Genomic DNA, 54999 nt, shown 5'->3' on the forward strand with positions numbered 1-54999 from the left:
CCGGGCGGGGGGGGGGGGGGGCTGGCGGGCGGGCCAACGCCGTCAGCTCTTGGAGGACACCTCTTCGTGGTAGTCCTCGTCGACGTTGACCTCCCACACGTCATGGTGGGTGCCGTCGACGATGTTCTGCACGGTCAGCATGGCGGTCAGCATCGAGTGGTCCTGGTTGTTGTAACGGTGCATGCCGTTACGGCCCACGGGGTGCACGTTCGGCGCGTTCTCCGCCAGCCAGGCCCGAATGATGTCGACGTTCTGCTTGTAAGCCATATCATAGTACGGGTAGGCCTTGGGCATACGCACGACATATCCCGTTTCGACCTGACCGGACCGGATAAGGCCGAGTTCGACGAGCTCCTTGGTGGCCAGTGCGACGAGGTCCTCGTCCGAGCTGTTCCACGTCTCGTCGCCCTCGAAGACGAAGTACTCCAGGCCCAGGCAGGTCTTTCCGTCCTTGACCAGGAACGGCGACCAGGACGCGAAGTTCTGGATGCGGCCGACCTTCACCGTGGGGGCGTGGATGTAGATCCAGTTGTCCGGGAAACCTGCGGACTCCGGCACCACGAGGGCCACGGTGAGGAAGTCCCGGTACTTCAGCGCGTTCGCCGCGTCGAGCACCTTCTGCGGCGCCGGCGGGTCCATCACCCGGACCAGCGACGAGAACGACATCGACGAGATGATCTCGTCGGCGGGGTACTGGTACTCGCTGCCGAGGTCGGACCGGGACGACTCCGGCGCGCCCGCGCCGGGGCCGTAGCCACCGGTGACCTGGGTGGAGACGCCGGTCGCCCGACCGCCAGAGTGGTGGATCCTGCGGACCTTCTCCTCGAAGACGACCCGGCCACCCTGCTTGACGATCTTGTCGGTGGCGGCCTCCCACATCATCCCAGGCCCGTACTTCGGGTACTGGAACTCCTCGATGAGGGACGTGATGTCCTTCTGGTTCCGCTTCGGCAGGACCGCGTTCACGATGGCGTTCATCATGGACAGGCTCTTGATCCGCTGCGCCGCCCAGTCCGAGGGCATCTCGGAGACCTGCACGCCCCACAGCTTCTCCGTGTACGTCTTGAAGAAGGTGCGGTACAGCCGCCAGCCGAAGCGGGCGACCAGCCAGTTCTCGTAGTTGCTCTGGTCCTTCGGCGGGCGGACCCGCGCTGCGGCGTAGGAGGCGATGCAGCGCGCCGCCTCGACGACGCCGAGATTGCCCAGCGCGTTCGTTGCCTTCAGCGGGTAGTCGAAGAACTTGCCGTCGTAGTAGATACGGCTCGACCGCGGCCTAAGCAGGAAGTCCTCGTCGGGGAGGATCTCGTGCCAGAGCTTTTCGACCTCGGGAACCTTCGTGAAGAAACGGTGGCCGCCGATGTCGAAACGCCAGCCGTCCCGCTGCGCGGTACGGCTGATTCCGCCGACGACCGAGTCACCCTCGATAATCGTTACGGGCACGTCCCGTTTCACCAGCTCCCAGCCGGCGGTCAGGCCCGCCGGCCCGGCCCCGATGACGACTACCTCTGGCTTTTCGGTCACTGTGCCGGACCTCTCCTCAACACACCTTCATGGTCACTCCCGCCAGCCGGAAACCGTGCTGCGGCTGCGGGGGCGCCGGACCCTGGGGCCGGCCACGGAAGGAAGTCTTGCATGGGGACGGCTGTGATCCTCCCGCACCCCCTCGCCGTTCCGGGCCGGTCAGTCGTGGTACACCCGGACCACACCCGACGCGGGGCCGCCGTTGCCACCCGCGTGGGCTCTGGCATCGTGCGCACATGGCCTCGCCGGTCCCCGCCTCACGGACCTCCACCGTCGCCCGGCCCGCGCCGGACGGTGAGGCGCGGACACTCGCGCTGGTCCTCGTCGGCTGGTGCGCACTGGCCTGGGGCATCGCGGCGAAGGACGGCCGCTACGGCGCCTGGGCCATCGCCTGCGTCCTTCTCGGCGTCCTCACCACCGCGCTCGCGGTCGCCCGCGCCGGCGCCGGCCGCCGCTCCCGCCGGCCGCCTACCGGTGGTGCTGGGCCTACCGGTGGTGCTGGGCCTACCGGTGGTGGGGGGCCTGCCGGCGGATGGTCGGGGGGACTGGTACCGGGGAGCTGGGCGCTGCTGGCCGTCACGGTCGGGGTCGGGCCGATCGTGCGCCATCCCCGGTACTACGCGAGCGGGTCGCTGGCCAGTGTTGCCGACGTGCTCGCGATCGCCGCCGGGCTGCTCGCCGCCGCCTCGATCGCCGCCAGCTCGATGCGCGGTACCTCGACGGCCAGTACCTCGACGGCCAGCACCGCGAGCGCCAGCACCGTGGCCGCCGAGGCCGTGGCGCGACCGGCGGCGTTCGGGCCGGCGCGGCGGGTACTCACCGCGCCGGCACTGTTCTGGGTCGTCCTCGTCCTGGCCCTCGGCGCCGGCGTCGCCACCGTGCGGGCCGCGCCGATGCCCCGCATCGACGTGTTCCACCTGCTCCAGGTCTCCGCCGCCGGGCTGGCCCACGGCGCCGACATGTACCGCCAGCAGTGGGCGCCAAGCCGCGCCACCTACGGCGTCGACGGGCTGTTCGACGTCTACCCGTACCTGCCGCTGACCACGGTGCTGCTCGCGCCGTTCCGGCTGCTGTTCGGTGATGTCCGTTACGGCCTGCTGCTGGCGCTCGCGGTCGCGGCGCTGTGCGCGCGGCGCCTCGCCGCCGGTGGCGCTGACCGTCCGGGCGCTCGGCCCGCACCCGCGCTCGCGATGCTGCCGCTGCTGGTCGTGATCCTGCCCGAGTCGATGTACGCGCTGCAGCAGTCGTGGACGGAGCCGCTGCTCGTCGCCTGCCTGGCGGCGATGGTCCTCGCCGTGCGGGGCGGGCACCCCCGCGCGGCCGTGGTCGCGTTCGCGCTGGCCCTCGCCGCGAAGCAGCACATCGTCCTGCTGCTGCCGGTCGCCGCGCTGTGGCCGGCGTTCGGCGCGCGGCGGGCGGGACTCGCCGCGGGGCTCGCGGCGCTGCTCGTCGCCCCCTGGGTGCTCGCCGGACCGCGGGACTTCGTCGACGACGCCGTCTGGACGAACCTGCACTACCAGGTGCTCGGGCACTCACTGTCGGTGCCGGGCTGGGCGTCCCATTTCGGGATCACCCTCGGCTTCCTGCCGGCGCTGGTCGCGCTGGTCGCGGCCTGCGCCGGCGTCTGGTGGGCCCGCGGCGACGCCGCCGGGTTCTGCCTCGGTGGCGCGCTGGTTCTGGTCGTGCTGGACCTGATGAACAAGCAGACGTTCTTCAACCACTACACGCTGCCGATGGGCCTGCTCGACCTCGCCGCGGTGCTTCTCGGCGAGCAGGTGCTCCCGGGCGAGCCGGTGCCGGGGGGGGCCGCCGGGGGGGGGGGGGGGGGGCCCCGGGGGGGGGGGGGGGCCCCCCCACAGCCCGCGACCGCGGTGGCCGGCCGGACGGGGCGAGCGAGAAAGATTCCAAAGAAGTCCCCCGGCTCATTTGACACCTACCGGTCCTGGCCCTGTATGGTGAAGACACACCGACGCGGGGTGGAGCAGCTCGGTAGCTCGCTGGGCTCATAACCCAGAGGTCGCAGGTTCAAATCCTGCCCCCGCTACAAAGAGAAAAAGACTCTCGGGAGAAACTTCCCGGGAGTCTTTTTCATTGTTTAGTCGTCCGCTCACGGCGGACGGCTGTGCCGCCAGGCCCGAGGCCGAACGCAGGCACCGGCCGCCCGGCGCGTCGCAGCTGGTGCGAGAGCGGTGCCGCCGCCCGGCCCGGCGGGTCCGGCCCGGCGGCCCTGGTGGGTCAGCGTGGGCCGGGGCGGGGCGTGCGCCAGGGAGTGGCCGGTCGGGCCGCCTCGGCCGCGCGTACGAGCGCCTGTGCCAGGCGGCGGGCCTCATCGGGATCCAGGTAGGCCGCCGCGAGCGTGTCGAGCATCGGGGCGTCCACGCGGAGCAGGATCACCGGAGCTCCGGTGGCGCTCGCCGGTGGTTCGGGCCGCACGGTGATCTCCGCCTGGCCGATGCGCGTAATTATTATGCCGTCCTGCGGGTCATGGTGGACTAGCGCCATGCTCACCCCATCGTGTCTGGGCCGAGTTCGTTTGACCGTCGTTACGTATGTTGGACTCTTGTTGGTGCTTTATGGTTGTGCGTTGAGCGTGTCATCGGGGTGACCCTGCCGACCGTTCCCGTCTCTGGCCGCCTCACGCACGACGCGTGGTAATGGATTCGCGCGGGCAGGCCCTGGTGGGCTGTTTGACCCGGACTTTCCCACGTCGTCGCATTCCGTCGGCGGTGACCGGTGCGCCCGTCGGTGCCCCGTCCCCGTGTGGTCCGTTCTCGGCGCCTCAGCGCACTCCCCAGGTGTAGGTCTGTTTCACCAGTCGCAGGTAGACGAAGGTCTCCGTGGCGAGTACCTGCGACATCGCCCGTATTCGCGAGTTGATGAGCTCCAGCAGGTGGTCGTCGTTCTCGGCGACGAGTTCCGCGATGATGTCGAACGAGCCCGCGGTGAGCACGACGTAGTCCACCTCGGGCAGCGTGGCGATCGCCTCGGCGACGATCCGGCTGTCGCCCGTCACCCGCACGCCGATCATGGCCTCGCGGTGGAAGCCCACCCGCAGCGGATCGGTGACCGCCACGATCTGCATGACGCCTGCGTCGAGCAGGCGCTGGACCCGCTGGCGCACCGCGGCCTCGGAGAGCCCGACGGCGGTCGCCATCGCGGCGTAGGAGCGCCGGCCGTCCTGCTGGAGCTGCTCGATGATGGCCTTGTTGACGTCGTCGAGCAGGCCGTCCGGGGAGGGCCGCTGGCCGAGCGGCCGTCGAGACTGCACCCGGCATCCTCCTCGTCCCGCCCGGCGGCGGTGCTGGGCCGCCCGCTGGTCGGGTACCCGGTGTCGCCGGTGGCCCATGCGTCCGACGAGCGTCTGCTGTCATGGTATGGCTACCCCCGACCAAACTGGGAAGCGATTCAAAAATCGGGTTTTCTCGACGGATTCCATCGCCGCTTGACCCTCAGCGCTACGCTTTCAGTAGGCGTCTGCCGGAAGGGGTGCATGGACGGTGTCGAAGCTGATGGGGACCCGTAGCGGTGTCAGCCACACGGCGCTCCAGGCCAGAGCGACGGAGCTCACCGAGCGGGAGGAGGCTCGTCTGCGGGCCCGCACCGGCGGGTCGGAGCGGTTGCACGCGCGGGCGGCGCGCTCGATGACGTCCGGCGTGCCGTCGTCCTACCAGGTCCGCGACCCGTGGCCGATCTATCTCACGCACGGCCGCGGCTCGCTCGTGTGGGACGTGGACGGCACCGAGTACTCCGACTTCCACAACGGCTACGGGTCGATGGTGCAGGGGCACGCGCACCCGGCGATCGTGCGGGCGGTCAGCGAGCGGATCGCGCTCGGCAGTCATTTCGCCATGCCGACGGAGGACTCGGTCATCGTCAGCGAGGAGCTGGTCCGCCGCTTCGGCCTGCCGCAGTGGCGGTACGTGAACTCGGGCTCCGAGGCGACGATGGACGCGATCCGCATCGCCCGCGGGGTGACCGGCCGCGAGACCATCATCAAGATCTTCGGTTCGTACCACGGTCACCACGACTACGTGATGGTCTCGATCGGCACTCCGTACGACGACATCGGCCCCGCCGACCACATGAACTCCCTCGGCTACGGCGCGGGGATCCCGCGGGCGGTCGTCGAGCTCACCGTCCCGGTTCCGTTCAACGACGCCCCGGCGATGGAACGCCGGATCTCCGACCTTGCCGCGCAGGGCCGGCTGCCCGCCTGTGTGATCATGGAGCCGGCGATGATGAACCTCGGCGTCGTCCTGCCGGAGCCCGGCTATCTGGCCGCGGTCCGGGAGATCACCAGCCGGCACGGCATCATCCTGATCTTCGACGAGGTCAAGACCGGCCTGTGCGTCGCCCCCGGCGGCGCCACCGAACGCTTCGGGGTGCGCCCGGACATGGTGACCCTCGCCAAGGCGCTGGGCGGCGGGCTGCCCTCCGGGGCGATCGGCGCCACGGCGGAGATCATGGAGATCGTCGCCAGCGACCGGGTGAAGCAGGTCGGCACCTACAGCGGAAACCCGCTGTCGATGGCCGCGGCCCGGGCGAGCCTGTTCGAGGTCCTCACCGACGACGCCTACGCCCACCTGGACCGCCTGAACGACCGGCTGATCGCCGGCTGCGACGCCATCCTGGCCCGGTACGGCCTGCCCGGCTACACCGTCGGCATCAGTTCCAAGGGCTGTGTGAACTTCACCGACGCGCCCATCCGGGACTACACCTCCTTCATGGCGCACCAGTTCGCGGAGCTGCCGGACCTCGGCTGGCTCTACAACGCCAACCGGGGAGTCCTGATGGCGCCGGGCCGTGAGGAGGAGTGGACCCTCTCCGTCCAGCACACCGACGCCGACGTCGACCGCTACCTCGACAGCCTCGACAGCCTCGCCCACGACCTCACCACCTGAGACGGCACCCACCTGAGACGGCACCCACCTGAGACGGCACCCACCTGAGACGGCACCCACCTGAGACGGCACCCACTTGACAGCGCACCCGGCATGCAGGAGGAGACGAATGGACGCGATCCTCGCCAACCTGATCGGCGGCGAACCGGCCCAGGCGGCCGATGGGCAGACGATGGCGCTCATCGACCCATCCACCGGGACGGAGCTGGCCCAGGCCCCCCGCTCGGGTCCCGTGGACATCGACGACGCCGTCGGCGCCGCGGCGACGGCGTTCGAGACCTGGCGCGACACCACCCCGTCGGAGCGGGCCCGGGCGCTGCTGCGGCTGGCGGATGCGTTGGAGGAGCGGGCTGACGAGGTCGCCGCGGTGGAGAGCGCGAACACCGGCAAGCCCCTGCGCCTGACCGTGACGGAGGAGATCGGCCCGTCCGCGGATCAGCTCCGCTTCTTCGCCGGGGCGGCGCGCCTGCTGGAAGGCCGCGCCGCCGGGGAGTACCTGGCCGGCCACACCAGCTACGTCCGCCGCGAGCCGGTCGGGGTGTGCGCTCAGGTCACCCCGTGGAACTACCCGCTGATGATGGCGGTGTGGAAGATCGCCCCGGCGATCGCCGCCGGCAACACGGTCGTGCTCAAGCCGGCCGACACCACGCCCGCGTCCAGTCTGCTGCTCGCGGAGCTCGCCGCCGAGTTCCTCCCACCCGGGGTTCTCAACGTGGTGTGCGGCGACCGGGACACCGGGCGGGCCCTCGTCGCCCATCCGGGGCCGGCGATGGTGTCGGTGACGGGCAGCGTGCGCGCCGGTATGGAGGTCGCTCGAGCGGCGGCCGACACCCTCAAACGGGTGCACCTGGAGCTCGGGGGGAAGGCTCCGGTCATCGTCTTCGACGATGTCGACGCGGCTGCCGTCGCCGCCGACATCGCCGCGGCCGCGTACTTCAACGCCGGCCAGGACTGCACGGCGGCGACCCGCGTACTGGCCGCGCCCGGCATTCACGACGAGCTGGCCGCAGCCCTCGCGAAGGCCGCCCGGGACACCGTGACCGGCTCACCGGACGAGTCCGGCGTCGACTACGGGCCGCTGAACAGCTCCGGTCAGCTCGAGCGGGTCGGCGGTTTCGTCGAGCGGGCGCCGGCGCACGCCGAGGTGCTCGCCGGCGGCGCGCCGCTGCGCCGGCCGGGCTACTTCTATCCCGCCACGGTCGTCGCCGGCCTGCGTCAGGACGACGAGCTGGTCCAGTCGGAGGTCTTCGGACCGGTCATCACCCTGCAGCGGTTCGATTCCGAGGACGCGGCGGTGGCCTGGGCCAACGGAGTGGAGTACGGCCTGGCCGCCAGCGTGTGGACGCATGACCACGGCCGCGCGATGCGGGTCGCGCGGCGGCTGGACTTCGGCTGCGTCTGGATCAACACTCATATCCGGATCGTCGCGGAGATGCCGCACGGCGGCTTCGGACGAAGTGGCTACGGCAAGGACCTTTCCGTGTACGGCCTGGAGGACTACACCCGGATAAAGCACGTAATGAGCAACATCGAGTTCTGACGTTCGGCGGGCGAGAAGAGGTCGGCCTCGGACATGACTGCGGCGGACATGCGGGCGACGGCCCGACAGGCGGCCCTGGACCACGGCGTGGTCCAGGGTAGGGAACGCGCCGGTGACACGGGGCGGGCCGGGGCGCCGGTCGCCGCGCTCACGCCCCGGTTCGTCACGGTGCACGGCTACCGGCGCTGCTACCTGCGCGCCGGGCACGGCCCGGTGCTCCTGCTCATCCACGGCATCGGGGACAACGCGCGGACCTGGCTGCCGATCATCCCCCGGCTCGCCCGCCATCACACTGTCATCGCACCCGACCTGCTGGGCCACGGGGAGTCGGACAAGCCGCGCGGCGACTACTCCATCGCCGGCTACGCCTGCGGCATGCGGGACCTGCTGACCGTGCTCGGCGTGGAGCGGGCGACGGTCATCGGGCACTCCCTCGGTGGCGGCGTGGCGATGCAGTTCGCCTACCAGTTCCCCGAGCGCTGCGAGCGGCTGGTCCTCGTCGCCACCGGCGGTGTGGGTCCGGATGTGCATCTGGTGCTGCGGGCCGCCGCCCTGCCCGGCGCCGGACCGGTGCTGTCGCTGGTGAACCTGCCGCCGGTGCGCCTCGCCGGGCGGGCCGGGATGCGGGCGCTGCGGCTGCTGCCCACCGACCTGTCGCGCGACGCCGAGGACATCCTGCGCGTGGGTGACTCCCTGGGCACGCCGACCGCCCGGGCGGCCTTCCTGCGGACACTGCGCTCGGTGATTGACGCCCGTGGGCAGTCGATCACGATGCTCGACCGGTGCTATCTCGCGGCGGGGATGCCGTCGCTGATCGTCTGGGGGGAGCGCGACGCCGTCATCCCCGTCGGGCATGCCCACACGGCGCACGGGGCGATGCCCGGCAGCCGGCTGGAGATCTTCCCGACCGCCGGCCACTTCCCGCATCACAGCGAACCGGAACGGTTCTGCCGGGTCCTGACCGACTTCCTGGCCACGACCCGGCCGGCGAACCACTCGCCGCGCCAGTGGCGGGCAATCCTGCGCGAGCACACCTGCGCCACCGAGTCGGCGTACCCGTCGTTGCCGGCCGACAGGGGCTGATCCCCGCCCGGGGGAGCGAGGGTGGGCGGCCCCGCGCGGCGTCAGCGGGGACGAGGACAAAGTCAGGAGACGCCGGAACTCCTCCGATGGATGCGGTTCAGATGTTCTCGCTGAACCGCTCACCTCGATGCGCTTCGTCACTCGTAAGGTTCCCGCGAGGCCTGTGCGCGGGTGGACTCGTACCTTGTGCATCGCCGCCTGTTCGGGCCGGTCGGCGTTCGTGTGATGTCGCTGTTCGGGTGCGGGTCTGCATTAACAGGTCGGCACCCGCTATCGTGTAGTTCAACGGGCAGGCCGGCGTCAATATGGCCTATCCTTGGTGGCACGACACCAAAGTCGTCAAATCGCGGAGGTCGACCGTTGGCACGCCGTGCACGGCTCAGCTGGCCCCAGGAACGGCGCCAAGCGAGCGAAGTGGTTGTTAGCCGGGTCGATCCCGGGCGGGGCTGGACCTTGGAGCAAGCTCGTGACCTCGTGCGACAGGGATACTCCGTCGGCCGGGTCGCGGAACGGACCGGGTTTCCGGAGCAGATGCTGAACGTGGCTGACGAGGACGACGAGGACTGAGCGGAGTCGGTCGCCATCGCCGTGTCAGGAAAGTGCCACCCTGAGCCTGGGCAGTATACCGGGCGGCCTGTGCGGTAATCGCATGCTGCGGCCAATCCGGTGGTTCGTCCGACGGCCCAATCGAGGCCACCGTCGGTTGGCCATCCCTATACCTGGGTGGAAGTCGTCCTAACCGCAGAAGTTATGACACTCTGCCGGGAGCGATGTCACGCTGCGCACAACGCAATGGGTCACTTCGTCAGCTTCGACAGGCAATTCGGCGAGACTGTGACGCTGTCGGGATGACGCTGGTGGCGATGATGTGTGGTCGCGCCCCGGTCGTCGCTAGGTCGCGGCGGATCCTGCCACTCGGACCAACCGGCGGAGATGATCACTGTAGACCGCGTCGAGGCCGTAGCCGGCCAACCGGCTGAGCGTGCCGCTGCGTTGCGCGTCCCAGCCAAAGGCCGCAAGGCCGAGATCATGCAGGATGGTGGCGTAGTCGGCACGCTGCGGTCGCCATTCCCGGGTCCGCAGGTTCAGTGCCGCGACCCCCGCGGCGCGTAGCCGCTCGCCGTACGCCTCGATCCCACCGCCGGCCAACACGTTCGCCACCGAGGTCGAATTCACCAGGCGCACGTCCGGGTCGCGTGCGCGGTAGGCGGCAAGTTCCGGCAGATTTCCACACAACCACAGCCGGCTCACAGCCGCGCTTCCGCCGGCATCTCTGGCCACGGCCACGACGGCGGCGGCCGCCCGTTCCCAGCCGCCCGCCGGTCCCTTCAGGTCGAGGCTGAACTCGAATCCCGTACCGAGCTCCTGGTAGAACGCCGCCAACGTCGGCAGCCAGCCCGGCAGTCGGTCGGCGGGCAGGTCGGTGACCCGCCGCCGCCGGCCGGGCGGGCCGATGATCCCGTCGTGGTGCAGCACCGGCACCCCGTCCGACGTCAGCCAGGCGTCGGACTCCAGCCCGCTCGCCCCGCCGGCCAGCGCCCGCCGGAACGCGGGAAGGCAGTTCTCCCGCTGGTGCGGGGCCGGGGCCCCGCGGTGCGCGAAGCCGATCACCGATGGCGGCGGGCGGGAGTCATGACCTCAGCGTACGAACGACCGCAGGGCCGCGTCGTGCAACACCCCGTTGGTCGTGAGGACGGTGCCGTGCCCCGGACCGCGCTGGCCGGTCAGGTCGGTGAACCGGCCGCCGGCCTCCTCGACGATCACCACCAGCGCCGCCATGTCCCACAGCGACACCTCGGGCTCGCAGGCGAGGTCCACGGCGCCCTCGGCGACCATCATGTGGGACCAGAAGTCGCCGTAGCCGCGGGTCCGCCAGACCTGGTCGGCCAGGTCGAGGAACTGGTTGAGCCGATCGGCCTTCCGCCAGCCCTCCACCGAGGCGAAGGACAGGAACGCGTCGTCGAGCCGGCTGACGGAGGACACCCGCAGCGCGCGGGTGTCGCCGGTCGCGTCGCGGGTGAACGCGCCGGTGCCCCGGGCCCCCCACCACCGCCGGCTCATCGCCGGCGCGCTGGCCACGCCGACCACCATTTCACCGTCGACCTCGAGGCCGAGCAGGGTGCCCCAGACCGGGACGCCGCGTACGAAGTTCTTCGTGCCGTCGACCGGGTCGAGGATCCACCGCCGCCGGGCGCCGCCGGCGCCGACGAGTCCTTCCTCCTCGCCCAGCACCGCGTCATCAGGGCGGGCAACCGCGAGCCGCGAACGGATCATGGACTCGACGGCGGTGTCGGCGTCGGAGACCGGCGTGTTGTCGGGCTTGGACTCGACGTGCAGGTCAACAGCCTGGAATCGGGAAAGAGTAATCCGATCGGCGGCGTCCGCGAGGCTCAGTGCGAGCGCCAGATCGTCGGCAACCGTGACGGCGTCGAGGTCTTCGTTCGATTCGGTGCTCACGGAGGTGGGATTAGGCGGGGTCACCCTGCGAGACTACGAGCCGAGCCGGTGTGGCGTCGGGGACGAGACCGCTGATATCCGCGTGGCGGGAAGAGTGTGACGAAGCTCCTGCTGCCGCGTTCAGGCCGGTGTTCCGCGGGCGGCCAGCAGGCGGCGCAGGCTCGCCAGCCGGGCGGCGTCCGCGTCACCCGCCCGCACCGCCGAGTCCAGCGCGCAGTCCGGGGACGGCGCGAGGTGCTCGCAACCGGGCTGGCAGAACGCCGCGGCGGCCGCGAGATCGGCGAAGGCCCGCAGCACCCGGCTCGGCGACACCGCGCCGAGGCCGAGGGAGCGCACCCCCGGGGTGTCGATCACTGTTCCGCCGTCGGGCAGCCGCAGCGCGATCGCGGCCGACGAGGTGTGCCGCCCGCGGCCGGTCACGGCGTTCACCGCGCCGATCGCCCGGGCGGCGTCCGGCACCAGTCGGTTCACCAGGCTCGACTTCCCGACCCCGGAATGGCCGAACAGCACGCTCAGCCGGTTGGCGAGCAGCGCCAGCAGCTCGTCCAGCGGGCGGTCCGGGCGGGTCGTCACCACCGGGAACCCGAGCGGGCGGTAGAGCTCGATCGTCGACTCGCCGTCGGCCAGGTCCGTCTTCGTCAGGCACAGCACCGGCGAAAGACCGCCGTCGTAGGCGGCGACCAGACAGCGGTCGATCAGACCGGGCCGGGGCTCCGGGTCGACGACGGAGCAGACCATGACGAGGATCTCCGCGTTGGCCACGATCGGCCGTTCGGCCGGATCGGTGTCGTCCGGAGTGCGCCGCAGCACGCTGGTGCGTTCCTCCCGGCGCACCAGCCGGGCCAGCGCCCCCGGCGCCCCGGAGATGTCACCGACCAGCGCCACCCGGTCACCGACGACGACGGAGGTGCGGCGCATCGACCCGCCGCGCACGGCGGCGACGAGCCGGTCGGGCGAGCGGTCGGGCCGGCAGGTGTAGCGGCCGCGATCCACCCCGACCACCGCCGCCGGCACCGCCTCGGCGTGGTCGGGCCGTTCCCGGGTGCGGGGCCGGGAGCCACGTCCGGGTCGGATCCGGACGTCGTCCTCGTCGAGCTCGCGCGGCATCGCCTAGCCCGCGGTCCGCCGGTTCACGCCGGCCCGCCTGACGGTCCCGCGAGGTCCGCCGCCGGAGCGTCCGGAGCTGGAGCATCGCTCGCGAGCATGGCCGTCCACATCCGGGGAAAGTCCGGCACCGTCTTGCCGGTCGTCGCGATGTCGTCGATGAGGATGCCGGGCACCACCAGGCCGACGACCGCATAGGCCATCGCGAGTCGGTGGTCGGCGCGCGGGTCGAGCCGACCACCGCGCAGCGGCGCCGGTTCGATCGCCAGCCCGTCGTCGGTCACGGTGATCCGCGCGCCGAGGCTGCCGAGCTCCTCGGCGAGCGCGCCGAGCCGGTCGGTCTCCTGTAGCCGCAGGTGCCCGATGCCGCGCAGCCGGGACGGCGAGTCCGCGAGCACGGCGAGCGCGGTCAGGACCGGCGCGGCCTCGCCGAAGTCGCTCAGGTCGACGTCGATGCCGTGCACGGTGCCGTGGCCGCGGACGGCCAGCCCGTGCTCGGTGCGTTCCGTCGACGCGCCCATCGCCGCGAGCAGCGTCGGCAGCATCCGCCCGGGTTGCTCGGTGGCCTGCGGCCAGTGCGGGATGACGACCCGGCCGCCGGTGGCGAGCGCGGCGGCGAGGAACGCCGCGGCGCTGTTCATGTCCGGTTCGATGGCCCGGTCGGCGGCGGCGAGCTCGCCCGGCTCGACCCGCCACCGGCGGCTGCCGTCGGCCTCGGGCGGGCCGGCCTCGACCGCCGCGCCGGCCGCCCGCAGGTCGGCCACGGTCATGTCGAGATACGGCCCCGACGGCAGCCGGGCGCCACGATGGACGACCGTCACGCCGGCGTCGTAGCGCGGCGCGGCGAGCAGCAGGCCGGAGACGAGCTGGCTGGAGTCGGAGGCGTCGACGGTCACCTCGCCACCGGGCAGTCCGCCGCGGCCACGCACCGTGAACGGCATCCGGTCGCCGTCGATGTCGGCACCGAGCCGGCGCAGCGCGTCGAGCAGCGGGGTGAGCGGGCGGTCCCGCATCCGCGCGTCGCCGTCGAACACCACCTCGCCAGCGCGCAGGGTGGCCAGGGCCGGGGTGAAGCGGGCGACGGTACCGGCGTTGCCGCAGTCCGCCCGCGCGCCGGGCGTCACCGTTGGCGAGCCCGCGGGCGCCACCAGCCAGTCCGGCCCGTCGGTGTCCACCGCGGCGCCCAGGGATCGCAGCACGCCGGCCATCAGCAGGGTGTCCCGCGAGCGCAGCGCACCGCGCAGCCGCGACGGGCCGGTGGCCAGCGCGGCGAGGACAAGCGCCCGGTTGGTGCCGGACTTCGCGCCGGGGACCGGGACGACGGCCGTCACGGGACGCTGCGCGGTGGGGGCCGGCCACGGGTCGGACCGCGTCCCGGTGGGCTCGGTGTCGGTGAGGGTGCTCACCATGCAAGCATGCCGGACGGGCGAGCGGGACCGGGCGGCGCTCGCGGCCGGAGTCGCTATGCGCCGGTGTGTCCGACCGGCCGGCGGGTCGGGATGGCGCGGAAGGGGCGTGGATGGCGAAGTGTTCCGGGTCGGCGCCGGGAGCCGTGCTGCGCCGGGAGTATCCCTCGCTCGGTGTGACCGAGATCTCGGCGGCGGTGCGCGCCGGTCGTCTCCCGCCGCGGGACGTCGTCGCCGCCGCGCTGGCCCGCCTCGGTGACGTCGACCTCGCGGCGCGGGCCTTCACCGCCCGCTGGCCGCGGGCGGCCCACCGGCAGGCCCTGCTGGTCGAGCAGGCCCTGGAACGGGGTGCCGAGCTGCCGCTGGCCGGCGTACCGATCGCGCTGAAGGCGGGCAGTGGCACCACCGGTCCCGTCACCCGAAGGCTGTTGGCCGCCGGCGCCGTCGCGATCGGCGTGACCTCCACCCCCGTGCGGGCGGCGCATCCCTGGCAGACATGGGGCCACACCGACCGTGGCCCGACCGTGAACCCGTGGCGGGCCGACCGGGTGCCGGGCGGGTCCTCGGCCGGCTCGGCGGTCGCGGTGGCGAGCGGGGTCGTTCCGCTGGCGACCGCGGCCGACGGCGCCGGCTCGACCCGCATACCGGCCGCGTGGTGCGGCGTGATCGGGCTCAAGCCCACCACCGGCCGCCTCCCCGGCCCGGACCGGGCGGGGCTGACCGTGCCCGGCCCGATCGTGCGGCACGGCGTCGACGCGGCGGCGTGGTGGGCGGTCGTGGCCGGGTCCGGTGGGGTGCCGTCGCCGGGTCCGGGCGCGCCGCCGGCGGGCCCGCCGGCGCACGGGCGCGCGCGCGGGCGCACGCGCCCCCGGGGGATCGCCGTCTTTTCGGCGACGCTCGGCTACGCCAGCCCCGAGCCGGAGGTGGTCGCCGTGAGTCGGGCCGCGACCGACCGCCTCGCCGCCGCAGGCGTGCTGACCCTGGTGGAGTTGCCGGTGCTCCTGCGGGACCCGGAGACGGCCTGGCAGGCTCTGCGCACCAGGGCGCCGGCCGGGCCGGGCGCGGTGGACGTCGCCCAGGTGCGCGCGCACAACGATCGGGCTCTCGCGGCCGTGCTGGCGCGGGCGGACCTGATCCTCACCCCGACCACGCCCAACCGGCCGCACCCGCACGCCGGGCCCGGCGAGGTCCGCAGCGTGAGCCTCACCTGGGCGACCAACCTCAGCGGGCACCCGGCGGTGAGCCTGCCCGCCGGCTTCACCGCCGACGGCTGCCCCGTGGGTCTGCAGGTCATCGCCCGCCACGGGGAGGAGGAACGACTGCTCGACACCGCCGTCGCGCTCGAGGAGATCGCGCCCTGGCCGATGCCGGTCCGTGCCGGTGGGATCAGGCCGGCCGGCGGGCGGAGGCGATGAGGTGGATGCCGTTGGACTCGCCCTCGCGCTCCGCGGCCAGCTCCACCTCGGTGCGCACCAGGGTGGGGAAACAGGAGACGTCCTCGGCGACGGCCCGCTTGACCGCCTCGGCGGAGAGCAGGGTGCGCGGCCGGATCCAGTCGACCTCGAACCCGGCGCTGGACAGCAGCGCGCTGAGCTCCTCCGGCCAGAAGCAGCGGGTGATCGTGCCGTCCTCGGCCGTGACGAGCACGACGTCCGCGCGCGGCACGTCCGACAACTCCGCCCAGCGGTGCTGCTCGGCGAGGCGGGCGAGCCCGAGCAGCAGCGAGTCGACACAGAGCAGCAACTGCCCGCCCGGCCGGAGCATGCGGTAGATCTCTTCCAGCGTCGTCTCCGTGGCCAGGCAGAACGACAGCGCCCGGGCCTCCGCCAGCACGGCGTCGAAGGAGCGGGGCAGGAACCAGTCCAGCGAGCGGGCGTCGCCGATGACCGGCAGCAGGGCGCCGGGGCCGGTCGCCGGATCACCCGAGGTCGGCTCGGCCACCACGCGCACCACCTGGTGACCGGCAGTCACCATCTGGCGGGCGAACCGGGCCCGTGGGCCGGACACATCCAGCACCCGCGAGGGCCGCGTCGGCAGCCACTCCCGGAGCTGGACGGACGCGACCTCCTCGTAGAAGGCCCAGTAGGGATCGTCGCTGTCTGCTGGAGCCTCACAGACCAGCGTCTTCGCTTGTCCACGAGACGGACGCAGGTCGGCGTCGGGGCCAGGCGCCATGAACCGTTCCCATTCTTCAGGGGGCACTGATGCGAGGTACGTCACACACGCACGGGGGAAGTCTGCCAGATTCCACCCACAGCCATGCCGTGTCCTTCCCCGTCGTGTCGGACCAATGCGTGCCGCTGCGACCTACCTGCGCCGAACGTGACGAGGACCACTGCATGCCACATCACTTCCCGCCGTCCACCGGCCCGTCGGTGCCCCTCGGCGAGGCCCTCACCGCTGTGGACGGAGGACGGCTGCGGCTGGTTCCCGCGACCGGCGATTCGACCGTGTTGTTCCTGCACGGCGCCGGCAGTGGGGTCGACACCCCCCTGTTCGACGCGCTGGCCGCCCGGCTGGCCGCGGCCGGTGTGCAGGTGGCCCGCCTCGAGATGCCGCATCGGGTCGCCGGCCGGCGCGCGCCGGCCCGGCCCGCCCGGCTCGACGCCGTGGCCGTCGCCGCGGTCCGAGCGCTCGGGGCACCGCGACCACTGGCGCTGGCCGGCGTGTCCATGGGTTCCCGGGTGGCGATGCGGGTGGCGGTGACGGTGGGCGCCCGCGGCGTGCTGGCGCTGGGCTTCCCGCTGCGGCCGCCGGGCACCACCGCGACGGGTGAGCCGAAGCCGTCCCGCCAGGGGGAACTGGACGGCGCGGGGACCCCGGTCCTCGTCGTCCAGGGCGATCGGGACCCCTTCGGCCGGCCGGAACCGGATGCCGGCCGGGACCGGCGGGTGCACCTGGTCGCCGGCGGCGACCACTCGTTTCGCACCCGGGTACGGGACGGCCGGCCCGCGGGCGAGGCACTCGCCGAGGCGGCCCGGGTCGGTGCGGACTTCCTGCTCGACCGGATGGGCGGGGGTGCCGGCGGGCCGGGAATCGCCGGGTCGTAAAACCGGTTGACGTGATATGCCAGTCGAGGTCACGGAGGTCACATGACTCCAGCGAGCGCCCTGCGCCAGTCGCCGTCGCGGACGTCCCAGCAGCTCACGCCGGTTTCGTCCGTGTTGTCGCGGTCCGCGCCCCACCCGTCCGCGTCGCGCCGGTCCACGCCGGCCGCAGTGGACGTCGCGCGAAATGTCCCACACCAGTCCGCCTCGGCGGCTGCGGCGCCACGCGATCAGTCGACCGTCGAGGTATCCTCCGCTCGGAGGAACCGGTCTGGTTCCGCGGGGTCTGCGGCGTCGCGCGTCGGGCTGGGCGTCGTGGCGGAAGACGGTGAGGGGATGATCCTGGTCGACGAGACCACCGAGGAGCGGGGCGCCCGGTTCGAGCGGGACGCCCTCCCGTACCTCGACCAGCTGTACGCGGCCGCGCTGCGGATGACGCGGAATCCCGCGGACGCCGAGGACCTCGTCCAGGAGACCTTCGTCAAGGCGTTCGCCGCCTTCCACCAGTTCCAGGCCGGCACCAATCTCAAGGCCTGGCTGTACCGGATCCTGACGAACACGTTCATCAACACCTACCGTCGCCGCCAGCGCCAGCCGTTGCAGAGCCCGACCGAACAGGTCGAGGACTGGCAGCTCGCCGAGGCGGAGTCGCACACCTCCGCCGGGCTGAAGAGCGCCGAGACGGAGGCGTTGGAACACCTGCCCGACAGCGATATCAAGGACGCGCTGCAGGCGCTGCCGGAGGACTTCCGGATGGCCGTGTACCTCGCCGACGTCGAGGGCTTCTCCTACAAGGAGATCGCGGAGATCATGGGTACGCCGATCGGTACCGTGATGTCCCGGCTGCACCGTGGTCGCCGGGGCCTGCGCAAGTCCCTGGAGCAGTACGCGGCGGACCGCGGGCTCGTCCCGGCAGGATCATCCGATGCCGAGGGTGGTGCGTCGTGAGCTGCGGTGGCGAACACGAGATCGACTGCCGGAAGGTGCTCGACGCGGTCTTCCTGTACCTCGACGGGGAGTGCGAGGGCGGGCAGCACAGCCTGATCCGGTCGCATCTCGACGAGTGCTCCCCGTGCCTGCGCGAGTTCGGTCTCGAACGCGAGGTGAAGATGCTCGTCGCCCGCAAGTGCGGGGGGGAGCGGGCGCCGGACTCGCTTCGGTCGAGCCTGCTGGAACGGCTGCGCCTGGCCCGCGCCGAGGTGGACGGCGCCGAGTTCCGCGCCGAGTAGGCGCCTGGGTGGGCGCCCGGCGGCGGGCCGTGTCGACACGGCCCGCCGAGCTGCTCAGGTGTTCGGGCGCTTGCCGTGGTTGGCCTTGTGCTTCGCCCGTGCGCGGCGCTTGCGCTTCTTCTTCGCCATGGCGGTCTCCTTCCCGTGAGGTGGGTGTCCCGTCATCGTGCCAGTCCGCGGCGACGAGCGGTGACCGGCCTCGGACCGAGGTTGTCCTCGTTCCGGCTGTCACGCTCCGCGTCCAGGCTCCGGACAGGGTCCGCCCGGTCGTCGTCGGGGCCCCAGTCGTCGCCCTCGCCGTCCGCCTGGCCGCGAGGCGTCGTGCCGTCGCGGGCGCCCGCGACGCGCGTGTCGTCCCTGTCGTCCACGGCCAGGTCGTCTGCGGCCAGGTCGCGCGGGTCGGTGTCGTCCGGGTCGGCGTCGTCCGGGTCGGCGTCGTGGATGTCGCCGTCGTCCGGGTCGGCGTCGTGGATGTCGCCGTCGTAGGCGTCGCTGCCGTAGCTGTCCCTGCCGTAGCTGTCCTCGCCACTGGTGTGGGCGGCGTACGCGCCGTCGCCGTCGTCGTCGTAGGTGTCGTCGAACGCGTCATAGGTGTCGCCGAGCGGATCGCCGTCGCCGCGCCGCACGGGCGGGCCGTCGACGGCGTCGTCACCGGGTTCGCCGGGCGCGACCGGGCGACCCGTTCCGCCGTAGCTCGCGGGCAGGGCCCCGGCCAGGGCGGCGTTGCGGCGGGCCTGTAGCGTGCGCCGCGCCCGGACCGGCGTCACGGCGCCGAAGACCCCGAGTGCCGCCGCGATCGCGACATCCCCGATGCTCACCACGGCCGGGACGCCCGGAAACGGGAACGGGATGACGTCGCTGAGCAGCCGCAGGCTGGTGCCGCCGCCGGCGGGAGTGTGGAAGGCTGAGGTGAGGATGTCCTCGATCGGGACCCCCGCGTGGCGCGCGCCCCACAACGACACCGGCATCTGACCGCCGTTGGCCGCGATCGCGGCGGCGTTGGCAATGATGCCGGCCAGGAGAAGTCCCAGACCGGGTAGCCGGTTGTTCATTCCGGCGAACAGGGCGGCGAGCACGGCGGCCACGATCCAGGCCGGGCTGTGCAGCGCCGGGACGAGTCCGCCCACGGCCAGCACCAGCACCAGCACGGCGAACAGCCAGGGCCGGTAGACGTGAACGCGGGCGAGGGCGCCAAGGGTTCCACCGCGGGCGAGGCCGACGCCCAGCCCACATACCAGGGTCAGCACGACAAGTACGAGCACATGCGTAGTCTGCGGGTTTGCGGGATTCGCGCCCAACACCGGGCGGCCGATTCGTGCGTTCGGCGTGTTCCGGTCGGCCTTGTGGGCGTGGGCCATTGGTCCGGATGCCCGATGGCACTAGGCTCCTGGAAGGTCCACTACAGGCGGGTCCGGTGATTCGGATGCTCGAATCCGGCCCACAAGGTGCGGAGGGGAGCGTCGATGGCGGAGGAGGTCCGCGCGGAGATGGTGGCCAACGTGTGGAAGGTCGTCGTCGGTGTGGGGGACTCGGTGTCCGCCGGTGACGCCCTCGTCATCCTCGACTCCATGAAGATGGAGATCCCGGTGATCAGCGAGGACGGCGGCACGGTCGCCCGGATCGCCGTGCAGGAGGGCGACGTGGTCCAGGACGGCGATCTGATCGCGGTCGTCGAGCCCGTCGCCGGCTGAGCCGGGCTGGCGGGCCGCCGCTGGCCCGCGTTGGCCGCAGCCGGCGCTTGCTGCAGATCACACCTGTGTGCCATGCCTTAAGATTCCGTTCATGGACGCCTCATTCTGTGACCGTTGCGGCCAGTTGGCCAGTGTGGGCAGCCATGAGGTGTGCGCGCGGGCGCGGGAGCTGGAGCCACCGCGGTACTGCCGGATCTGCCGGCGGCGGATGGTGGTCCAGATAACGCCGAGTGGCTGGTCCGCCCGGTGCGCCGAGCACGGCCGCACGACGGCCACAAACGCCTGACACGGCATCCCGGGCGGTGAGCCGGTCGTTCGCGATGCCGTGTGCCGGCACGGGCCTGGGCCCGCGCCGGCGCCATGGACGGTCCTACAGGGTCGCCTGCAGCGACTTGATCGGCATGCTCAGGTCGGCCAGCATCTTCAGGTCGGACTCGGCCGGCCGGCCGAGCGTCGTGAGGTAGTTGCCAACGATCACCGCGTTGATGCCACCGAGCATCCCCTGCGTCTCCAGGTCGCCGAGGGTGATCTCGCGGCCGCCGGAGTAGCGCAGGATCGTGCGGGGCAGGGCGAGCCGGAACGCGGCGATGGCACGCAGCGCGTCCCGCGGCGCGACCGGCGGGTAGTCGCCGAAGGGAGTGCCGGGGCGCGGGTTGAGGAAGTTCATCGGCACCTCGTCCGGCTCCAGCAGGGCGAGCTGCGCGGCGAGCTCGGCGCGCTGCTCCAGCGATTCGCCGACCCCCAGGATCGCGCCACAGCACAGCTCCATGCCGGCCGCGCGGACCATCTCGCAGGTCTCCCAGCGCTCCTCCCAGGAGTGCGTGGTGACGACCTTGGCGAAGTGGGACCGAGCTGTCTCGAGGTTGTGGTTGTACCGGTGCACCCCGAGCTCGGTCAGCTCGTCCACCTGCTGCTGGGTGAGCATGCCCAGAGAGCAGGCGATATTGATCTCCACGGCGGCGCGGATGGCGGCGACGCCCTCGCGGATCTGGGACATCAGCCGGGCGTCGGGGCCGCGGACGGCGGCGACGATGCAGAACTCGCTGGCGCCGGTCGCCGCGGTCTGCCGGGCGGCCTCGACCAGGGAGGGAACGTCCAGCCACGCCGAGCGCACCGGCGAGTCGAACTTGCCCGACTGCGAGCAGAAGTGACAGTCCTCCGGGCAGCCGCCGGTCTTCAGGCTGACGATGCCCTCGACCTCGACCTCCGGGCCGCACCAGCGCATCCGCACCTCGTGGGCGAGGGCCAGCAGGTCGTTCAGCGACTCGTCGGGCAGCCGCAGGACAGCGAGCACGGCGGCCTCGTCCAGGCCACGCCCGGCCTCGAGCACCTCGCTGCGAGCATACGCGAGCAGCTCCGCCGGGCTCGGCTCAGTGGCGGCGACGGCCACCGGCTCTGCCGGGGAGACGGGGGCGGAGGTCTCGGCGGCGGCTCCGGTGTCCTCCCGGGTGACGGCGGTCTCGGTGCGCGCGCCGGGAACCACCCTCACGGGGGACCCTGCCGTCGAGGCGGGGTGCGCGGTCACGGGTGCGGTCACGGTGGCCTCCAGGACATGGACGTGGACGGGACTGAGTCGGCGGGTCGGGTCGTCATTGTGGTTGGTCGCAGGTGCGGATGGTCGGTTTTGCGGTAGTCGTGGGCTGGCATCGGGCGGATTGGGGCGGTACGTCGGGACCCGGATCGTGATGGGATCACTGGCCCCTTCGGGCGCGCATCCATTGTGGAGGCGGGGCTGCCGGGTCGGGCGACTTTCGAGGGCGATCTCCGGCACGTTCAGCACAGGAACGCGCCGGAACATCACAGATGGTGATCGTCGCGGAACGTTCGCGCCGAGAAGGTACCGCCGAACGCCGGCTCGAGCGAGCGTCTGGCCGTCGCGAGGAAGTCGGTCCGGCCCAGCAGGCCAGCGCCGGCGGGCAGCGCGCCCGACAGCGGCCGACCCGCGAGGATCTCCAGGTCGGTCAGGTTGCTGCGGCAGGCCAGATCCGGCTCGGCCGGCCACGAACCGATCACCACCCCGGCGAGGTCGAGACCGCGGTGCGCCAACGCCTCCAGGGTGAGCGCGGTGGTGTTCAGCGTGCCGAGTCCGGCGGCCGTCACCACCAGCACCGGGGCCGACAGCATCCGGGCGAGGTCGGCCAGCGTGGCGCCGTTGTCGTCGTAGCGCACGAGCAGGCCACCGGCCCCCTCGACGACGACGAGGTCGCGCCCGGCGGCCAGCTTCCCCACCATGTCCGCGAGGGCCGTGAGGTCGACGGCGGCCCGCCCCGCCCGCCGCGCGGCCGCCGCGGGGGCGAGCGGATCGGGAAACCGCGCCAGTTCGTGCACGTCGTCGACGCCGGCGAGACTGGCGACGAGGTCGACATCGCCGAGCTCCCCGGGCTTGACCCCGGTCTGCGCCGGCTTGACGACGGCGACGGCGTGTCCGCGGTCGTGCGCGAGCGCGGCGACGGCGGCGGTCACCACGGTCTTGCCGACTTCGGTACCCGTGCCGGAGACCACCAGCACCGTCATCGGCCCGGCACCGTCATCGAGTGGGCGCCGCTCTGGGCCAGCACTCCGGCTGCGGCGAACGCCGAGGTCACCAGGTCGAGATCGGCGTCGGTGAGGTCGGCGCGGGCAGCCAGCCGCAGCCGGCTCGTACCCGCCGGCACCGTCGGCGGCCGGAAGCACCCGACCGCCACCCCGTGCGCCAGACAGGTCGCCGCGGCCTCGAACGCGGGCTGCGGCTCACCGATCAGCACCGACACCACCGCCCCCGCCGGCGACGGGGCCCCGGTGAGCTCGGCGAGCTGGCGGGCCCGCGCGCGCACGGCGGCCGGCAGGTGCGGCCGGGTCCGGACCTCGGTGAGGGCGGCGAGCGCCGCGCCCACGTTCGCCGGGGCGAGGCCGGTGTCGAAGATGAAACTGCGCGCCGTGTCGACGAGATGGTCGCGCAGCGCCTCCGTGCCGAGCACCGCGCCGCCCAGGCCGGCGAGCGCCTTCGACAGGGTCACCGTGGCCACCACGTCCGGCGCTCCGGCCAGCCCCGCCGCGGCGAGCGCGCCACGCCCGGCCGGGCCGACGACGCCGAGCCCGTGCGCCTCGTCGACGACGAGCAGCGCACCGTGGGCGCGGGCGGCGGCGTGCAGCTCGGCCAGCGGGGCGGCGTCACCGTCGGCGGAGAACACCGATTCGGTGACGACGATCGCCCGCCGCCAGCCGCCGGCGGCGAGCGCCGCACCGACGGCGGCGACGTCCGCGTGCGGGGTGATGACCACCCTCGCCCTGGACAGCCGGCACGCGTCGACGATCGAGGCGTGGTTGAGCGCGTCCGAGACGATCAGATCGCCGGGGCCGGCCAGCGCGGTCAGGCAGCCGAGGTTCGCGGTGTAGCCGGAGGAGAACACCAGCGCGGCCGCGAAGCCGACGTGCTCGGCCAGGGCGTCCTCCAGCTCGGAGTGCAGGGTGGTCGAGCCGGTGACGAGCCGGCTTCCGGTCGACCCGGTGCCCCAGGTCCGCAACGCCCGCGCGGCGCCCTCGACGACCGCGGGATGCCGGCCCAGGCCGAGGTAGTCGTTGCCGGCGAGGTCGACGCGGACGGCGCCGGGCGCCCCGTCGCCCGGGTCGGCGGCCGGGGCGGGGCGCGGGCGCAGCCGGCGGCGCAGGCCGGCGGCCTGCCGATCACTGGCGTGCCCGGCGAGCCAGGCGAGGGGGTCGACCGGTGCTGGGCCGCCGGCCGGACCTGATGTGTGCCGCGCCACGTCGTCGCTGGCCGGCGGGCTGGTGGCCGGTCCGGCGCCGCAGCGGGCCACCGGGGGGGCACTGTCGGGTGTCACGACGGCGAGCGTACGACCAACGACGGGCGCTGCGGGGTGCCCGCCAGCTCATGGCCCTCGCCGGTCTGGCAGTGTGCAGCCCGTGGGAACCCTCGCCGACATGCTGCGGGCGAGCACCGACCTCAGCGACGACGACATCGACCATCTGCACGCGCTCGTCGCGGACTGGGCCCTGCTCGCCGACCTGTCCTTCGCCGACCTGCTCCTGCTCGTACCCGTTCGCTCCGGTACGGCGTCGGGCCGCGGCGGCCGTACGAGTGGGACCGAGTTCCTGGTGGTGGCCCAGGTGCGGCCGACGACGGGGTCGACGGTCTACCACAACGACGAGGTCGGCAGTGTGGTGATCAACCGCTGGGTGGTGCAGAACGCCTGGCGGGAGCACCGGATCGCCCGGGAGGGCGAGCCCGAGTGGGACGGCGGGGTGCCGGTGCGCACCGAGGCGATCCCGGTCCGCCACGGCGACGAGGTCATCGCCGTGCTGGCCCGCGACACGAACCTGGCCAATCCCCGGACGCCCAGCGACCTGGAGTCGTCCTACCTGCAGGGCGCGAACAACCTTGCGCTGATGGTCGCCGAGGGCGTGTTCCCGTTCCGGGGCAGCTCCTCCGAACTGCCCGAGTCGCCCCGGGTCGGGGACGGCATGATGCGCCTGGACGGCGCCGGCAAGGTCGTCTTCGCCAGCCCGAACGCGCTGTCCGCCTACCGTCGCCTCGGCTACACCGGCAACGTCACCGGCGAGGATCTCCGCTCGGTGCACCGGGCGCTGAACCTGCCGGCGACGACCCCGGCGGCCTGGCACGCGATCGGCCGGCGCCGGCCGGTGGAGGTCGAGGCGGCGGTCGGCAGCACGGTGGTGCTGCTGCGGGCGATCCCGCTGTTCCCGGGTGCGACCCGGGAGGTCCTGGTGCTCGTCCGGGACGTTTCCGAACTGCGTCGGCGCGAGGAACTGCTGCTCAGCAAGGACGCGACGATTCGTGAGATACATCACCGGGTCAAGAACAACCTGCAGACGGTGGCCGCGCTGCTGCGGCTGCAGATGCGGCGCACCAAGGTCGACGAGGCGCGCGCGGCGCTGCGGGAGTCGGTCCGCCGGGTGACCTCGATCGCGGTGGTGCACGAGACCCTGTCGCAGAGCCTGGGCGAAAGTGTGCCGTTCGACGAGATCGCCGACCAGATCACCTCGGTGACGGTCGACCTGGCGTCGACCGGGGCGCGGGCCAACACCCGCCGTTCTGGCTCGTTCGGCCGGCTGCCGGGCGAACTCGCCACGCCGTTGGCCCTTGTGCTTTCAGAGCTTCTGCAGAATGCTGTAGAACATGCGTTCGACGGCTCGGCGGGTTCGATCGAAATCCGCGTCGCCCGCTCGGTGGACCGGCTCGACGTGGTGGTCGCCGACGACGGCGCCGGCCTGCCGGAGGACTTCCAGCTCGAGCACTCACCCCGGTTGGGGTTGCAGATCGTGCGTCAGCTGGTGCTGGGAGAGATGCATGGCACGATCCGGCTCCAGGCTGGCCAGGAGCGTGGCACCGAGGCGCTCCTGTCCATCCCACTTTCTGAAAGTTGATGGTTTGGGTCGCCGGAAGGCGGGTATCCCTCTGATGTGTCCCTCGTCGGTGGTCGGAGCGGCGTTGAGTCATGCCGTCTCGCGGCCCCCCGAAGGCCGGAAAACGTGACGGCCGCTCCGTCCGCGTCGCGCCGCATCGCTGCGGCGGACGCGCGGACAGAACGGCCGATGTTGCTGCTCGCCGCACCCCGAAGTAGATCCGGGGCCAGGCGGAGCGTCGTGCGGGGACCACTGTGGCCGGCTTGGACGGAACTGTCCGGCTGGCAGGGCATGCCGCGAGCGGATGTCGGCGAGCCGACGGGGAACGGTGGTGCGCCCCGGTCCGCTGCGGCGCGGCGCCGGAGGTGGTGCGGTCAGGCGGTTCGGACCCGCAGCCGAATCTGGCGCTTGAGCGCCCGGCGTTCGTCCTCGCTCATCCCACCCCAGACACCTGAGTCCTGCCCGGTGTCCAGTGCCCAGTTCAGGCAGTCACTAGTGACTGCGCACCGCGCGCAAACGGCCTTTGCCTCTTCGACCTGGCGTTCTGCCGGACCGGTTGTACCGATCGGGAAGAAGAGCTCGGGATCCTCGTCACGGCAGAGCGCTCTGTGGCGCCAGTCCATGCGTACAACTCCCTCTCTCGTCGTCTCGGGCCACACTGCACATGAGACGCTTTGCGAGCCGCTACGGTTGTGCCGCGGCGAAAATTGAATGAGCAGGTTGTCTGCTCGGCCCCGGCGGCGGGCCGTGGAGCGGGTTTCTGGCGGTCGGTGAGCCCAGGTGCACGTGCATCCACCCCGGACATTCGCCACCCTCCCACCGGAACCGGCAGGCGCGCAAGAACCTGCAAGCGTCTTCACACCCTCTCTGGCCTGCACTTGTCCGGCAGGGACACAGACGGGCCACGCCCCGCCACCGTCTCCCGTGGTCGCGTGCACAGGACGGAAGTCCTGGTTAACAGGGGATGTCGCACTCCCGACCCGAGTCTCGCGTAGCCTCGGAGACCGGCCCAGGACACTCAAGATGATCACCGCGGTTGGGTGGGTGTAGACCATGCCATCTGGGCATCGGTAGGCCTTCTGGGTACATCCGGGGGTCTCCGCGGCCCGCGCGGGTGAGGTCATCTGCCTGCTATGACTTGATCAACCGGCCGGAGATGGCAGGGTTGAGTCATGGAGGTACTTGGTCATCGGGGTAGTAGGGTGCCCGGCCCGGAGAACACGGTCGAGGCGGTGGACGCGGCGCTGAGCGCCGGTGCGGACGGCGTCGAGATCGACGTCCGTCGCAGTGCCGACGGGGACCTGGTCTGCATCCACGACGCCCGGCTGTCCCGCCCCGCCGGTAGGGCGGTCATCCGCCAGCCCACCGAGGTGCTGCGGGCCCGTGGGATCCCGCTGTTCGATGAGATCATCGATGTCTGGGCGGGCCGGGGCCGGCTCATCCTCGAGATCAAGAACCAGCCGGGGCAACCGGACTTCGACGCACCCCGGGAGCGCACCGCCCGGGCCCTCGTGGAGCGCCTGCGGGCCCGGGGCCTCACCGGCCCCCGGCCCACCGTCGCCGAACTCGACGCCGGGGCGGGGGGCATCACCGTGTCGTCGTTCGACTGGTTCGCGATCGAGGTGGTGCGGGACGCGGACCTGGCGGTCGCCACGGCCTTCCTGACGATGCCCAGGATGTCCGTCAGCGGCGGTCTCGGCTACGTCCGCTCCGCCGGGCACGCGGAACTGCACGCCCACACCAGCGCCGTGCTCGGCGCCGCGGACGCCGCGGCCCGCGCCCGCCAGGCCGGTGTGAGGCTGGTCACGTGGACGGTCACCACCGTCGAGGCTGCGCTCGCGCTGCGTCACGCCGGCGTCGCCGGCGTGATCTGCGACGACCCGGTCCAGGTTCGCCGCGCGCTGGCCGCCCCCGGCAGCTAGCGGCCCGCCCCGCGGGACGGTCGCCGACTGTGATGGTCTGCTTCCGTTTCGCCGGGCACGGCGGCACCGTGGTTCCTCTGTACGGTTTCCTGCCGGATTTGTCCATGCGGAGCGACCACGAAGATTCGCGGGCGTGATCGCCCGCGCCGCCGGTGTGGCGGCGTGTCAGCCGATGACGCGCAGGACCCGCGGATGGTGGATGAGCAGTACCTCGTGGCTCTCGCCGAGGTACTCGCCGTCCATCTGCAGCGGGATCGGGTCGTCCGCGCGGAACCGCATCGTCGCGGCGTCGTGCCGGCTGACGACGTTGCGCCCGTGCGGGCCCCCGTCGGCGGCGAGCATCTGGCGGGCCGACCGCAGCACCGAGGACATCCGCACCCGCTGCAGCGCGAGCAGGTCGAGCCCGGTGTCGAACGAGGCGTCGGGGCAGGCGAGCACGGGCCGTGAGTTCAGGTAGGTCCACGGGCGGGTGTTGCAGACGATGCCGAGGGCGATCTGCCGGTCGGTGTCCTCGCCCGGCTGCTCGCCCGGGTCGCCGGACGCGGGCCGCTGAGCCTCGGCCAGGCCGTCGGTCGTCCCGTCGCGCTGGCCGGGCACGCCGCTGTGGGCGGCGGTGGTCTCCAGCTCGATGGTGGGGCTGCCGCGGCCGGTACCACGGGCGAGCTGGACCGCGGCGGTCCGGAGAAACAGCCCGGGCGAGTTGCGCCGCCCACCGGAGCGCTTGCGCTCGACCCGGTCCACCACCCGGGCATCGAGGCCCAGGCCGAAGCAGAAGGTGAACCAGCGCCGCCCGTCGCCGTAGACGGCCTCGCCGAGACTGATCGGGCGGCTGCGCCCGGCCCGCAACGCGTCCAGCAGCTCACCGGTCGCCTCGACGGGGGAGGCGGAGTAGCCCAGGGCACGGACGAAGACGTTGGTGCTGCCGCCGGGCACCACCGCGAACGCGGGGCCGTCGGCGATCGGCCCGTTCTGCACCATGCCGTTGACGACCTCGTTGACGGTGCCGTCGCCGCCGAGCGCGATGACCACGTCGACACCCAGTTCGACGGCGCGCGCACCCAGCTCGACCCCGTGGCCACGGCCCTTGGTGACCACCGTGTCCAGGACGAGGTCGGCCGCGAGCGCGCTGGCGAGGACGTCACGAACGCGTTCGGTTGTGGTGGTCGCAACAGGGTTGACGACCAGCAGCCCTCGCATGCCTCTACCGTAGCCCGCCCACCCAGGCCGGGCGTCGGCTGGGAAAACTCTCACAAGGGGAAAAGCGGCCGCGAGCGCCGGCGGAGCGCGAGTGGTCACCTTGGCGGTCCACCGCGCGACGTAATGTCGAGGGATGGGATCTGTGAGCGGCCCCGGCGGGCCCAGGCCGCGGCGAACGGGTGCCGGCGGGCTGGGCGGGGTACTCGCCGCCTGGCGCTCGGCGTCCGCCCCGGCCCGGCTGGCCAGCCTGCTGCTCGCCGCCGAGGCGCTCGCGCTGCTGGCGCTGGGCGTGCTGCAGGTGCTGCGGGGGTTCGGGGCCGGCATCGACGACGTCGCGCGAGCGGAGACGGGCGGCGTGCTCGCGGTCGTCGGTGGCCTCGGGGTGGCCGTGCTGGCGGTGGGGGTGCTGGGGCGGGCCGCGTCGTTCCGCTCGCCCACCCTCGTCGTCCAGATTCTCTGCCTGCCGGTGGCCTGGGGTCTGCTGCAGGCCGGGGCGTACGGCTACGGCGTTCCGCTGCTCGCCATCCCGATTGTGATCATCGTTGCGCTGCTGGCGGCGGGCGGGTTCGGGCCGGCGGCGCAGGACGCCGACGACGCGAAGGGTCAGGTCGCGCGCGGCGACGGTACGGAGGGTGGCGGCCCGCGGCCCACTACCCGGCGCTCCCGGCGGACGTGAACTCCCACCGGATGGGCAGTTCGGGCGGGGCGGCGCGCCCCCGCCTGGAAGAGCGGTTGCTAACCGTCCTCGAGCAGGCCGCGGCGCAGCTGGGCCAGGGTGCGGGCGAGCAGCCGGGACACGTGCATCTGGGAGATGCCGAGCTCGGTGGCGATCTGCGACTGGGTCATGTTGCCGAAGAACCGGAGCAGCAGAATCCGCTTCTCCCTGGGTGGCAGCTTCTCCAGCAGCGGCTTGAGCGACTCCCGGTACTCCACGCCCTCCAGGGACTCGTCCTGGACGCCGAGGGTGTCGGCGACGGCAGGCGCCTCGTCGTCGCCGGAGTCCGGCGCGTCGAGTGACACCGCGGAGTAGGCGTTCGCCGACTCCAAGCCCTCGAGGACATCCTCCTCGCTCATCTGCAGGTGCTTGGCGATCTCGCTCACCGTCGGGGAGCGGCCGAGGGTCTGGGACAGCTCGGAGGTCGCCTTGGTCAGCGAGAGCTTGAGCTCCTGCAGCCGGCGGGGGACCCGGATCGCCCAGCCCTTGTCGCGGAAGTGCCGCTTGATCTCGCCGACGATCGTCGGGGTCGCATAGGTGGAGAACTCCACCCCGCGCTCCGGGTCGAACCGGTCGACCGACTTGATCAGTCCGATGGTGGCCACCTGGACGAGGTCGTCCAGCGGCTCACCGCGGTTGCGGAACCGGCGGGCGAGGTACTCGACCAGCGGCAGGTGCATGCGGACGAGCTGGTCGCGGATGGCGGCGCGCTCCGCGTCGCCCTCGGGCAGCTCGGCGAGGCGGACGAACAGGGACCGGGCCAGCGCCCGGTCGGGGGAGTGGGTGCGCTCCACGACCTCCACCGGCTCGGCCTCGGCGGCCGGCGCCGGGGCGTCGGTGCCGGGGGCGCCCTCGGCGGCCGCCGAGGGCTGGGCGGAGTGTGCGCCCGTGCCGGCGCCGGGATGATCGTCGAGGGCGGCTGCCCGCTGCTGGCTGAGCGCGCCGACCTGGGCGCTCGTCGGCTCCTGCTCGGGCGCCACCCGCGGCGGGGTCGGAGTCCTCCCGGTCGACGTCACGGCGTACCTACCGCATCACCCAGTGGAGCTGCGTTGGCCGCGCCCGATCCTCGCACGTGCCCGGCCGGCGGCTCCCCGAGATCCGCCCGCACGCCGCGGCGCTTCTGCAGCGTGATGCTCACCTTCGAGCCGGGGCCGGTGGCGGTCTCGACATCGCCGGCCAGCGCCTTGAGCACCGTCCAGGCGAAGGTGTCCTCGGACGGCGGCTCGCCGTCGAGGCTCTCGACGGTCACCAGCACGTGCATCACCCCGGGGGAGAGCGTGAACGTGCAGTCCAGGGACGAGCCGGGCACGGCCGACACGAGGAGCAGAGCGCACGCCTCGTCGACGGCGATCCGCAGGTCCTCGATGTCGTCAAGGGTGAAGTCGAGTCGGGCCGCGAGGGAGGCCGTTGCTGTTCGCAGCACGGTGAGATACGCACTGGCGGCCGGCAGGGTGAGCGCGACGACGTCGCGCAGGCCGCCGGAATGGGCGGTGTGGCTGTCGATGGTGTCGGAGTTCTCCGCGCCGCCGGTCGAAGGCGTCGGATCCACGTTCCTACCCCCAAAGAGCCTGCGTCGTGCGAGGAGGTTCCCTCGCGGGTGGCCGAAGCCGGACGGACGATGATGTTGCGGATGACGGCCTTCCCCGCTGCCGACGCCGTCAAGCCTGTCCCCGCCGGGCGTGACGTCCCTCATGCACGCCGGGGAGCTCGTCGTCGGCGGCCGGTCGTTGCCACCGCCTCCACCGTACCCAGCCGGCCGTGGGTACCGCAGGTCGGGTGATCGAAAGACGCCAGGAAGGGCACAGTCGCCGGGCCTGGTCCCACCACCGGACCCGTACGTTCCCGTCGCGCCGGGCCGGGGCTCAGGCGGGATGCTGGGGCGTCGTGCCGGGGCACGGGCTGGCCACTGCCGCGAGGTCGGCCAGCGCCGCGCCGTCGGCCCGCCAGGTCGTCCAGCCGGTCATCGGCCGGGCCGCGATGGCCCGGTAGAACTCCTGCGCCGGGGTGTTCCAGTCGAGCACGGCCCATTCCAGCCGGCGATGCCCCTGCTCGACGCCGATCGCGGCGAGCGCCGCGAGCAGGGTCCGGCCGTGGCCGGCCCGCCGGTGCTCGGGCTGGACGAACAGGTCGACCAGGTACATCCCGGTCTGCCCGGTCCAGGTGGAGAAGGTGGGATGCCAGATCGCGAAGCCCACCACCGCGGGCGGCGGGGCTACCGCGCCCGGGGGACCCCCGTCGGGCCCGGCCGTCGGATCGTGCTGCCCAGCCGGGGATTCCGGCGTGGCGGCGGCGACCAGGCAGTGGGCGCTCGGGGTGGGGCCGAACAGGGCGGCGTTCAGGTCGTCGGCGGTCATCGCGACCGCGTCGGGCTCCCGTTCGTAGGCGGCGAGCTCATGGACCAGGGCCAGGACGATCTCGACATCCCCCGGGCCGGCCACCCGGATCACCGCGCACCGTCCGCCGGTGCGCCGGCGGCCCGCAACTCGGCGTACAGCGCCTGGCAGTCACGGTAGGTGGGCAGCAGACCGGCCGACTCGGCCTCCTTGAGGGTGGGGGCCACGGCGTCCTTGTCGGACAGCAGCGGGGTCAGCTCCTCGGGCCACGGCAGTGCGAGGTCGGGGTCGAGCGGGTTGATGCCGTGCTCACGCCCCGGCGTGAACGGCGTGGAGCAGAGGTAGGAGACCGCCGCGTCGTCGGTGAGAGCCATGAACGCGTGGCCCAGGCCCTCCGCGACGTAGAGCCCGCGGCGGTCGACGTCGTCGAGGACGACTGCCGCGAAGGTGCCGAAGGTCGGCGAGCCGGTGCGGATGTCCACCACGCAGTCCAGCACCCGACCGCGCACGCAGGTCACGTACTTCGCCTGGCTCGGGGGGACCTGCGAGTAGTGCACGCCACGCAGCGTGCCGCCACGGCTCACGCTGTGGTTGGCCTGCGAGAGCGTGAGCGGATGTCCGACCGCCTCGTTCAGCGCGTCGGAGCGGAACCACTCCAGGAAGGTTCCGCGGCTGTCGGAGTGCTGACGCGGGGTGAACACCCAGGCGTCCGGGACCGATAGTGCGCTGATCTCCACGCGTGCGACGGTACCGGTTCGCCTGTGCGTCACCCAGCAGGCCGGACCGTCCCGCCAGCGCCGTTGGCGTGCAGGTGTGGCTCTTGCCGTGCGTTGGCTCCCGCGGTGGGCCCGAGCCGCCGTCGGTTACGTAACGTAGTTCACCGTTGTCCGAGAGGGCGCCGCGTTCACAACACCCTGGCGAGGAACGCCCGGGTGCGTTCGTGCGCCGGCGCGGTGAGCAGGGTGGCGGGCGGCCCCGTCTCGACGACCATGCCGGCGTCCATGAACACCACGGTGTCGGCGGCCTGTCGGGCGAAGCCGAGTTCATGGGTGACGACGAGCATCGTCATGCCCTCGTCGGCGAGCTGACGCATGATCTCCAGGACCTCGCCGACCAGTTCCGGGTCGAGCGCCGACGTCGGCTCGTCGAAGAGCATCAGCTTCGGGCGCATCGCCAGCGCCCGGGCGATCGCGACCCGCTGCTGCTGTCCGCCGGACAGCTGCGCCGGGTATGCGCCGGCCCGGTCGGCCAGACCCACCCGGGCCAGCAGTTCCTCGGCATGGCGCACCGCGTCGGCGCGCCGCTCGCCGCGTACCCGGACCGGCGCCTCGGTGATGTTCTCCAGGGCGGTCAGGTGCGGGAAGAGGTTGAACCGCTGGAACACCATGCCGATCTCGCGCCGCTTGCGGGCGATCTCGCGGGGCCGCAGCTCGTGGATGCGGCCACCGTGCTCCCGGTAGCCGACCAGCTCGCCGTCGACCGCCAGCCGGCCGCCGCTGATGCGCTCCAGGTGGTTCACGCACCGCAGGAAGGTCGTCTTTCCGGAGCCGGACGGGCCGATGAGGCAGGTGACCTCGCCCGGGGCCACGGTCAGGCTGACGTCGCGCAGGGCGACCTGGTGGCCGAACGACTTGCGCACCCGCTCCGCGCGGACCATCGGCACCACCGCGCCGCTCGCCCGGTCCGACGGCTCCTTCCCGGAGGTGTCCCGATCCGCCGCGGCCGTCATCGTGCTGCCTCCGTCCGGCGTGGCCTGGCGTGGCCCGGCGCGAGGCCACGGGCGTAGCGCCGTTCCAGCTGGTACTGGCCCGCGGTCAGCACCGAGGTCAGCGCCAGGTACCACAGTGCTGCCACGATGAGCAGGGGCACGGTCTGGTAGTTGCGGGCGTAGATCAGTCGGGCCGCGTTCAGCAGCTCGTCGTAGGAGATCACGCTGACCAGCGAGGTCGTCTTGAGCATCGAGATGGTCTCGTTGCCGGTCGGTGGAATGATCGTCCGCATGGCCTGGGGCAGCACCACGCGGCGCAGCGTCAGTGCCCGGGTCATCCCGAGGGCCGCGGCCGCCTCGCTCTGGCCGATGTCGACCGCGTTGATCCCGGCCCGCACGATCTCCGCCATGTACGCCGCCTCGTTGAGGCCGAGTCCCAGTACCGCCGCCGCGAACAGCGGCACCACGTGGTTCGCGTCCCCCGACACGAAGCTCGGCCCGAACGGGATGCCCAGCGACAGCCGGGGGTACAGCGCGCCGACGAAGCTCCAGAACAACAGCTGGACCAGCAGCGGCGTGCCGCGGAAGAACCAGACGTACACCCAGGCGGCGCCGGCCACGACCGGGTTCGCCGACATCCGCATGATCGCCAGGAGGACCCCGCCGGCGATGCCGATCGCCATCGCGATCGCGGTCAGGTAGACCGTGGCCCACAGTCCGCGCAGCACCGGTGCGGCGAACAGGTAGTCCCCGACCGTGCCCCACTGGTAGTTCGGGTTCGTGGCGAGGGAGTGGGCGGCCATCGCGGCCAGCACGAGGACGACCGCGGCGGCCACCCACCGCCCGGGATGGCGCAGCGGCACGGCCTCCATGTCGCTGCCACCGATGGCACCGGTCTCGATGGCACCGGTCTCGATGGCACCGGTCTCGATGGCACCGGTCTCGATGGCACCGGTCTCGCCCGACGCCACCGCGGGCACGGTGGCGTCGGGCGAGACTCCCTCGGTGGGACTCATGCGGTGGCGCCGTTGATCTTCGGCTCGGTGATGGCGCCGTCGGCGATGCCCCACCTGTCCAGGATCTGACGGTAGGTGCCATCCTTGATCAGCTTCTGGAGCGCGCCCTGCAGCGGCTTGGTCAGGCCCGCGTTCTTCGGTACGGCGATGCCGTACGGGGCGGTTCCGTACGCCTTGCCGACCGTCACGATCCGCCCGCCGGAGAGCTTCGCCTGGTAGTCGGCGACCGGGGAGTCGGCCATCGACAGGTCGGCGCGGCCCGACGTCAGCGCCAGGTTCGCGGCGTTCTGGTCGTCGTAGCCCTGCACGGTGACCGCGGCCTTGCCCGCCGCGGTGCAGCGGCCGCTCTGGTCGCTCGCGTCGGTCTGCTGGGTTGTGCCGGTCTCCACCGACACCGAGTGGCCGCACAGGTCGGCCAGCGTCGAAACCTTCACGCCGCCCTGGCTGCGGGTCATGAACGACGTCCCGGCGGAGTAATAGGTCACGAAGTCGACCTGCCGCTCCCGCTCATTGGTGTCGGTGAACGAAGACATGCCGATGTCGAATCGCCCGGCGGCCAGGCCTGGCAGGATCGAGTCGAACGTGGCCTGGCTGAACTGGACTCGCAGACCCAGGACGCCGCCGAGCGCCCGGCCGAGGTCGATATCCATTCCGGTGATGGTTTTGCCGTCCGTGGCCAAGAACTCGTTCGGCGCGTACGAGGGGTCGGTGGCGAAGGTCAGCGTCCCGGCGTTCCGCACCTTCTGAGGTACCTGACCTGCGAGGACGCTGTCGGTCGCGGGCGCCTGGGAGCTCGCCGAGGAGGAGCCCGAACTACTGCTGCCGCAGGCGGCAGTGATCGTCGCGAGGGCAACCGCCGCGACGAGTGTGGATACCCTCGACCTATGACGAATGACGCCGACGTGCACGGATGACCTCCAGGTCGGAGTGAAGCGCGAGGTGCCGGAGACGGGTTCCGATCTGCACCCAAGCCCTGTCATGTGACACCACGGCTACGCTCGCACACCTGATTCGTGTCCGTGTGTTCCTTCTGTGTTGCGGCGACGTTCGACCGCGGTTCGCTGCGGGCGAAGCTACCCCGCGAACCGCACCGGCTCGCCGTGCCATATTGGATGTACCCCGGGCACCCCCGGGCTTGCGCCCTGCCCCACACGACGGGGTGGGGCCGGTCAGGCTCGCCCTCCCGCGGATCACGGCACGCGCACGGAGGGCGGGCACCTTGTAGCCGCCGCCCTGGTGGGACCACGACCGCCTCAGCGGATCCCCCGTCGGCTTGTCCGAGGAGCAACCTGCGTGTCCGCAACCACTGACCACACGACTATCGACTCCACCACCGCGCCCGATCTCGCCGCGGTCAGCCCGCGGCCCTCCGACGACGACCCCGCCTTCGCCCTGCACCGCGGCGGCAAGATCGGTGTCGCGCTGACCGTTGCGCTGGAGACCCGCGAGGACCTCTCGCTCGCCTACACCCCCGGGGTCGCCCGGGTGTGCACGGCGATCGCCGAGACGCCGGCCCTCGCCGACGACTACACCTGGCGGGCCAACACCGTCGCCGTCGTCACCGACGGGACGGCCGTGCTTGGCCTCGGTGACATCGGCCCCGCCGCCTCGCTGCCGGTGATGGAGGGCAAGGCGGCGCTGTTCAAGCACTTCGGGGGGGTCGACGCGGTGCCGCTCGCCCTCGACGTCACCGACGTCGAGGAGATCGTCGAGACCGTCGCCCGGCTCGCTCCCAGCTTCGGCGGGATCAACCTGGAGGACATCTCCGCGCCCCGCTGCTTCGCGATCGAGCGGCTGCTGCAGGAGCGGGTCGACATCCCCGTCTTCCACGACGACCAGCACGGCACCGCGATCGTGGCGCTGGCGGCGTTGGAGAACGCCGCCAAGCTGACCGGTCGCACCCTCGGTGACCTGCGCGCCGTCGTGTCCGGTGCGGGCGCGGCCGGGGTCGCCGTCACCCGGATCCTGCTGGCCGCCGGCATCGGCGACATCGCCGTCGGTGACAGCCGGGGCATCATCTACGCCGGCCGGGACAACCTGACCTCGGTCAAGGCCGCCCTCGCCGCCGAGACGAACTCCGCCGGCCTCACCGGCTCGATCAACGACGCGCTGCGTGGGGCCGACGTGTTCCTCGGCCTGTCCGCCGGCAAGGTGCCGGAGGAGGCCATCGCGACCATGGCCCCCGAGGCGATCATCTTCGCGATGGCGAACCCGGACCCCGAGGTGGACCCGGAGATCGCGCACAAGTACGCCCGGATCGTCGCCACCGGGCGCAGCGACTACCCGAACCAGATCAACAACGTGCTGGCGTTCCCGGGTGTGTTCCGCGGCGCCCTCGACGTGCGGGCCAGCCGGGTGACGGAGGGCATGAAGCTCGCCGCCGCCGACGCGCTCGCCGCCGTGATCGCCGACGAGCTCACCGAGGACCACATCATCCCGAGCGTGTTCGACAAGCGGGTCGCTCCGGCCGTCTCCGCGGCCGTCGCGGCGGCCGCGCGGGCCGACGGGGTCGCCCGTCGCTGAGGCCGCTCCCACGGCAGCGTGGTCGGCGTCGGGGCCCCGAAGTGCGATGGCATTCCGGGGCCCCGCGGCGTTACCGGGTGTCGGCGGGTCAGACCCGGCCGCAGCCGGCGCAGGGCCGGTTCTCCGCGGCGTCGACGAGCGGACGCAGCGTCCCGCAGCCCTGGTAGGAGCAGCAGACGAAGTCCGCCGGCTGCACGGTGATGACCGGGGTGCCGTCGACGATGATCGTGGTCGGTGGTTCCGGGGCGGCAACGGGCCGCCGACGCCGCCAGCCCAGCCGGTGCCGCGCGCCGCGACGCTCGGGCGTTCCCGCATCGTCCGGTGGGGTCACCGCGATCCGTCCGTCGCCGCGGCCGCGCTCGTCGTTCCCACGGAGATGAGTTCAGCACACCCGTCCCGTCGATGCGCGGGACGGGGCGGCTGATCCCGCTTCGCCGGGTTTCGTGGCGCCACCGGTCCCGGCCGTTCGCGCCCGGACAACCGGGACCGTAGGTTCGGGACGTGCTCGCCGCCGCCGCCGTCGCCCTGCATCCGGACGCGCCCCTGGACGGCCTCGCCGTCGGGGAACAACCCGAGCCCGCGCCGCCCGACGACTGGGTCACCGTCGACGTGCGAGCGGCCTCGCTGAATCATCACGATCTGTTCAGCCTCCGTGGGGTTGGCCTGCCGGCCGAGCGCCTCCCGATGATCCTCGGCTGCGACGCCGCCGGCGTCACCGCCGACGGGCAGGAGGTCGTCGTGCACGCCGTCATCGGGGATCCGGCGGCCGGCGGCGGGGACGAGACGCTGGACCCGCGCCGTACTCTGCTGTCCGAGCTGCACCCGGGCACGCTGGCGGAGCGGGTCGCGGTGCCCCGGCGCAACCTCGTCCCGAAACCGTCGGAGTTGTCCTGGGTGGAGGCGGCCTGTCTGCCGACCGCCTGGCTGACGGCGTACCGGATGGTGGTGAGCCGGTCCGGCCTGCCCGCGGACGGGGGCGGCACGCTGCTCGTGCAGGGCGCCGGCGGCGGGGTCGCGACGGCGGCGCTGCTGATCGCCAAGGCGGTCGGGCACACCGTGTTCGTCACCTCCCGCGACGAGGTCAAGCGCCGCCGGGCCGGCGCCCTGGGCGCCGACGAGGTCGTCGAGTCCGGCGCCCGGCTGCCGAGGCGGGTCGACGCCGTCATCGAGACGGTCGGGGCGGCCACCTGGGCGCACTCGCTGCGGTCGCTGCGACCCGGTGGTCGGATCATCCTGTCCGGCGCGACCAGCGGCCCGAATCCGCCGGCCGACCTCACGCGGATCTTCTTCCAGCAACTGTCGGTGATCGGCTCGACGATGGGCAGCCGGGACGAGCTCATCGCCCTGCTCGCCCTGCTGGCCCGCACGGGCATCCGCCCGCTGGTGCAGGAGGTGCGCCCGCTGGCCGCGGCGCGGGCGGCGTTCGAGCAGCTCGCCGCCGGCGACGTGGTCGGCAAGCTGGTCCTGACCTGCTGACCTGCTGACCTGCTGACCTGCTGACCTGCTGACCTGCTGACCTGCTGACCTGCTGACCTGCTGAGCCGGCCCCAGGCCGCCGATGCCGGTGGCCCGGGCTGGGCTGGGCGGGCTCAGAGGTCGGGGTCGTCGTCGGGGCGGGCGAGCCAGGTGGCGAGCCGCTCGATGGCCACCTCGAACTCCGGGTGGACGTCGACGAACGCCCGCATCGCGTCGGCGAGGCCCTCGATGGTGAGCGTCTCCTCGCCGCGACGGTCAACCAGTTCCTCGATGCCGCGGTCGGTGAAGTACATCCACGCTCCTCAGGCCCGCCGTTCCTCGCGCCCCTCGATCGACCTGCCAGCCCTCTGACGTGCCGGCCGACCGTCGGGCGCCTACCGCCCACGCGCCGGCGACCGGGCTCCTGGTGGAGAGCCCCGGGCCGCGGGCGCGCTGGCGACGTCAGTCTCCGAAGGCCGCCTCGACGAGGGCCTTCTGCTCGCGCTCGTGCACCCGCGACGAGCCGGACGCCGGCGCGGCCGCGGCCCGCCGGGACACCCGCCGCAGCCGGATCCCGCCGGGCAGGTACTCGGCGATGTTGAGCGCCATGTGCGGGTAGGCGCCCTGGTTCGCCGGCTCCTCCTGGACCCAGACGATGTCGGTGACGTTCGGGTAGCGCTCCAGCACCGCGGCCAGCTCCGGCCCAGGCGTCGGGTAGAGCTGCTCGACCCGCAGCAGCGCGCACCGTCCGTCGGCGTCCAGCTGGTCGCGCGAGGCGGCCAGGTCGTAGTAGACCTTGCCGGCGGACAGCAGCACCCGGCGCACCGCCGCCGGGTTGGTGACGGCCGCGTCGTCGATCACCGGCTGCCAGCCGCCGCTGGTCAGCTCCTCGACCGCCGACGTCGCCGCCTTCAGCCGCAACATCGACTTCGGCGTGAACACGACCAGCGGGCGCCGCACCGGGGAGAGGGTCTGCCGGCGCAGCAGGTGGAAGTAGCTGGCCGGGGACGACGGCGCCGACACCGTCATGTTGTTCTCCGCGCACAGTGACAGGAACCGCTCGATGCGGGCCGAGGAGTGGTCCGGGCCCTGGCCCTCGTAGCCGTGCGGCAGGAGCAGGGCCAGCGACGACCGCTGCCCCCACTTGGCCTCGCCGGCGGTGATGAACTCGTCGATGATCGACTGGGCGCCGTTGGTGAAGTCACCGAACTGCGCCTCCCACATCACCAGCATGTCCGAGCGGGCGACCGCGTAGCCGTACTCGAAGCCCATCGCCGCGAACTCACTGAGCAGCGAGTCGTAGACGTAGAAGGTGCCGACGCCCTCGTTGTTCTCGGTGCCGTCCAGCCCGTAGCGCAGCGTGCGCAACGGGGTGTGGTCCTCGGCGGTGTGCCGGTCGACGAGCACGGCGTGCCGCTGGCCGAACGTGCCGCGGCGGCTGTCCTGGCCGGTGAGGCGCACCGAGCGGCCGTCGAGCAGCAGCGTGCCGAACGCGAGGGTCTCGGCGAGGGCCCAGTCGATCGCGCCGGTCCCCACCATCTGCGCGCGCCGTTCGATCTGCGGGCGCAGCCGCGGGTGCGGGGTGAAGCCGTCGGGCAGGTTGACCTGGGTGTCGATGACCCGCTTGACCGCCTCCGGGGTGACCGCGGTGCTGACCGCGGCGGCCGCGGCGGCCTCCTCGGGGGTCGTGACGATCCGCGGCTGCGGCGCCGTGCCGGCCGGGGACGTGTCCCGCGTCTGCGCGAACGCCTTCTCCAGCTCCGCGCGGTAGGACTTCATCGCCTGCTCGGCTTCCTCGCGGGTGATGTCCCCGCGGCCGATCAGCGCCTCGGTGTAGAGCTTGCGCACCGAGCGCTTGCTGGCGATCGTGTCGTACATCAGCGGCTGGGTGAACGACGGCTCGTCCATCTCGTTGTGGCCGCGGCGCCGGTAGCAGACCAGGTCGATCACGACGTCCTTGTGGAACGCCTGGCGGTACTCGAACGCCAGCGCCGCCACCCGCACGCACGCCTCCGGGTCGTCCCCGTTGACGTGGAAGATCGGCGCCTGGACCATCCGGGCGACGTCGGTCGCGTACACCGACGAGCGGCTCGACTCCGGCGAGGTGGTGAAGCCGACCTGGTTGTTGATGACCAGGTGGATCGTGCCGCCGGTGCGGTAGCCGCGCAGCTGGGAGAGGTTGAGCGTCTCGGCGACGACGCCCTGGCCGGCGAACGCGGCGTCCCCGTGCACGAGGACGGGCAGGACGGTGAAGCCGGCGGAGCCCTTGTCCAGGATGTCCTGCTTGGCGCGCACCACGCCCTCGGTGACCGGGTCGACGGCCTCCAGGTGCGACGGGTTGGCCACCACCGAGACGCCGACGGTCCGCCCGGACCGGCCGCAGTACTCGCCCTCGGCGCCCAGGTGGTACTTGACGTCACCGGAGCCGTGCGCGGTCTGTGGGTCGAGGTGACCCTCGAACTCGTCGAAGATCTGCCGGTAGGACTTGCCGACGATGTTGGCGAGGACGTTGAGCCGGCCGCGGTGGGCCATGCCGATGACGACCTCGTCCATGCCGGCGTCGGCGGCCCGGTCGAGCACCTCGTCGAGGGTCGGGATGGTCGACTCGGCGCCCTCCATCGAGAAGCGCCGCTGGCCGACGTACTTGGTCTGCAGGAACGACTCGAACGCCTCCGCCGCGCCGAGCCGCTCCAGCACGTGCAGCTGCTCGGCCGGGTCAGGACGCTCCGCGGACCGCTCGACCCGGGCCTGGATCCAGGCGCGCTCGTCGGGCTCCTGGATGTGCATGTACTCGATGCCGACCCGACGGCAGTACGAGTCGCGCAGGACCCCCATGACGTCGCGCAGCGACATCGTGCGCTGCCCGGCGAAGCCGCCGACCGCGAAGTCCCGGTCGAGGTCCCACAGGGTGAGCCCGTGACTGATGATGTCCAGGTCGGGGTGGCTGCGGATGGCGAACTCGAGCGGGTTGGTGTCGGCCATCAGGTGGCCGCGCACCCGGTAGGCGTGGATCAGCTCCAGCACCCGGGCGTTGTGGTCGAGGTCGCCCTCGTGCACCACGGGCTTGTCCGTGACCCAGCGGACGGGCTCGTAGGGCACCCGCAGGGCCTGGAAGATCTCGTCGTAGAAGCCGTCCTCGCCCAGCAGGAGCTGGTGCATCCGGCGCAGGTACTCACCGGACTGGGCGCCCTGGATGATCCGGTGGTCGTAGGTGCTGGTCAGCGTGATCGTCTTGGAGATCGCCAGCCGGCTCAGCGTGTTCACGGCGGCACCGGAGTACTCGGCCGGGTACTCCATGGCGCCGACGCCGATGATCGTCCCCTGGCCCTGCATCAGGCGGGGCACCGAGTGCACCGTGCCGATGCCGCCGGGGTTGGTGAGGCTGATCGTGACGTCGCTGAAGTCGTCGGCCGTCAGCTTGTTCGCCCGCGCCCGGCGCACGATGTCCTCGTAGGCCACCCAGAACTCGCGGAAGTCGAGCGTGTCGGCCTTCTTCACCGCGGCGACGACGAGCTGGCGGCCCTTCGGCGTGACCAGGTCGATCGCGAGTCCGAGGTTGACGTGCTTCGGCTGGACCACCGCCGGCTTGCCGCCCACCTCGGTGTACGAGGCGTTCATCGCCGGGTTGGCGGCGACCGCCCGGACCATCGCGTAGCCGATGATGTGGGTGAACGACACCTTGCCGCCGCTGGAGCGGGCCAGATGGCGGTTGATCACGATGCGGTTGTCCGCGAGCAGCTTCGCCGGGAACGCCCGGACCGACGTCGCGGTCGGGACGTGCAGCGAGGACTCCATGTTGGTGACCACCCGTGCCGCCGCGCCGCGCAGCGGGCTGACGGCGGAGCCGCCTGCGGCGGGCTCCTTCGCCGCCGGCGCCGCGGGCTGCTTGGGGGCGGGTGCCTTCGCTGCCGGCTGGGGCGCGGCGGGCTGCGCCGGGGCCGGTGCCGCGGTGGGCTTCACGCGGGCGGCGGGCGCCGCGGGCGCCGGGCGGGCGGCCGCGGGCTGCGGCGCGGCCGGCGCGCTGTGTGTCGTCTCACTCGCGGGAGACGCCCCGTTCGGGGCCCCGTCGGCGCCCAGGGGCATGCTTGGGCGGTAGTCGGAGAGAAACTCCCGCCACTCCGGTGACACGCTTTGCGGATCTTCGAGAAACTGCTGGTAGATCTCGAAGACCAGCCATTCGTTGGGTCCGAAGTCAGGTCCGGACGCAGGAACCGTCGGTGCTGTCACGGGGCCAATCGCCTCTATCCACGGTCTCACTACACGGCCTCCGAAAGGCCCTTCTGCCACCGTCTGACCAGGCTACCCGCTCCCGACTTCGGTGGCGGAACCGGTCCCGCCCGGTCGGACAACCCGGCCTGGGCGACGGGGTCGATGTCGCTGCGGCGCGGGGCCGGAGCGCCCGTGGGCGGCGGTACGGATGCCAGGTGTGGTCGCCGGAGATCGGGCGGTTTTCATCGCAAAATGGGCCTTTCGTCCGCGATTCCCCGACGGGAACACGGTCGCCGCGCCATCGGTTAAACTGAGCAGCGCCGGCCCGCATCATGGCCCCCGGACCCAATAAAAGTCGCTTCGTGCGACCTACGCCCGTGAGGCGACCTGGCGGGCCGGCGCTCACACTTCTGCTGTTGTCCCCGGAGTGGACAGCTGGTTAATGCGGCCTTGGTGGGCGGCGATGCGGTGGCGAAGATAGTTGCGGTGGGTGACGGCGATGGCCAGGCTTGCGTGGGCGAGCGGCCATGGGGGTCCCTCTGATCGAATTCCCGTCCGACTTGTCGCCCAGAAGGACCCATGGTTCGGCGCTCCGGCGCACTTCGGTGACGGCCTGTCGTCTCGGGGCCGAACGATCGCGCCACCGGGAGGCCGGGGGAGATGACCTCCTCCAGCCCGACGACGAGGATCCGCCGGTGCGCCGCCCGCGCGCGACCTGAACCCGCCGGCCGCTCACCCGAAATGGTTCCACCCGCCGGAGCCGCGAGGTGCCTGCCCGGCCACGCTCACGCCGGCGCCGGCCAGGACCGCGCCGATGCGTACACAACCTGCCGGCAGCGTCGCCTCCGCCGGCAGGCAGGCGACCAGCGCGTGGTCCTCACCGCCGGTGAGCGCCCAGCCCAGCGGATCGGCCCCCAGCGCGGCGGCGGCCGCCCGCAGCGCTGGGCCGAGCTCGATGGCGTCCGGGTCCAGGTCGATCCGAACCCCGGACGCGGCGCAGATGTGCCCCAGGTCCTGCAAGAGGCCGTCCGAGACGTCGCACATGGCGCGCGCGCCGGCGGCGGCGAGCGCGGGACCGAGCGGGTAGGGCGGGCGCGGCCGGCGATGCGCGGCGCGTAGCTCCGCCCATGGCGCCGGCCCGTCGCCGAGCCCGGCGCCCAGCAGGGCGAGGCCTGCCTGGGCGGGTCCGACGGAGCCAGCGAGCACCACCACGTCACCCGGGCGCGCCCCCGAGCGCAGCACCGGCGCCCGACCCTCCAGATCACCCAGGGCGGTCACGCCCAGCATGATCGTGTCGGCCGAGCTGACGTCGCCACCCGCGACGCTCGCCCCGGCCCGCGCGCACTCGGCGGCCAGGCCGTCGGCCAGCGCCAGCGCCCAGTCCACCGCCAGCTCCCCGGGCGCCGCGAACCCCACGAACAGGCCGGTCGGGCGGGCTCCCATCGCCGCGACGTCGGAGAGGTTCTGGGCGGCGGCCTTGTGCCCGACGTCCGTCCCGGACGACCAGTCCCGGCGGAAGTGCCGGCCCTCGACCAGCAGGTCCGTGGTGACGACCACCCGGCCGTCCGCGGCGGCCAGCACCGCCGCGTCGTCCCCGGGGCCGACGAGCACGTCGCGACCCCGGCCGAGACGGGCGGTGATCGCCCTGATCAGCTCGAACTCACCGAGGTCCCGCAGCGTCGCGGTCATGGCCGGCGGCCGGTCTTCCGCACGGCGATTCCCCCGGCAGCGGTGGCCCGGAAGGGCCAGCCGGCAGCGTTTCGCGGCCACTGACCGTACGTGGACGGTGGGTTTGCCGGCTCCACGATGCTCTGCCGACGGAATGCCCGTGATCGCAACACTGGCGTGACCTTTTCGTCATATGCCGCGGAAAAACTGACGCGCGTGCAGATTCAGCCCTGTCGATGTGTGCGGCTCAGAGCCCCCGTCGGCACCACCGTGGCCGTCCGACCGCGCGTCCAGGCCGTTCGTCACGGCGGTAGCACGCCTGGCCGACGCCGGGCGCGATAGGTCTGCCGGTGGCCCTGCAACCCGGCCGCGGCAAGATCGAGGGAAAGCACTACCTGCCCTCCACGCCGGAGACAGTCACCTGGGGCGATCTGCCGAACGCCCTGTCCAAGCCGGTCCTGAGCATCGACTCGGGCGCCACGGTCACCTTCGACACGGTCAGCCCGGAGGGAATTCTCGGCGACCAGGGACGTGATCCCGACGCGTTCCTCGCGGCGCTGGGCGTCGCGCCCCCGGAGGTGCTGGCCGACGCCCGCGCGATAGCCGCCTCCGGCCTGCCGCACCGGTTCGGGGTGGACGCACCGCACATCGTCACCGGCCCGGTGCTGGTCCGCGGTGCCCAGCCCGGGGACATGCTGCGGGTCGAGGTCGTCTCGCTGCATCCGCGGGCCCGGTACGGCATCGTCTCCACCCGCCACGGCGACGGCCTGTTCGCCGGGGAGTTTCCCGAGGGCGGGCCGCCCGAACGCGGCGCCGACGCGCGCCACTGGCAGCGCTTTGGCACGCTCACCACCTTCTGCGCCGTCGAACGCCGCCGAGGCCGCCTCTTCGGGGTCCTGGCCAGCGCGAACGGTACTCGGGCCCGGTTTCCGCTGGCGCCGTTCCTCGGTGTCATGGCGGTCGCCGTGGACAGTACCACCGAGGTTCTGCCGTCCACCTCGGTCGGCCTGCACGGCGGCGCGCTGGACTGCGGCGATCTTGGTCCCGGCGCTCGGCTGTACCTGCCGGTGCAGGTCGTCGGAGCGCTGCTCGCCGTCGGGGATCCGCACTACGCGCTCGCCGACGGCAAGATCGGCGCGACCGCGCTGGAGGGCCCGTTGCGCGCCACCCTGCGCCTGACCGCGCTGCGGGACGCCGCCACCAGCTCCGCGATCGGCGCGCTGCGGGAGCCGTTCATCGAGACGGACACCGCCTGGGTCACGATGGGCGTTGACGTCGAGCTGTCAGAGGCCATCCGCCGCGCGACCCGCTCGGCGGTGCTGTTCCTGCACAGCCGGACAGGGATGGAGCGGACCGAGGCGCTGGCCTACCTGTCGGCGGCCGGCCACCTCGCGGTGAGCCACCTCGGCCCGGGGACGCAGACCGCGTTCTGCCGGATCCGCCGAGCCGACTTCATCGAACCGGCCCCCGCCAAGTCCCGCCTGCCCAGGCCTGCGTTCGCCCGCATCGTCGGTGCCGGCGACACGACCGGCCCGGACGAGGCGGCCGACGCCAACCCGGACACCGACCCGACCGTCCCGCATCTGGACGACGCGGCCGAGACCGACGGCACCGCAACTCCCGGCAGTACGGCACCTCCCGGCAGTACGGCACCTCCCGGCAGTACGGCACCTCCCGGCGGCGCCGCACCTCCCGAGGGCACCGCACCTCCCGCGGGCACCGCGCCTTCCACGCCTGAGGGCCCCGCACCTGCGGACGTCGCGCCTTCCCGGCTCGTCACGCCGATGCGGCACGGCACGGCCGCCCGGCACGGATCCTCATCCCGTCATGGCCTGTCAGCCCGTGACAGCAGGAGGCCGCGCGAAGCCAAGCCCACCCGCACCACCAGAGCCGCGCGCGACAGCGGGCCGCCGGGCGACGCGGCACCGGCGGACCAGCGGGTCCCGCTGGAGGGCGGGCTGGCTCACGGCGGGCAGCCGGAGACGGGGACGCGTCACCGCCGCGACCCGGTTCCCGACCCCGTCGACGACCTGGGGCCGCCACCGCTCGAGTCCGACGGGGTGGCGGGTTCATCGGGCTGATCGTCCAGGCCCTCCAACTCCGACAGGGCAATCGGCCGCCAGCGGGCGACGAGCTCGTCGGCGGCGGCGCGTACCCGCGGCCGTCCGGCCGGGGCCGACCCGCCGGGCGCCTGCGGCCCGCTGGCGAGGGGGCTGATCCCGGCTGCGGCCAGCCGTGGCCACAGCGTCGCGAGGGCGGCCTCGGGGTCGAGTTCGAAGTCGGACCGCCGGATCCGCCAGAACGGCCAGCCCGCCCGGCGCAGCTCCCGCTCCCGGTCGAAGTCGCGGGCGAGCTGGCCCGGATCGGCCCCCCCACCGCCGTCGCCGCCGATCGCGAACCGGGCCCGGCCGCCGGAGACGACCAGGTCGATCCGCTGGCCGCCGACCTCGAGGCGAGGGGTGACGAGGTAGCCGCGGCCCGCGAGCGCCCGGAACACCCGCTGCTCGAACAGCGAGCCGAACGCCGGATGCGGGCGGTCCACGGGGACGTCGGCGAGCGGCGGTGGGTCCCCGCCGGGCGCCAGCGCGGCCGTCCGCGTCGTGGACAGGACGTAGCCGAGGTAGCTGTGCCGCAGGTCCTGGTGGTCGAGGTCGGCCAGGGTCACCGAGTGGAACAGCCACACCTGGTCCCGCGCGCGGGAGGCGGCGACGTTGAACCGGCGCTGGTACTCCAACCGGGTCAGCGCGACCGGCCGGTCGTTCGGCGAGACCACCAGCGAGAGGAACACGACGTCCCGCTCGTCGCCCTGGAAGTCGGCCGGGGTGCCGACCCGCAGCCGGCGGCGCAGATGCTCCGCGGCGGACATCCGTTCGGCCAGCAGGTCGCGGATCATGGTGGCCTGGGCGCTGCCCTGCGCGACCACGACGCCGAAGCTCAGCCCCGCGTACCGGGGATCCTCCGCGCAGGCCAGAACCTGCGCGACCAGCGCGTCGGCCTCTGCCGGATTGCGCGGCCCGGCCGGGGTGGACGCGGTGGCCCCGTGCGGGACGTAGCGGGCCATCAGCGGTGGCAGCCGGTCCGCGCCGAACTGGCGCAGCGGGACCAGCGGCGCGTCCCGGTAGAACATCACCGACGACCATTCGATGATCTCCGGCATGCAGCGGAAGTGCTCCCGCAGCCGGACCACCTCGCCGAACCGGGTCCGCAGCAGGCCGAACAGGCTTGACCGGGGGGTGAAGCCGACCCGCAGCCAGGCCGGCACGTCCGGCAGCAGGGCGTCGAGCCGGTCGAGGACGCCGTCGAGATCCTCCGCCGGGTCCTCCGGTGGCGTGCACTGCCGGTCGTCTCCGACGACGATGACCCGCGGGGCGAGCCAGAGCAGGAACAGGCTGTCGAGTCCCGCCTGACTGCCCTCGTCCACGATGACCACGTCGAAGCTGTCCCGTACCGCCGGGATCGTGGAGAGGACCTCCCGGATCGGCATCACCCAGGCCGGCACGGCCGCCTGGGCGACCCGCATCGCCTCCCGGGCGGCCTGGCGGTAACGCTGCGCGTGCCGGCCGGCGAGGGTGCCGCCGGCGGCGACGGCGTCGGCGTAGGCGCGCAGGGCCGCGGACTGCTCGGCGCCCATCCGGGCCAGACAGTGCTGCCACGCCCGGGCGCTGGCGAGTTCGGCGGTGGTCGCGGCGACCATGCCGTCGGCCGCGTCGAGCTCCGCGTCGAGATCGACGGGCCCGGCCGGTGCGCCGGCCAGGCCCGGCCCGGTGGATCCGGGCCCGTCCACCTCGTCCGGGCGCTGGTCGGACCGGGTGGCGCGGGCCAGCCAGGCGGCGGCGAGCCCCCATTCCCAGGCGGCCGTGAACGTGCCCAGGCGGTGCGGCCACGGATCGTCGTCCGCCCTCGTCGGGCTGGCCGCGGCGGCCGAGACCAGCACGTCGGCCAGCGCCGGGTGGGCGGTGCGCAGCCGGCCGAGCAGTTCGTCGCGCCGGGCGGCGTCCCGCTCGGCGGCCAGCCGGGCCGCGAGCGCGGTGGCGGCGGCGGTGTAGGCGGCCGGGTCGCGTTCCCGGGCGGCCGTGGCGAGCGCGGTGAGCTCCGCGGGCGCGGCCGGGTCCGCGGCGAGCCGGTCGAGGCCGGCGGCGGTCTCGGACAGCTCCCGGTCGGCGGTCGCCGCCGCGGCCACGGGCTCGAGTGCGGAGATCGTCACGGGCAGGCCGCGAATGTCCGCGGCGGAGTCGACGCGGGGTGGCTGGCCGGGGCCGAGCTCGCCGGCGAGCTCGACGAGCCGATCGCGTGCCGCCACCACCGCGTCGATCGCCTCGATTGCCTGGTGATCCTCGGCGAGCCGGGACAGGCGGATCTCGATCGGTTCCGCCGGCTGTCCCGGCCGTCCCACCAGCGTCCAGGCCCGGTCGGCGGCGTCGACGGCGAGCTGCGCCCGCAGCCGGCTGCGCACGAGGTCGAGCAGCTCGACGGTGCTCGGCGGCTGCCCGTCCACGGTGACCTGCCGGAGCAGCGCTTCGGCGGCCCGCTGCGCCTTCGGTCGGAACCGCCGGCGCAGGCCGCCGCCGTCGTCCAGGTGCTCGCGCAGCGTCTCGGCCTGGGCGAGCAGGCTGGCCGTCCCGGCCATGGCGTCCCGGTCGGCATCGGCATCGGTGGCGGTGGCCGGGTCGCCGGCGGCGGGTCCGTCCGGGTCGACCTCGCCGGCCGGAGCCTCGGTGAGGATCACCGCGGTGGGGAGCTCCACGGCGTGCAGGCCGACGTCGATGAGGTGCCGGGTCGCCTCGGCGACGAACGGCGCAGCCGTGCGGACCTTCGCCCACAGCAGCTCGTCGCGGCCCGCGAGGGCATCGTCGAGGGCGGCGGGGATCCACTCCCGCCCGGCCGAGCGGGCGGCGTGGGCGGTCAGCTCGTCCACCGCGCGCACGACGGCCAGCACCGCCGCGCGCTCCTGGTCGACCACGGCCGCGGGCGAGGCGGCGAGCTGGTCCAGCAGGCCCCGCGCCGCGGTCGGCAACCCGGCCCGGGCGGCCGCGGCGGCTGTGGCGGTCCGCTCACCGGCCGCGACCATCGCGGCGAAGCGAGCCACCGACGGCACCGGCCACTCCCGCGGCGCGGCGCGGCGTCGCGGGCCCGCCGCCGGGTCCGGCGGCTGGGCCACCAGCAGGGCATACAGCTCGACGGCCTCGGCGTCGGCCAGCGGCGACGGTGCTGGGCGCGCGAGTCCGGACGGTGCCAGCCCGGACGGTGCCAGCGCGGACGGTGCCAGCCCGGACGGTGCCAGCCCGGACGGTGCCAGCCACCCGCACGCCGACCGGCCCGCGCGAACCCGGGCCGCGATGTCGGCACGGGTGCCACCCCAGCCCGGCGCCACCTCGGCGTCGGAGTGCACGGTGAACTCCGCGCGCCGGGCGGCACGAGCCCGGTCGGCCAGCGACTCGCGCACGCGCAGCGCCTCGGTGCGACGACGGGCGGCCAGCTCGATGCGGCGGTCCAGCTCGTCGGGACGGTAGGTCGCGCGGCGCGCGGCCAGGGCGCTCACACTCGTCGCCAGTTCCGGCGAGCCGATGCTGTCCGGTGCTGCGGCGGACGGGGTGTCGGCATCGGTGAGCGACACACACAACTGCTGCAGATCGGCCGGCAGTTTCGCCCGCAGCACCCGCAGCGCCTGCGCCTTCTGGCTGGTGACCAGGACACGCTGCCCCTCGGCGAGCAGCGCGCAGATCAGGTTCGCGATCGTGTGGGTCTTGCCGGTGCCCGGCGGGCCTTCGACGACGACCCCGTTGTCGTGGCCGAGCCGTTCCAGCACGCGGGCCTGCTCGGGGCTCGTCGGCAACGGCAGCAGCGGGTCGGCGCCGAGCACGGCGCCGCTCGTCGCGCCCTCGGCGGCCAGCCACGCGAGCCGTTGCGGGGTGTCCAGCGTGGCGACGAGCTGGGCGAGACCCAGCGGCGGCGGTCCGCCACCGCGCAGCGCCTCGATCATCCGTTCGTAGTAGCTGAGCAGGGCCGCCTGGTCGCGGACCCGCAGCACCAGGGCCGGCGCGAAGGCCAGCCGAGGGCCCGCCGGGCCGGCCGGCGCGGGCGGGGGAGCGTCGCCAGGGTCGAAGCCCTCGGTCGGGACATCCAGGGCGACGGTAAGCCAGTCCCGCAGCGCCCGGGCGTCGTCGGGGCCGAGCGGGGCCGGCGGCCGGTCGCGCAGGCGGTCGTGCAGGCTGTTCGTCCGTTCCCGGCGGAACCCGGGCTGGTCGTCGAGCAGTGGTCCGTCGCCGAGCCGGGTGGACGCACCCGCCGGCACCCGCACCCGCAGGTCCGAGGTGACCGGGTCGATCTCCGCGGTGAGCCGGGTGGTCAGCAGGTGCTCGCGGATCAGCGGTCCGCCGGCCGGTCGCCAGGTCAGCAGGCCCGTCGCGAGCACCAACTCCAGCGCGTCACCCTCCTGGGCGAGCCGGGCGGCGACGGCGTGCAGGGTGGTGTGCAGGGCGCGGCGCTCGGCGTCGGCGCGGGCCCGACCTGCCCAGGTCCGCCAGGCCGGCAGCCACTCCCGGTACGCCTCCTCGGCCTTGGCCTTGATGTCGGCGTTGGTCTCGGGGTAGGTGCCGGCCTCGGGGTCGGGCTCCAGCCAGGCCGGGGGGTTCACCGGGTCCGCGTGCGCCGCGTCGGGCAGGTCGACGCGGCCGGCCAGGACCGCGGGCAGCGGGGGCGGCGGGGGCAGGGCGGCGGCGGCCGGGGCGGTCAGCAGGACCTCGCCCGGCCCGGCGTGCTCGGCGAGCTGGGCGCTGGCGGGGAGCTCGGACAGCCAGAGGACGAGCGGATGCTCGTCGACGGTCCGCACCCGGGCGCCGCGTCCCACGGCCAGTTCCTGCAGGAAGCGCACCAGCCGGTGACAGCGGTCGGCGAGGGCCGCGCGCCGCTCCTCGTCGCCGGCTCCGGCTTCGGGAACGCGCGTCACCGTGACCCCGGCCGGATCCGCCGCAGGTCATCCGTGGGAGCAGTGGGCCGCTCGTCGGTCGCCATCCGCCGCCTTCTCTCCTCACCGGGCCACCGTTGGCCCGCGCCGTCACGCCGTCACGCCGTCACGCCGTCGCTCCGTCACGCCGTGGGACACGCCGGCCGTTCGTCGCGGGAGACTGACGAGGGCGGCGCCGGGGCCTGGGGCGATGTGCCGCCGGCCCGCGCGACGCCGCGGGACCGCCGGGCGGCGTGCGCCGAAACGGGATGACCTACGAATAATGACCGGCGTCCGTCCCCGGGCAGCGTCCGGGGCGGCTCCGGACGGTCCACGCTGTGTCCACGTCCGGTCCGCGGACCGGACGACGCCCCGCCCGCCCGGACTGCCCTCGGACGCCGGCTGTCCACCTGTGTTCCCGTTGTTGGCCTGGTCGGGGTCGGTTCCGTCGTGTCGGCGTGCCGATGGCGGACGGCGGCGGCGGATGCGACAACATACACATCCGTGATGTCACGGTTCTATGCTGATTTGCACATCCACTCCCGGTACTCACGGGCCTGCAGCCGCGACTGCGACCTGGACCACCTGGCCTGGTGGGCGGCTCGCAAGGGCATCGCCGTCGTCGGCACCGGTGACTTCACCCATCCCGCGTGGTCCCAGGAGCTTGCCGAGAAGCTCGTTCCCGCCGAGCCCGGCCTGTTCCGGCTGCGGCCCGAGCTCGAACGCGAGGTCCTGCGCACGCTGCCGGCCTCCTGCCGGACGGCCACCCGCTTCATGATCTCCAGTGAGATCTCCACGATCTACAAGCGGGGCGAGAAGACCCGCAAGGTCCACCATCTGCTCTACACACCGACCCGGGAGGCCGCCGCCGGCATCACCGCGGCGCTGGCCCGCATCGGCAACCTGGCCGCCGACGGCCGGCCCATCCTCGGCCTGGACTCCCGCGACCTGCTGGAGATCACCCTGGCCGGCGGTCCGGGCTGCTACCTGGTGCCCGCGCACGTGTGGACGCCCTGGTTCGCCGTGCTGGGTTCCAGGTCCGACTTCGACGCGATCGAGGACTGCTACGTCGACCTCGCCGACGAGATCTTCGCCCTGGAGACCGGCCTGTCCGCGGACCCGGAGATGTTCTGGCGGATCTCCGGCCTCGACCGGTACCGGCTGGTGAGCAACTCCGACGCGCACTCGCCGCCGATGCTCGGCCGGGAGGCGACGGCGTTCGACTGCGAGCTGGACTACTTCGCCATCGAGGCCGCGCTGCGCGGCGGCGACGGGTTCGCGGGAACGGTCGAGTTCTTCCCCGAGGAGGGCAAGTACCACCTCGACGGTCACCGCAAGTGCGGGGTGTGCCTGACCCCGGAGCAGACCCGCGAGGTCGGCGGACGCTGCCCGACCTGCGGCGGCCCACTGACGGTCGGCGTGCTCAACCGGGTCGAGGGCCTCGCCGACCGCGCACCCGGCACGCGGCCGGCGACGGCGGGCGCGGTCCGCTCGCTGGTGCCGCTACCGGAGGTCGTCGGGGAGATCCTCGGCGTCGGGCCGAAGAGCAAGGCGGTCGCCACCCAGGTGAGTTCGCTCGTGTCGCGGCTGGGCCCGGAGCTGGGGATCCTCGGCGACGTGCCGACGTCGGCCATCGCCGCGGCCGGCTCCGCCGCACTGGTCGAGGCGATCACGCGGCTGCGTCGCGGCGAGGTCATCCGGCAGGCCGGCTTCGACGGCGAGTACGGCGTCATCCGGCTGTTCGGGCCGGACGAGCTCGCCGGCGGCGGCACGCTGTTCGATCTCGCCCCGCCCGTCGGCGCGGGCGCCGCGCCGGATCGCGCCGCGGCCGGCGGCGCGGGCCGGGCGAAACGGTCCCGGCACAGCGCGCTCGCCGCCGACGTTCCGGACACCGCTCCCGACGGACCGTCTCTCGACGAGGCGCTGGCCGCCGTCCCGGCACTCTCGGCGACCGCCGACCCGCCGGCGACCGCGACCGGGGCCGGTCCGACGGACGCGGTGACGGGCGGGGCATCGTCCGCGGACGGCCTGCTGGTGCTGGCGGGGGAGCTCCCGCCCGCGGCGGGGGAGCCGACGGCACCGTCGCTGCTCGACGGGCTCGACCCGGACCAGCGCCGCGCCGCGGCGCACGCGGGCGGGCCGCTGCTGGGGCTCGCCGGCCCCGGGCCCGGCAAGACCCGCACGCTGGTGCACGCGATCGCCCACCGGGTCGCCGACCTCGGCGTGCCCGCCGCGCACTGCCTGGCGGTGACCTTCACCCGCCGGGCCGCGGGGGAGCTCACCGAACGGCTCGACGCGATGCTCGGCGAGCGGGCCCGGGAGGTGCTCGCGACGACGTTCCACGGCCTCGGGCTGACGATCATCCGGGAGCAGTACGAGCGGCTGGCCCGCGGCGCCCGGGTGCGGGTCGCCGACGAGGCCGTCCGGGCCGAGCTGCTCGACGCCGCGCTGCACGGAGTGGGCGACGCCCAGCAGCGGCGGCGGGTGTCGGCCGGGATCGCCGAGCTCAAGCGGCTGCGCGCGCTCGGCGCGGCGCGGCGCGACCACGACCTGGTCGGCGTGCTCGCCCGCTACGACGCCGAGCTGCGGGAACGGGACATGGTCGACCTCGACGACCTCGTCGTGCTGCCGCTGACCCTGCTGCGGGACTCGGCCGAGCTCGCCGAGCACTACCGTCGCCGCTGGCCGCACGTCTGGGTCGACGAGTACCAGGACACCGACGAGCTGCAGTACCGCCTGCTGGCGCTGCTGTGCACGCCGGAGTCGAACCTGAGCGTCATCGGCGACCCGGATCAGGCCATCTACAGTTTCCGTGGCGCGGACGTCGGGTTCTTCCTGCGGTTCACCGAGGACTACCCGGGGGCCCGCACCGTCGCGCTGACCCGCGGCTACCGCTCGACGCCCACGATCGTCCGCGCCGCCCTCGACGTGATCGCGCCGGCCAGCCTCGTTCCGGGCCGGGCGCTGACGGCCGTGCGGGGCGCCGCCGGCGACGGGCCGGTGCTGCTGCGTCGACACCGCAGCGACACCGAGGAGGCGATCGCCGTCGTGGACGGCATCGACGCGGCCCTCGGCGGAACGTCGTTCCACGCCCTGGACTCCGGCGTCGACGGGTCCGTGGAGGCCGGGATGTCGTTCGCCGACATCGCCGTGCTGTACCGGACGACCCGTCAGGCGGAGCCGATCATGGAGGCGCTGGCGAAGCGCGGATTTCCCTTCCAGCGCCGGTCCCACCTGCCGCTCGCCGACGCCCCGGCCGTCGCCGCCCTGCTCGCCATGCTGGAGACGGGTGGGGGCGCGGGGATTGCGGGCAGGCCGGTGTCGGCCCTGTTGCGGGATGCGGCCGGACGGGCGCAGGACCTGGCGGACGCCCTGGGCACCGAGCTGGGGGCGACACCACCGGAGGGTTTCGGGGGCTTCCCGGGCGGGCGGGTGCCGTCGGAGGCGGAGCTGCGGCTCGCCATGGAACTGCTGGCGCCGGCGGCGGCCTCGGCGGGCTCGGACCTGGACGGGTTCCTCACGGCGGTGACGATGGCCAGCGAGGTCGACGGGTTCGACCCGCGCGCCGACCGGGTCTCGCTCCTCACCCTGCACGCGAGCAAGGGCCTGGAGTTCGGCCTGGTCTTTCTGGTCGGCTGCGAGGATGGGCTGCTGCCGATGCGGTTCGGGCCGGCGGGTCGGCCGGTGCCGGCAGAGGTGGTGGCCGAGGAACGGCGGCTGTTCTTCGTGGGCGTCACCCGGGCCCGCGACCGACTGGTCCTGTCCTCGGCGGCCCGTCGCCGGGGGACCGGTGGGGACGGCGAGTCCAGGCCGTCGCCGTTCCTCGCCGACATCGGCGCGACGCTGGTCGCGACGGCGGACGCGGATGTCCCGGGCCCGCGTGGGCGGGGCCGCCGGGGGGCGGCCCGCCCCCCCCCCCCCCCCCGCGCCCCGCGGCGGGGGGATAAGTTTGTGGGGGGGGTTGGCCGCC

General features: G+C 73.2%; 43 protein-coding genes, 1 tRNA gene and 1 pseudogene. 17 read left to right on the forward strand and 28 right to left on the reverse strand.

The features are described 5' to 3' along the window. Positions 1-42 precede the first annotated feature (42 nt). Together MXD60_RS09760 and MXD60_RS09765 are read right to left on the reverse strand one after the other, a co-directional pair. Entirely contained in the window at positions 43-1521 is a 1479-nt protein-coding gene (locus MXD60_RS09760) for an NAD(P)/FAD-dependent oxidoreductase (protein ID WP_248818686.1), read from the reverse strand. A 616-nt stretch (positions 1522-2137) separates the two neighbouring features. Continuing rightward, positions 2138-2515: a hypothetical protein gene (locus tag MXD60_RS09765; RefSeq protein WP_248818687.1), complete on the reverse strand. Its 378-nt coding sequence runs from the start codon at positions 2513-2515 to the stop codon at positions 2138-2140. A 976-nt stretch (positions 2516-3491) separates the two neighbouring features. Here MXD60_RS09765 and MXD60_RS09770 point away from each other — a divergent pair. Then, positions 3492-3565, forward strand: a tRNA-Met gene (locus tag MXD60_RS09770). A gap of 191 nt (positions 3566-3756) precedes the next feature. Here the strand turns inward: MXD60_RS09770 and MXD60_RS09775 are convergent. Beyond that, positions 3757-4023, reverse strand: coding sequence for a DUF6907 domain-containing protein (locus MXD60_RS09775; RefSeq protein ID WP_248818688.1), 267 nt, complete (start codon positions 4021-4023; stop codon positions 3757-3759). Between the two features lie 277 nt (positions 4024-4300). Beyond that, positions 4301-4789, reverse strand: coding sequence for an Lrp/AsnC family transcriptional regulator (locus MXD60_RS09780; RefSeq protein ID WP_248818689.1), 489 nt, complete (start codon positions 4787-4789; stop codon positions 4301-4303). A gap of 241 nt (positions 4790-5030) precedes the next feature. On the opposite strand from MXD60_RS09780, the gene MXD60_RS09785 reads away from it, so the two are divergent. The 3 genes from MXD60_RS09785 (at position 5031) to MXD60_RS09795 (ending at position 9045) form a co-directional block, all read left to right on the forward strand. Further along, positions 5031-6422, forward strand: coding sequence for an aspartate aminotransferase family protein (locus tag MXD60_RS09785; RefSeq protein WP_248818690.1), 1392 nt, complete (start codon positions 5031-5033; stop codon positions 6420-6422). Between the two features lie 109 nt (positions 6423-6531). Continuing rightward, positions 6532-7962: a gamma-aminobutyraldehyde dehydrogenase gene (locus MXD60_RS09790; RefSeq protein WP_248818691.1), complete on the forward strand. Its 1431-nt coding sequence runs from the start codon at positions 6532-6534 to the stop codon at positions 7960-7962. Positions 7963-7995: 33 nt separating this feature from the next. Next, positions 7996-9045, forward strand: a complete 1050-nt coding sequence (locus tag MXD60_RS09795; protein WP_248818692.1) for an alpha/beta fold hydrolase — start codon at positions 7996-7998, stop codon at positions 9043-9045. An 891-nt stretch (positions 9046-9936) separates the two neighbouring features. On the opposite strand, the gene MXD60_RS09800 is transcribed toward MXD60_RS09795, so the two are convergent. From MXD60_RS09800 to aroA, 4 genes are all read right to left on the reverse strand, one after another. Then, positions 9937-10656, reverse strand: a complete 720-nt coding sequence (locus tag MXD60_RS09800) for a glycerophosphodiester phosphodiesterase (RefSeq protein WP_248818693.1) — start codon at positions 10654-10656, stop codon at positions 9937-9939. Between the two features lie 27 nt (positions 10657-10683). Next, positions 10684-11526: a histidinol-phosphatase gene (gene hisN / locus MXD60_RS09805; protein ID WP_368861200.1), complete on the reverse strand. Its 843-nt coding sequence runs from the start codon at positions 11524-11526 to the stop codon at positions 10684-10686. 96 nt (positions 11527-11622) lie between these two features. Then, complete coding sequence (gene rsgA / locus MXD60_RS09810) at positions 11623-12609, reverse strand: ribosome small subunit-dependent GTPase A (RefSeq protein WP_248818695.1); 987 nt, start codon at positions 12607-12609, stop codon at positions 11623-11625. A gap of 23 nt (positions 12610-12632) precedes the next feature. After that, a complete protein-coding gene (gene aroA, locus MXD60_RS09815) occupies positions 12633-14015 on the reverse strand; it encodes a 3-phosphoshikimate 1-carboxyvinyltransferase (RefSeq protein ID WP_248818696.1) in 1383 nt (460 codons plus the stop codon). A gap of 110 nt (positions 14016-14125) precedes the next feature. Here aroA and MXD60_RS09820 point away from each other — a divergent pair, with 110 nt between their 5' ends. After that, positions 14126-15427 carry an amidase gene (locus tag MXD60_RS09820; RefSeq protein ID WP_248818697.1) on the forward strand — a complete coding sequence of 434 codons (1302 nt, stop codon included), beginning with the start codon at positions 14126-14128 and terminating at the stop codon, positions 15425-15427. Here the strand turns inward: MXD60_RS09820 and MXD60_RS09825 are convergent. After that, complete coding sequence (locus MXD60_RS09825; protein ID WP_248818698.1) at positions 15399-16187, reverse strand: methyltransferase domain-containing protein; 789 nt, start codon at positions 16185-16187, stop codon at positions 15399-15401. The two genes, MXD60_RS09820 and MXD60_RS09825, sit on opposite strands and share 29 nt — an antisense overlap. A 164-nt stretch (positions 16188-16351) precedes the next feature. Here MXD60_RS09825 and MXD60_RS09830 point away from each other — a divergent pair, with 164 nt between their 5' ends. The 3 genes from MXD60_RS09830 to rsrA are packed head-to-tail and all read left to right on the forward strand — an operon-like array spanning position 16352 to position 18288. Beyond that, complete coding sequence (locus MXD60_RS09830) at positions 16352-17062, forward strand: alpha/beta hydrolase family protein (protein ID WP_518467652.1); 711 nt, start codon at positions 16352-16354, stop codon at positions 17060-17062. A 42-nt stretch (positions 17063-17104) separates the two neighbouring features. Further along, on the forward strand, positions 17105-18007 hold the full coding sequence (locus MXD60_RS09835; RefSeq protein ID WP_518467654.1) for a sigma-70 family RNA polymerase sigma factor: 903 nt from the start codon (positions 17105-17107) through the stop codon (positions 18005-18007). Continuing rightward, positions 18004-18288: a mycothiol system anti-sigma-R factor gene (gene rsrA / locus MXD60_RS09840; RefSeq protein WP_248818700.1), complete on the forward strand. Its 285-nt coding sequence runs from the start codon at positions 18004-18006 to the stop codon at positions 18286-18288. Before MXD60_RS09835 ends, rsrA begins: the two co-directional genes overlap by 4 nt. A gap of 54 nt (positions 18289-18342) precedes the next feature. On the opposite strand, the gene MXD60_RS30275 is transcribed toward rsrA, so the two are convergent. Further along, the gene (locus tag MXD60_RS30275; protein WP_369809780.1) at positions 18343-18417 is read right to left on the reverse strand and encodes a 50S ribosomal protein bL37; all 75 of its coding nucleotides are present in this window, start codon (positions 18415-18417) and stop codon (positions 18343-18345) included. 32 nt (positions 18418-18449) lie between these two features. Beyond that, positions 18450-19550 carry a DUF5317 family protein gene (locus tag MXD60_RS09845; protein WP_248818701.1) on the reverse strand — a complete coding sequence of 367 codons (1101 nt, stop codon included), beginning with the start codon at positions 19548-19550 and terminating at the stop codon, positions 18450-18452. A 201-nt stretch (positions 19551-19751) separates the two neighbouring features. On the opposite strand from MXD60_RS09845, the gene MXD60_RS09850 reads away from it, so the two are divergent. Both MXD60_RS09850 and bsaP read left to right on the forward strand, forming a co-directional pair. Then, positions 19752-19979, forward strand: a complete 228-nt coding sequence (locus MXD60_RS09850) for a biotin/lipoyl-binding carrier protein (protein WP_248818702.1) — start codon at positions 19752-19754, stop codon at positions 19977-19979. 91 nt (positions 19980-20070) lie between these two features. Continuing rightward, positions 20071-20265: a biotin synthase auxiliary protein BsaP gene (gene bsaP, locus MXD60_RS30280; protein ID WP_518467657.1), complete on the forward strand. Its 195-nt coding sequence runs from the start codon at positions 20071-20073 to the stop codon at positions 20263-20265. An 84-nt stretch (positions 20266-20349) separates the two neighbouring features. Here bsaP and bioB read toward each other — a convergent pair whose 3' ends face one another. The 3 genes from bioB to MXD60_RS09865 form a co-directional block, all read right to left on the reverse strand. Continuing rightward, on the reverse strand, positions 20350-21369 hold the full coding sequence (gene bioB, locus MXD60_RS09855; RefSeq protein WP_248818749.1) for a biotin synthase BioB: 1020 nt from the start codon (positions 21367-21369) through the stop codon (positions 20350-20352). A 407-nt stretch (positions 21370-21776) separates the two neighbouring features. After that, entirely contained in the window at positions 21777-22493 is a 717-nt protein-coding gene (gene bioD, locus MXD60_RS09860; RefSeq protein ID WP_248818703.1) for a dethiobiotin synthase, read from the reverse strand. After that, positions 22490-23797 carry an 8-amino-7-oxononanoate synthase gene (locus MXD60_RS09865; protein WP_518467659.1) on the reverse strand — a complete coding sequence of 436 codons (1308 nt, stop codon included), beginning with the start codon at positions 23795-23797 and terminating at the stop codon, positions 22490-22492. The genes bioD and MXD60_RS09865 overlap by 4 nt, the downstream gene beginning before the upstream one ends. A 100-nt stretch (positions 23798-23897) precedes the next feature. On the opposite strand from MXD60_RS09865, the gene MXD60_RS09870 reads away from it, so the two are divergent. Further along, positions 23898-25361, forward strand: coding sequence for a sensor histidine kinase (locus tag MXD60_RS09870; RefSeq protein WP_283098110.1), 1464 nt, complete (start codon positions 23898-23900; stop codon positions 25359-25361). Between the two features lie 353 nt (positions 25362-25714). Here MXD60_RS09870 and MXD60_RS09875 read toward each other — a convergent pair whose 3' ends face one another. Beyond that, complete coding sequence (locus MXD60_RS09875) at positions 25715-25963, reverse strand: WhiB family transcriptional regulator (RefSeq protein WP_248818705.1); 249 nt, start codon at positions 25961-25963, stop codon at positions 25715-25717. 549 nt (positions 25964-26512) lie between these two features. On the opposite strand from MXD60_RS09875, the gene MXD60_RS09880 reads away from it, so the two are divergent. After that, a complete protein-coding gene (locus MXD60_RS09880; RefSeq protein ID WP_248818706.1) occupies positions 26513-27262 on the forward strand; it encodes a glycerophosphodiester phosphodiesterase in 750 nt (249 codons plus the stop codon). Between the two features lie 165 nt (positions 27263-27427). Here MXD60_RS09880 and MXD60_RS09885 read toward each other — a convergent pair whose 3' ends face one another. Beyond that, positions 27428-28459 carry a diacylglycerol/lipid kinase family protein gene (locus tag MXD60_RS09885; RefSeq protein WP_248818707.1) on the reverse strand — a complete coding sequence of 344 codons (1032 nt, stop codon included), beginning with the start codon at positions 28457-28459 and terminating at the stop codon, positions 27428-27430. A gap of 133 nt (positions 28460-28592) precedes the next feature. Between MXD60_RS09885 and MXD60_RS09890 the strand changes: the two genes are divergently transcribed. Next, a complete protein-coding gene (locus MXD60_RS09890; RefSeq protein ID WP_518467662.1) occupies positions 28593-29135 on the forward strand; it encodes a hypothetical protein in 543 nt (180 codons plus the stop codon). A 59-nt stretch (positions 29136-29194) separates the two neighbouring features. On the opposite strand, the gene MXD60_RS09895 is transcribed toward MXD60_RS09890, so the two are convergent. The 7 genes from MXD60_RS09895 to MXD60_RS09925 all read right to left on the reverse strand — a co-directional run bounded on the left by MXD60_RS09895 (position 29195) and on the right by MXD60_RS09925 (position 34971). Further along, positions 29195-30190, reverse strand: coding sequence for an RNA polymerase sigma factor SigF (locus tag MXD60_RS09895; RefSeq protein ID WP_248818709.1), 996 nt, complete (start codon positions 30188-30190; stop codon positions 29195-29197). Further along, the gene (locus MXD60_RS09900) at positions 30187-30723 is read right to left on the reverse strand and encodes an anti-sigma factor (protein ID WP_248818710.1); all 537 of its coding nucleotides are present in this window, start codon (positions 30721-30723) and stop codon (positions 30187-30189) included. The genes MXD60_RS09895 and MXD60_RS09900 overlap by 4 nt, the downstream gene beginning before the upstream one ends. A 313-nt stretch (positions 30724-31036) precedes the next feature. Further along, positions 31037-31621 carry a GNAT family N-acetyltransferase gene (locus tag MXD60_RS09905; RefSeq protein WP_248818711.1) on the reverse strand — a complete coding sequence of 195 codons (585 nt, stop codon included), beginning with the start codon at positions 31619-31621 and terminating at the stop codon, positions 31037-31039. Next, the gene (locus MXD60_RS09910; RefSeq protein WP_248818712.1) at positions 31618-32244 is read right to left on the reverse strand and encodes a dTDP-4-dehydrorhamnose 3,5-epimerase family protein; all 627 of its coding nucleotides are present in this window, start codon (positions 32242-32244) and stop codon (positions 31618-31620) included. The genes MXD60_RS09905 and MXD60_RS09910 overlap by 4 nt, the downstream gene beginning before the upstream one ends. A gap of 167 nt (positions 32245-32411) precedes the next feature. Continuing rightward, complete coding sequence (locus tag MXD60_RS09915; RefSeq protein WP_518467674.1) at positions 32412-33170, reverse strand: amino acid ABC transporter ATP-binding protein; 759 nt, start codon at positions 33168-33170, stop codon at positions 32412-32414. Between the two features lie 62 nt (positions 33171-33232). Continuing rightward, a complete protein-coding gene (locus MXD60_RS09920; RefSeq protein WP_248818713.1) occupies positions 33233-34231 on the reverse strand; it encodes an amino acid ABC transporter permease in 999 nt (332 codons plus the stop codon). Next, on the reverse strand, positions 34228-34971 hold the full coding sequence (locus MXD60_RS09925) for an ABC transporter substrate-binding protein (protein WP_248818714.1): 744 nt from the start codon (positions 34969-34971) through the stop codon (positions 34228-34230). Before MXD60_RS09925 ends, MXD60_RS09920 begins: the two co-directional genes overlap by 4 nt. A 553-nt stretch (positions 34972-35524) precedes the next feature. On the opposite strand from MXD60_RS09925, the gene MXD60_RS09930 reads away from it, so the two are divergent. Next, positions 35525-36754 (forward strand): NAD(P)-dependent malic enzyme, encoded by a 1230-nt coding sequence (locus tag MXD60_RS09930; protein WP_248818715.1) that lies wholly within the window; start codon positions 35525-35527, stop codon positions 36752-36754. Positions 36755-36842: 88 nt separating this feature from the next. Here the strand turns inward: MXD60_RS09930 and MXD60_RS09935 are convergent, their stop codons facing one another. Next, the gene (locus MXD60_RS09935; RefSeq protein WP_248818716.1) at positions 36843-37085 is read right to left on the reverse strand and encodes a hypothetical protein; all 243 of its coding nucleotides are present in this window, start codon (positions 37083-37085) and stop codon (positions 36843-36845) included. A gap of 170 nt (positions 37086-37255) precedes the next feature. Between MXD60_RS09935 and MXD60_RS09940 the strand changes: the two genes are divergently transcribed. Continuing rightward, complete coding sequence (locus tag MXD60_RS09940; protein WP_248818717.1) at positions 37256-38230, forward strand: zinc-binding dehydrogenase; 975 nt, start codon at positions 37256-37258, stop codon at positions 38228-38230. Positions 38231-38343: 113 nt separating this feature from the next. Here MXD60_RS09940 and MXD60_RS09945 read toward each other — a convergent pair whose 3' ends face one another. The 3 genes from MXD60_RS09945 to MXD60_RS09955 form a co-directional block, all read right to left on the reverse strand. Next, positions 38344-38523 carry a DUF6104 family protein gene (locus tag MXD60_RS09945; RefSeq protein WP_248818718.1) on the reverse strand — a complete coding sequence of 60 codons (180 nt, stop codon included), beginning with the start codon at positions 38521-38523 and terminating at the stop codon, positions 38344-38346. A gap of 148 nt (positions 38524-38671) precedes the next feature. Continuing rightward, positions 38672-42436 (reverse strand): multifunctional oxoglutarate decarboxylase/oxoglutarate dehydrogenase thiamine pyrophosphate-binding subunit/dihydrolipoyllysine-residue succinyltransferase subunit, encoded by a 3765-nt coding sequence (locus tag MXD60_RS09950; protein ID WP_248818719.1) that lies wholly within the window; start codon positions 42434-42436, stop codon positions 38672-38674. Positions 42437-43150: 714 nt separating this feature from the next. After that, the gene (locus tag MXD60_RS09955) at positions 43151-44107 is read right to left on the reverse strand and encodes a thiamine-phosphate kinase (protein ID WP_248818720.1); all 957 of its coding nucleotides are present in this window, start codon (positions 44105-44107) and stop codon (positions 43151-43153) included. Between the two features lie 329 nt (positions 44108-44436). Here MXD60_RS09955 and MXD60_RS09960 point away from each other — a divergent pair, with 329 nt between their 5' ends. Next, positions 44437-46167, forward strand: a complete 1731-nt coding sequence (locus MXD60_RS09960) for an acetamidase/formamidase family protein (RefSeq protein ID WP_248818721.1) — start codon at positions 44437-44439, stop codon at positions 46165-46167. Here MXD60_RS09960 and MXD60_RS09965 read toward each other — a convergent pair. Continuing rightward, on the reverse strand, positions 46080-51032 hold the full coding sequence (locus MXD60_RS09965; RefSeq protein WP_248818722.1) for a PDDEXK-like endonuclease domain-containing protein: 4953 nt from the start codon (positions 51030-51032) through the stop codon (positions 46080-46082). The genes MXD60_RS09960 and MXD60_RS09965 overlap by 88 nt on opposite strands. A gap of 501 nt (positions 51033-51533) precedes the next feature. Here MXD60_RS09965 and MXD60_RS09970 point away from each other — a divergent pair. Continuing rightward, positions 51534-54938, forward strand: a pseudogene (locus tag MXD60_RS09970) (UvrD-helicase domain-containing protein); the annotation flags it as partial. Positions 54939-54999 lie beyond the last annotated feature (61 nt).

The organism is Frankia sp. AgB32 (assembly GCF_023243045.1).
In the GTDB taxonomy this organism is placed as follows: Bacteria; Actinomycetota; Actinomycetes; order Frankiales; family Frankiaceae; genus Frankia.

What these genes read in the sequence shown, in the direction of transcription:
- rsgA (WP_248818695.1), bottom strand. Translation starts at nt 12,609, where the DNA reads ATGCCGCGCGAGCTCGACGAGGACGACGTCCGGATCCGACCCGGACGT.
- MXD60_RS09920 (WP_248818713.1), bottom strand. Translation starts at nt 34,231, where the DNA reads ATGAGTCCCACCGAGGGAGTCTCGCCCGACGCCACCGTGCCCGCGGTG.
- MXD60_RS09790 (WP_248818691.1), top strand. Translation starts at nt 6,532, where the DNA reads ATGGACGCGATCCTCGCCAACCTGATCGGCGGCGAACCGGCCCAGGCG.
- MXD60_RS09795 (WP_248818692.1), top strand. Translation starts at nt 7,996, where the DNA reads ATGACTGCGGCGGACATGCGGGCGACGGCCCGACAGGCGGCCCTGGAC.
- MXD60_RS09775 (WP_248818688.1), bottom strand. Translation starts at nt 4,023, where the DNA reads ATGGCGCTAGTCCACCATGACCCGCAGGACGGCATAATAATTACGCGC.
- MXD60_RS09955 (WP_248818720.1), bottom strand. Translation starts at nt 44,107, where the DNA reads ATGACCGCGACGCTGCGGGACCTCGGTGAGTTCGAGCTGATCAGGGCG.
- bioD (WP_248818703.1), bottom strand. Translation starts at nt 22,493, where the DNA reads ATGACGGTGCTGGTGGTCTCCGGCACGGGTACCGAAGTCGGCAAGACC.
- MXD60_RS09945 (WP_248818718.1), bottom strand. Translation starts at nt 38,523, where the DNA reads ATGTACTTCACCGACCGCGGCATCGAGGAACTGGTTGACCGTCGCGGC.
- aroA (WP_248818696.1), bottom strand. Translation starts at nt 14,015, where the DNA reads ATGGTGAGCACCCTCACCGACACCGAGCCCACCGGGACGCGGTCCGAC.
- MXD60_RS09785 (WP_248818690.1), top strand. Translation starts at nt 5,031, where the DNA reads ATGGGGACCCGTAGCGGTGTCAGCCACACGGCGCTCCAGGCCAGAGCG.
- MXD60_RS09830 (WP_518467652.1), top strand. Translation starts at nt 16,352, where the DNA reads ATGCCACATCACTTCCCGCCGTCCACCGGCCCGTCGGTGCCCCTCGGC.
- MXD60_RS09825 (WP_248818698.1), bottom strand. Translation starts at nt 16,187, where the DNA reads ATGGCGCCTGGCCCCGACGCCGACCTGCGTCCGTCTCGTGGACAAGCG.
- MXD60_RS09885 (WP_248818707.1), bottom strand. Translation starts at nt 28,459, where the DNA reads ATGCGAGGGCTGCTGGTCGTCAACCCTGTTGCGACCACCACAACCGAA.
- MXD60_RS09835 (WP_518467654.1), top strand. Translation starts at nt 17,105, where the DNA reads ATGACTCCAGCGAGCGCCCTGCGCCAGTCGCCGTCGCGGACGTCCCAG.
- MXD60_RS09875 (WP_248818705.1), bottom strand. Translation starts at nt 25,963, where the DNA reads ATGGACTGGCGCCACAGAGCGCTCTGCCGTGACGAGGATCCCGAGCTC.
- MXD60_RS09870 (WP_283098110.1), top strand. Translation starts at nt 23,898, where the DNA reads ATGCTGCGGGCGAGCACCGACCTCAGCGACGACGACATCGACCATCTG.
- MXD60_RS09890 (WP_518467662.1), top strand. Translation starts at nt 28,593, where the DNA reads ATGGGATCTGTGAGCGGCCCCGGCGGGCCCAGGCCGCGGCGAACGGGT.
- MXD60_RS09880 (WP_248818706.1), top strand. Translation starts at nt 26,513, where the DNA reads ATGGAGGTACTTGGTCATCGGGGTAGTAGGGTGCCCGGCCCGGAGAAC.
- MXD60_RS09850 (WP_248818702.1), top strand. Translation starts at nt 19,752, where the DNA reads ATGGCGGAGGAGGTCCGCGCGGAGATGGTGGCCAACGTGTGGAAGGTC.
- MXD60_RS09820 (WP_248818697.1), top strand. Translation starts at nt 14,126, where the DNA reads ATGGCGAAGTGTTCCGGGTCGGCGCCGGGAGCCGTGCTGCGCCGGGAG.
- bsaP (WP_518467657.1), top strand. Translation starts at nt 20,071, where the DNA reads ATGGACGCCTCATTCTGTGACCGTTGCGGCCAGTTGGCCAGTGTGGGC.